This is a genomic window from Paenarthrobacter sp. 10L420 (assembly GCF_056395385.1).
Window position 1 is genome coordinate 1 of the sequence record NZ_JBFTJK010000029.1, and the last position, 41535, is coordinate 41535.

43 protein-coding genes and 1 riboswitch are annotated in these 41535 nt (G+C 62.7%); of the genes, 20 read left to right on the plus strand and 23 right to left on the minus strand.

What is annotated here, in order from left to right; translation table 11 throughout:
* Positions 1–299: 299 nt before the first annotated feature.
* A complete protein-coding gene (locus tag AC1DD5_RS23760; protein WP_477522925.1) occupies positions 300–1250 on the plus strand; it encodes a type IV toxin-antitoxin system AbiEi family antitoxin domain-containing protein in 951 nt (316 codons plus the stop codon).
* Between the two features lie 92 nt (positions 1251–1342).
* On the opposite strand, the gene AC1DD5_RS23765 is transcribed toward AC1DD5_RS23760, so the two are convergent.
* Positions 1343–1888, minus strand: coding sequence for a COG4315 family predicted lipoprotein (locus AC1DD5_RS23765; protein WP_442003310.1), 546 nt, complete (start codon positions 1886–1888; stop codon positions 1343–1345).
* 151 nt (positions 1889–2039) lie between these two features.
* On the opposite strand from AC1DD5_RS23765, the gene AC1DD5_RS23770 reads away from it, so the two are divergent.
* Together AC1DD5_RS23770 and AC1DD5_RS23775 are read left to right on the plus strand one after the other, a co-directional pair.
* Positions 2040–2537 (plus strand): sigma-70 family RNA polymerase sigma factor, encoded by a 498-nt coding sequence (locus AC1DD5_RS23770; RefSeq protein WP_477522926.1) that lies wholly within the window; start codon positions 2040–2042, stop codon positions 2535–2537.
* Positions 2534–3208 (plus strand): anti-sigma factor family protein, encoded by a 675-nt coding sequence (locus AC1DD5_RS23775; protein WP_477522927.1) that lies wholly within the window; start codon positions 2534–2536, stop codon positions 3206–3208. Before AC1DD5_RS23770 ends, AC1DD5_RS23775 begins: the two co-directional genes overlap by 4 nt.
* Positions 3209–3241: 33 nt before the next feature.
* On the opposite strand, the gene AC1DD5_RS23780 is transcribed toward AC1DD5_RS23775, so the two are convergent.
* From AC1DD5_RS23780 to trmB, 3 genes are read right to left on the minus strand one after another with little or no spacing between them, the layout of a single operon-like run.
* Positions 3242–3724, minus strand: a complete 483-nt coding sequence (locus tag AC1DD5_RS23780) for a type II toxin-antitoxin system RatA family toxin (protein ID WP_477522928.1) — start codon at positions 3722–3724, stop codon at positions 3242–3244.
* Entirely contained in the window at positions 3725–4117 is a 393-nt protein-coding gene (locus AC1DD5_RS23785; RefSeq protein ID WP_477522929.1) for a hypothetical protein, read from the minus strand. It abuts the gene before it with no gap.
* A gap of 20 nt (positions 4118–4137) precedes the next feature.
* On the minus strand, positions 4138–5043 hold the full coding sequence (gene trmB, locus AC1DD5_RS23790) for a tRNA (guanosine(46)-N7)-methyltransferase TrmB (protein WP_477522930.1): 906 nt from the start codon (positions 5041–5043) through the stop codon (positions 4138–4140).
* 653 nt (positions 5044–5696) lie between these two features.
* Between trmB and AC1DD5_RS23795 the strand changes: the two genes are divergently transcribed.
* On the plus strand, positions 5697–7004 hold the full coding sequence (locus AC1DD5_RS23795) for an MFS transporter (RefSeq protein WP_477522931.1): 1308 nt from the start codon (positions 5697–5699) through the stop codon (positions 7002–7004).
* Between the two features lie 42 nt (positions 7005–7046).
* Here AC1DD5_RS23795 and AC1DD5_RS23800 read toward each other — a convergent pair whose 3' ends face one another.
* On the minus strand, positions 7047–8339 hold the full coding sequence (locus AC1DD5_RS23800; RefSeq protein WP_477522932.1) for an MFS transporter: 1293 nt from the start codon (positions 8337–8339) through the stop codon (positions 7047–7049).
* Positions 8340–8370: 31 nt separating this feature from the next.
* A complete protein-coding gene (locus tag AC1DD5_RS23805) occupies positions 8371–9588 on the minus strand; it encodes a M20 metallopeptidase family protein (protein ID WP_477522933.1) in 1218 nt (405 codons plus the stop codon).
* A 139-nt stretch (positions 9589–9727) separates the two neighbouring features.
* Between AC1DD5_RS23805 and AC1DD5_RS23810 the strand changes: the two genes are divergently transcribed.
* Positions 9728–10765 carry an Lrp/AsnC family transcriptional regulator gene (locus AC1DD5_RS23810; RefSeq protein ID WP_477522934.1) on the plus strand — a complete coding sequence of 346 codons (1038 nt, stop codon included), beginning with the start codon at positions 9728–9730 and terminating at the stop codon, positions 10763–10765.
* Positions 10766–10824: 59 nt separating this feature from the next.
* On the opposite strand, the gene AC1DD5_RS23815 is transcribed toward AC1DD5_RS23810, so the two are convergent.
* Positions 10825–11520, minus strand: coding sequence for an SAM-dependent methyltransferase (locus tag AC1DD5_RS23815; protein ID WP_477522935.1), 696 nt, complete (start codon positions 11518–11520; stop codon positions 10825–10827).
* A gap of 159 nt (positions 11521–11679) precedes the next feature.
* Here AC1DD5_RS23815 and AC1DD5_RS23820 point away from each other — a divergent pair, with 159 nt between their 5' ends.
* Positions 11680–13644 (plus strand): FG-GAP-like repeat-containing protein, encoded by a 1965-nt coding sequence (locus AC1DD5_RS23820; RefSeq protein ID WP_477522936.1) that lies wholly within the window; start codon positions 11680–11682, stop codon positions 13642–13644.
* A gap of 5 nt (positions 13645–13649) precedes the next feature.
* Here the strand turns inward: AC1DD5_RS23820 and soxR are convergent, their stop codons facing one another.
* Positions 13650–14111 carry a redox-sensitive transcriptional activator SoxR gene (gene soxR / locus AC1DD5_RS23825; RefSeq protein ID WP_477522937.1) on the minus strand — a complete coding sequence of 154 codons (462 nt, stop codon included), beginning with the start codon at positions 14109–14111 and terminating at the stop codon, positions 13650–13652.
* A gap of 68 nt (positions 14112–14179) precedes the next feature.
* Between soxR and AC1DD5_RS23830 the strand changes: the two genes are divergently transcribed.
* A complete protein-coding gene (locus AC1DD5_RS23830) occupies positions 14180–15580 on the plus strand; it encodes an MFS transporter (RefSeq protein WP_477522938.1) in 1401 nt (466 codons plus the stop codon).
* A 376-nt stretch (positions 15581–15956) separates the two neighbouring features.
* Positions 15957–17708, plus strand: coding sequence for a DEAD/DEAH box helicase (locus AC1DD5_RS23835; RefSeq protein WP_477513913.1), 1752 nt, complete (start codon positions 15957–15959; stop codon positions 17706–17708).
* Between the two features lie 130 nt (positions 17709–17838).
* Here AC1DD5_RS23835 and AC1DD5_RS23840 read toward each other — a convergent pair whose 3' ends face one another.
* From AC1DD5_RS23840 to AC1DD5_RS23860, 5 genes are all read right to left on the minus strand, one after another.
* Positions 17839–18489, minus strand: a complete 651-nt coding sequence (locus AC1DD5_RS23840) for an MBL fold metallo-hydrolase (protein ID WP_477513912.1) — start codon at positions 18487–18489, stop codon at positions 17839–17841.
* Positions 18490–18498: 9 nt separating this feature from the next.
* Positions 18499–19506: an aldo/keto reductase gene (locus AC1DD5_RS23845; protein WP_477513911.1), complete on the minus strand. Its 1008-nt coding sequence runs from the start codon at positions 19504–19506 to the stop codon at positions 18499–18501.
* 203 nt (positions 19507–19709) lie between these two features.
* The gene (locus AC1DD5_RS23850) at positions 19710–20096 is read right to left on the minus strand and encodes a DMT family transporter (protein WP_477513910.1); all 387 of its coding nucleotides are present in this window, start codon (positions 20094–20096) and stop codon (positions 19710–19712) included.
* A gap of 2 nt (positions 20097–20098) precedes the next feature.
* Positions 20099–20413: a DMT family transporter gene (locus AC1DD5_RS23855; RefSeq protein ID WP_477513909.1), complete on the minus strand. Its 315-nt coding sequence runs from the start codon at positions 20411–20413 to the stop codon at positions 20099–20101.
* Between the two features lie 9 nt (positions 20414–20422).
* Positions 20423–20488: riboswitch (guanidine-III (ykkC-III) riboswitch) on the minus strand.
* A 57-nt stretch (positions 20489–20545) separates the two neighbouring features.
* Positions 20546–21190: a HutD/Ves family protein gene (locus AC1DD5_RS23860; RefSeq protein WP_477513908.1), complete on the minus strand. Its 645-nt coding sequence runs from the start codon at positions 21188–21190 to the stop codon at positions 20546–20548.
* A 97-nt stretch (positions 21191–21287) separates the two neighbouring features.
* On the opposite strand from AC1DD5_RS23860, the gene AC1DD5_RS23865 reads away from it, so the two are divergent.
* From AC1DD5_RS23865 to AC1DD5_RS23875, 3 genes are all read left to right on the plus strand, one after another.
* Positions 21288–21884 carry a phosphoribosylanthranilate isomerase gene (locus AC1DD5_RS23865; protein WP_477514078.1) on the plus strand — a complete coding sequence of 199 codons (597 nt, stop codon included), beginning with the start codon at positions 21288–21290 and terminating at the stop codon, positions 21882–21884.
* Between the two features lie 405 nt (positions 21885–22289).
* Complete coding sequence (locus tag AC1DD5_RS23870) at positions 22290–22739, plus strand: SRPBCC family protein (RefSeq protein WP_477513907.1); 450 nt, start codon at positions 22290–22292, stop codon at positions 22737–22739.
* Between the two features lie 87 nt (positions 22740–22826).
* On the plus strand, positions 22827–23228 hold the full coding sequence (locus tag AC1DD5_RS23875; protein ID WP_477513906.1) for a YccF domain-containing protein: 402 nt from the start codon (positions 22827–22829) through the stop codon (positions 23226–23228).
* A gap of 9 nt (positions 23229–23237) precedes the next feature.
* Here AC1DD5_RS23875 and AC1DD5_RS23880 read toward each other — a convergent pair whose 3' ends face one another.
* Together AC1DD5_RS23880 and AC1DD5_RS23885 are read right to left on the minus strand one after the other, a co-directional pair.
* Entirely contained in the window at positions 23238–24002 is a 765-nt protein-coding gene (locus AC1DD5_RS23880) for a 2-phosphosulfolactate phosphatase (protein ID WP_477513905.1), read from the minus strand.
* The gene (locus AC1DD5_RS23885; protein WP_477513904.1) at positions 23999–24868 is read right to left on the minus strand and encodes a DUF4031 domain-containing protein; all 870 of its coding nucleotides are present in this window, start codon (positions 24866–24868) and stop codon (positions 23999–24001) included. The genes AC1DD5_RS23880 and AC1DD5_RS23885 overlap by 4 nt, the downstream gene beginning before the upstream one ends.
* A 302-nt stretch (positions 24869–25170) precedes the next feature.
* Between AC1DD5_RS23885 and AC1DD5_RS23890 the strand changes: the two genes are divergently transcribed.
* The 4 genes from AC1DD5_RS23890 to AC1DD5_RS23905 are packed head-to-tail and all read left to right on the plus strand — an operon-like array spanning position 25171 to position 28271.
* Positions 25171–25581 carry a TOBE domain-containing protein gene (locus AC1DD5_RS23890; RefSeq protein WP_416417530.1) on the plus strand — a complete coding sequence of 137 codons (411 nt, stop codon included), beginning with the start codon at positions 25171–25173 and terminating at the stop codon, positions 25579–25581.
* Positions 25578–26366 carry a molybdate ABC transporter substrate-binding protein gene (gene modA, locus AC1DD5_RS23895; RefSeq protein ID WP_477522939.1) on the plus strand — a complete coding sequence of 263 codons (789 nt, stop codon included), beginning with the start codon at positions 25578–25580 and terminating at the stop codon, positions 26364–26366. Before AC1DD5_RS23890 ends, modA begins: the two co-directional genes overlap by 4 nt.
* Before the next feature lie 7 nt (positions 26367–26373).
* Entirely contained in the window at positions 26374–27195 is an 822-nt protein-coding gene (locus tag AC1DD5_RS23900) for an ABC transporter permease (protein WP_477513902.1), read from the plus strand.
* Entirely contained in the window at positions 27192–28271 is a 1080-nt protein-coding gene (locus AC1DD5_RS23905) for a sulfate/molybdate ABC transporter ATP-binding protein (protein ID WP_477513901.1), read from the plus strand. The genes AC1DD5_RS23900 and AC1DD5_RS23905 overlap by 4 nt, the downstream gene beginning before the upstream one ends.
* A 24-nt stretch (positions 28272–28295) precedes the next feature.
* On the opposite strand, the gene AC1DD5_RS23910 is transcribed toward AC1DD5_RS23905, so the two are convergent.
* A complete protein-coding gene (locus AC1DD5_RS23910; RefSeq protein WP_442003282.1) occupies positions 28296–28631 on the minus strand; it encodes a YciI family protein in 336 nt (111 codons plus the stop codon).
* 203 nt (positions 28632–28834) lie between these two features.
* On the opposite strand from AC1DD5_RS23910, the gene clpB reads away from it, so the two are divergent.
* Entirely contained in the window at positions 28835–31492 is a 2658-nt protein-coding gene (gene clpB, locus AC1DD5_RS23915) for an ATP-dependent chaperone ClpB (protein ID WP_442016078.1), read from the plus strand.
* Positions 31493–31501: 9 nt separating this feature from the next.
* On the opposite strand, the gene AC1DD5_RS23920 is transcribed toward clpB, so the two are convergent.
* Positions 31502–32281 (minus strand): septum formation family protein, encoded by a 780-nt coding sequence (locus AC1DD5_RS23920; RefSeq protein WP_477513900.1) that lies wholly within the window; start codon positions 32279–32281, stop codon positions 31502–31504.
* Between the two features lie 408 nt (positions 32282–32689).
* On the opposite strand from AC1DD5_RS23920, the gene AC1DD5_RS23925 reads away from it, so the two are divergent.
* From AC1DD5_RS23925 to AC1DD5_RS23935, 3 genes are all read left to right on the plus strand, one after another.
* Positions 32690–32914, plus strand: coding sequence for a DUF3073 domain-containing protein (locus AC1DD5_RS23925; protein ID WP_024818182.1), 225 nt, complete (start codon positions 32690–32692; stop codon positions 32912–32914).
* Positions 32915–33216: 302 nt separating this feature from the next.
* Positions 33217–33999, plus strand: a complete 783-nt coding sequence (locus AC1DD5_RS23930) for a VOC family protein (RefSeq protein ID WP_477513899.1) — start codon at positions 33217–33219, stop codon at positions 33997–33999.
* Complete coding sequence (locus tag AC1DD5_RS23935) at positions 33996–34766, plus strand: VOC family protein (RefSeq protein WP_477513898.1); 771 nt, start codon at positions 33996–33998, stop codon at positions 34764–34766. The genes AC1DD5_RS23930 and AC1DD5_RS23935 overlap by 4 nt, the downstream gene beginning before the upstream one ends.
* A gap of 76 nt (positions 34767–34842) precedes the next feature.
* On the opposite strand, the gene purM is transcribed toward AC1DD5_RS23935, so the two are convergent.
* The 6 genes from purM to AC1DD5_RS23965 all read right to left on the minus strand — a co-directional run bounded on the left by purM (position 34843) and on the right by AC1DD5_RS23965 (position 40030).
* Positions 34843–36000: a phosphoribosylformylglycinamidine cyclo-ligase gene (purM, locus tag AC1DD5_RS23940; RefSeq protein ID WP_477513897.1), complete on the minus strand. Its 1158-nt coding sequence runs from the start codon at positions 35998–36000 to the stop codon at positions 34843–34845.
* The gene (purF, locus tag AC1DD5_RS23945) at positions 35997–37628 is read right to left on the minus strand and encodes an amidophosphoribosyltransferase (RefSeq protein ID WP_442016083.1); all 1632 of its coding nucleotides are present in this window, start codon (positions 37626–37628) and stop codon (positions 35997–35999) included. The genes purM and purF overlap by 4 nt, the downstream gene beginning before the upstream one ends.
* Positions 37629–37762: 134 nt before the next feature.
* Positions 37763–38107: a hypothetical protein gene (locus AC1DD5_RS23950; RefSeq protein WP_477513896.1), complete on the minus strand. Its 345-nt coding sequence runs from the start codon at positions 38105–38107 to the stop codon at positions 37763–37765.
* 90 nt (positions 38108–38197) lie between these two features.
* Positions 38198–38539: a hydroxyisourate hydrolase gene (uraH, locus tag AC1DD5_RS23955; RefSeq protein ID WP_431116739.1), complete on the minus strand. Its 342-nt coding sequence runs from the start codon at positions 38537–38539 to the stop codon at positions 38198–38200.
* On the minus strand, positions 38536–39045 hold the full coding sequence (gene uraD / locus AC1DD5_RS23960; RefSeq protein ID WP_477513895.1) for a 2-oxo-4-hydroxy-4-carboxy-5-ureidoimidazoline decarboxylase: 510 nt from the start codon (positions 39043–39045) through the stop codon (positions 38536–38538). The genes uraH and uraD overlap by 4 nt, the downstream gene beginning before the upstream one ends.
* Before the next feature lie 154 nt (positions 39046–39199).
* Entirely contained in the window at positions 39200–40030 is an 831-nt protein-coding gene (locus AC1DD5_RS23965; RefSeq protein ID WP_477513894.1) for a phosphatase PAP2 family protein, read from the minus strand.
* A 176-nt stretch (positions 40031–40206) separates the two neighbouring features.
* Here AC1DD5_RS23965 and AC1DD5_RS23970 point away from each other — a divergent pair, with 176 nt between their 5' ends.
* The gene (locus AC1DD5_RS23970; RefSeq protein WP_477513893.1) at positions 40207–41301 is read left to right on the plus strand and encodes a pyridoxal-phosphate-dependent aminotransferase family protein; all 1095 of its coding nucleotides are present in this window, start codon (positions 40207–40209) and stop codon (positions 41299–41301) included.
* Positions 41302–41535: the final 234 nt, after the last annotated feature.

A 41535-nucleotide genomic window follows, 5' to 3' on the forward strand; every position in this document is an offset into this window, starting at 1 on the left:
TCCAGAATCGCGTGCTTTTGATCGAGAGTGAAGTGGCTCCGCTTCGAACGACGGGGAGGAACAATAAAATCCATGACGGACCTTTCCCTGCCGCGTGTATCACCTGGTGGGAACAGCAAACCTGTCACACAACAGCCTGACACACACGGGCGTTTCGGCGATCTCGCACTTTTCCGGCGATTTGGCTGCCTCCCCTGACATCTCAAGTGCGAGCCTGCCCTCGGAGCCTCGGCACTGGATGTCCACATAGCGTGGCGCACCCCTTTAAGGACTGGATGTTTCGTCGGCATGCTAAATCCATGGATCCAACATCATCGCTTGAAGGCACCGCCCCGTTAGTCCACCCGCTTCCTGTGCGCGGGTACATGTGGAGAACCGACGAGTTACTCCGTTTCGGCCTGAACGGTCGAAGGATCCAGGCACTGGTGGACTCCGGTGAGCTGCACCGCTTGAGGTACGGCTGCTACATCAGGGGCAACAAGTGGAATGCCCTTGGTCCGAGGAGGCAGGCCAAGGAGCGGATCCTGGCACATGCGCATGGGACGCTGACAACGTCAACAGGCGGGTTCGTCTACAGCCATTTGTCGGCTGCGCGACTCCACGGCCTGTTCGTGTGGGGCGTGGATGACAGGGTTCACATCCTGCACCCGGCCCGGCCATCCTCCGACCGCTGGGGCAAGGATGTTCGGGGACACACAGAAAGCTTCACTGAGGACGATGTCGTGCAGGTTCAGGGCTTGCGGGCGACCACACTCGAACGCACCATCTTTGACAGTGCCAGAATGCTCGGCTATCCAAAGGCACTGGTGATTATGGATCATGGACTGCGCCTCGGCGCTGATAGAAGCAGGCTGACTTCCTTGGCCGCGGTCTCCTCAGGGAAGCGGGGTATCCGCACGCTGCGCAAGGCTTTGGACAACGCAGACCCCCGCTCCGAGTCTGCTGGTGAGACATTGACCCGTGAGTTGATGCAAAGGCTCAGCATCAGGCCTCCACAGCCACAATTCGAGGTGCAGTCCCGCTTGGGTCGCCACCGTATGGATTTCGCTTGGGAAGAGGAAAGACTGGCTCTGGAGTTCGACGGTCGAACCAAATACTTCGACTTCAATCCGACTGATGAGGTCATCTTTCAAGAACGACGGCGGGAGAAGGCACTCGTCGAGGAGGGGTGGCGGTTCATCCGGATCGAGTGGAAGGACCTGTTTCAAGAACGCGCGTTCAAGGAACGCATCCTTCGGGCACTCAGGTGATGCGGCCTGAACGCGAGTTCGTGGGAACCCTGCCTGTTCGCACGGAACATTACGGCGATATGGCAGGCTTCCCGCGATCTCGGCGTCACGCTTTAGTAGCCCGCTGCGGCCCCCTTGATCATTTCTCCACTGGGGCTCACCAAGTACCAGACACTTTGGACGCCTTGGCCGGTGACATCGCCCGGAGCCTTGTCCTTGGCGTAGTAGTACAGCGGCATGCCATTGAGGGTGACCTGCTTCTTCCCATCAGGGGTCGCTATGGTTCCCACAGTGCCGGTGACGCCTTCAACGGCTGGCTTGTCCGACGTCGTCGTGAACACTGGCCACGCCGTCAGGCAGGCGCCAGTGCACGCGCTGGTTCCTGAATCCTTGACGTCCTTGGTGAAGAAGTACAGGCTCATGCCCTTGCTGTCCACCACGATCTGCCCGGCACTGGATGATGCAACCTTCATCTCTGCACCGGCCGTGGCCGGACTGGACATGGCTGTACTTGGGGACGTGGAGGTAGGTGCCGTCGAGGAAGTGGCGGTCGTGGGCGCGGCAGAGGACGTGGTGCTTGTCCCGGGGCTTCCGCCGCAACCGGCAAGAGCCACGGCGAAAACCATTGCGCCGATCCCAACGCTGAGTCTATTTCTCATGTTTAGCTCCTTTGACGGGCCGGCCGGGATGGGTCGGCGCTAACCCCTACGACGCCAGCGGGGGAAGAATGGTTCAAGGAGCTGAACCTTTTTCCCACGCGCGGCGTCGTATGGGGGTAGGGCAGCAGGAAACAGTGCGAAGGAGGTGGCTATGCCGCTGGACGAGGACGTGGTGGCGGCAATCTACCGCGATCACGGCACAGCGTTGAAGCGCTTTGTGCTCAGCTGCACTTCGGACACGCACTTGGCCGACGACGTCGTGCAGGAAACCATCCTCAAGGTCTGGCAGCACGCCCCGCAGATTACGGGCAGCCTGCGCAGTTACCTCTTCCGGACCGCCCGCAACGTCATCATCGACAACTACCGGAAGGCTCAGAGGCGTCCCCTCGAGGCAGGCGAGCACGACCTTCCAGACCATGTCGCGACGGAACGTGTTGATGAACTCTTGAACCGCGTCCTCATGGAAGAGGCGCTCCTACGGCTCAGCCACGAACACCGAGAGGTCCTTGTGGCCCTGCATTACCAGCGGTTCACCGTCAGCGAGGCAGCCCTGCAGCTGAACATCCCTGCCGGCACTGTGAAATCCCGGGCTTTCTATGCTGTGAAAGCCCTCCGAACGATCCTTGATGAAATGGGGGTGGAACGATGAACGGCAACCCCGTCCACCAATTGCTGGGCGCCTACCTGCTGGGCGGGCTCGACCCCGAGGAAGCTCGCACTTTTGAAGAGCACCTCGCCGGATGTGCTGCCTGCCGCAAGGAACTCGAGGAGTTGGAAAGCCTCCCCGCGCTGCTCGACGCCGTTCCGTCCGCCGACGCCGTCGCGCTCACCGTGACGGGTACCGCCGGTGCACTCTCACCTTTGGAACCGAGCCGGGAAGCATTGCCGCAGAAGATCTTGGTTGACCTTTCGGCACGCAGGAAGAAATCACGACGGCGGTGGGCGGCTTTCGTGGGGGCAGTCGCCGCTGCGTGCCTGGCACTTGGTTTCCTCGCGGGCCCGCTGCTGAATCAACCACCAAAACCCGATGCCAGCTACTCGGTGCAGTCCGAAACAGGCCTGCAACTGACAGTAGGCATGGTCAAGAAGACGTGGGGCACGGAGCTTGAGGTCGAGGGCAAGAGCATGCCGCTCGAAGGAACGCTCTACCTTTGGGTGAAGGGCCGGGACGGGGCGGAAGAGCGCACCTGCGGCTGGACGGCGACCCCGAGTGGTCGCATCAAGATCACTGGCGCTACGCCCGTGCAGCTTGGCGGCATCGCCGGAGTGGAGCTCCGGGATGAAGGGGACAAGACAGTGGCCTCAATTTCAGTGCCGTAGATGTCAGCGCCCTAGATTTCAGCGCCCTTGATTTCAGCCTAGGAGGTTTGCCCGCAGCTCTGCGACGAGGACGGGGTCCTCGCAGGCCCGGGCAAATGCTTCGATCCGGCGTTCGATTTCGCGGCCCAACAACCAGCTTCCGATTCTCTCGGCCACGGGCTTGAGCCAAGCCGGGCGGCAGGAAAAGGTGTACTTCCAGACTGCCCGGGTGCCGCCGTCGTCCGGGGTGAACCGCCAGCCACCGCCGAAGTTCTCAAAGAACCACGGCCCGGACACCATAGTCATTCCGACATTGCGGGGCGGGGTGTACGAGACGTACTCACTCACCATCTTCAGGCCCATCCTGGAGACGGTTCGTGTACGAACTCCCTTGCCCGCTCCTTTGGCTCCGTCAACGAAGCTTTGCGCCGAAATGAACGGATCCCATCTGAGCCTGAACTCGCCAGTGGTCTGCGAGAGCGCGAAGGCTGTCTCGGCATCCATGCGGATAAATCGTTCAGCACGAACCTGGGGCATTCAGGATCCCTGCCCTGAACCGAGCACCAGGAGAACCATAAAGGTGACGCCAAAGACGTTGACCGCCATGATCGCCAGTCCGATGATCCCCGTAATACGTCCGGCATTCATGCGCCCAGCCCGAAACACAGCAATCAGCCCACTGACCACAGACACAATGGCAAGTACCACCGCAACCAACGCCAGGATAAGCGCACTGAACCACCAGACGTCGTTGCCCGGGTTGTAGCGGCTCATCGCCGAAGCAACGGCCGCGACGCCCAGGGGAATGCTGACCACAGCAGCGATTGGCGAGAGCACTGCCGCGACGATGCTTGTGATGCCGGCACCCAACCCAGGCGTCCTGGACCGTTGCTGCTGCTGGTAGTACTCAGCCGGTGGCTGATAGCTCATGATTCCCCCAAGTGCTTCGGCTAGATCTTGCGATACGTGAGGTCGAAAATCATTCGGCCAGCCTCGTGGGCCTTGTTTTCAAAGCTTGTGCGGATACGGCCCTCGAACCGGGGAGCCCAGCCACCTTCCTCGTCCACACCCTCATTCGGACCCGTGTGCTCCGTGCTGACAGGTGCGCGGCCTTCCCGCACCGGGGCCCCTCCCACAACAGACTCGACGCCGGATTGCCACACTTGCGTCAGCGGGCTCTCCTCGCCACTGCGCTCGCCTTCGTGCATGTTCTCAAACTCAGTTGAGCCCGCCAAGACCTCGCGGACGTGTACGGCGTAGTTGGACCAGTCGGTGGCGATGCGCCAGTAACCACCCTTTTCCAGAGCCTTGGCAGCCACGGAAGCGAAAGCCGGCTGGATGAGGCGGCGCTTGTGGTGGCGTGCCTTGTGCCAGGGATCGGGGAAGAATACCCAGAGCTCACTGACCGAACCGGCGGGAAGCATCGATTCCAAAACCTCGGGCGCATTGGCTTCCACCACCCGAACGTTGGTCAGGCCACGGCTGTTGATCTTGATGATGGTGTTGGCCAAACCGGGCGTGTAAACCTCCACGGCCAAAAAGTCCTTGTCCGGATTCTGTTCGGCGGCATGGACCACGGCGTCGCCCAAACCCGAACCGATCTCGACAATCAGCGGAGCTTTGCGCCCAAAGACGGCCTCGGCATCAAACGTGTAACCGGGGTGCACCGAAGTGTTGGCGACGTGACGTGGAACCTGGACGGCCCAGCGCTCGGCGTGCTCTTCCCACGCCGCCTGCCTCCGGCCCTGCAAACGGGTGCCGCGGCGCACGAAACTGACCGGCCGGCCACCGTACGTTCCGAAGGAAGCCTGGCTGCCGGGCGTTACTGGTCGCGGGGAATCTGGGGTTTCACTCATCCTTTCCAGAATACTTTGGTTCCGGTGGGCAGATGGTTGGCTCAGACGAGGCTGAATCCGTGCTCCGGCGTCAAAACGGGATCATGATGCGGTTCCTGGTAGAAATCCAGGCAGCAACAAGCGCAACGTCCAGTGCCAGAACGCCCAGCCCAACAATTCCTGTGAACCACGCCTTGGTGTGCCGCCCGGTTGGCGTGGGTCGTCGAGCCAACACCACCGATGCTGTGCCGAGTAACAAGGAAATGAGGCCGCACAAGGACGGGAGGCTCCACAAGACGGTCGGGGCAACCCAATCAAGTGGCCCCGCCCTAGAGGGTGACCTAGTGAGAAACGCCACCAATAATGCCGCAGGCGCTGTGACTGGAAGGTATAAGAGCGCAGCGACGGCAAAGACGAAGCTGCCAATTCCTGTGTTGAGCCCAGGGGGCTGCTTTGGCGGGACGAGAACATATCCGATCGCCGACTCCGCCCTGTCCGGGTTCGACGATGCCGGCGAGCGCAAAGAAGTTTGGTTCATGCCCTCAACGCTATGGACGCCGATGCCGCACAGACAGAGGTAATCCCGCGTATGTGGACAACCTCGCCGCCCTTCAAGCCGCGGTCACATCACGCCCTTGGGCGGCAGATCAGATACGGCTGACAGAATAGGACGTGTGACCTCCTCGAACAGGCCCGGCGTCGCAGATACAAGCGGCCAGGCAGACCCGATCCGCTATCAGGCCGTTCGCCCTGAAATCGCTGTGGATGCCGAGATCGACGACGTCCCGCCCGCCCCACCTACGCAGCTGCCCTCCAAGAGGGCCCTGATCTACCTCGGCATTTGCCTCGTCCTGATCGGCCTGAACCTGCGGACGGTCTTCTCGAGCTTCTCGGCCGTCCTTCCAGAAATAACGTCCGACGCCGGGCTGCCGGGCTGGGCTGTGGTGGTCCTGACCACCGTTCCCGTGACATTGCTGGGCATATTCGCGCCCCTGGCCCCAATCCTTGCCCGCCGTTTCGGCGCCGAACGGGTCCTGCTGGGCGCGATGGCGGTGCTCACAGCAGGGCTTTTGGTGCGTGGGAGCGAAATCCCGGGAGTAGGCCACCTGCCAACGCTTCTGGCCGGAACGGCAGCATGCGGAGCAGCGATCGCGCTCTGCAACGTCCTCCTGCCAGGCGTGGTCAAAAGGGACTTCCCGCACCGCCTCGGGCTCATGGGCGGCCTCTACACGACGGCAATCTGTGCTTCCGCAGCCCTTGGTGCAGGGTTCACGTATCCGGTTTTTGCGGCAACGGGCCAATGGACTTCGGCGCTGTGGTCCTGGGCGCTGCCTGCCGCCGTCGTGCTTTTACTCTTTCTTCCGCTGGCCATCCGCCAGCCATCGGTAAAGCACCAGGCGGTCCGCGGCGGCGTGAACGTGTGGCGATCCGCGGTGGCCTGGCAGGTCACGCTGTTCATGGTGCTGCAGGCCATGATGTCGTTCAGCGTGTTTGCGTGGCTGGCGCCGATCCTGAGGGACAGGGGCATCGAGGGTGGGACGGCCGGTCTGATCGTGTCGGTGTCGATTGTGCTTCAGATGCTCGGTTCACTCTTCGCCCCTGCCCTGGCCACGCGGTTCAAAGACCAGCGCATCATCAACACGGTGGTAGCCCTGATGACTGGAGGCGGCTTCGCCCTCAGCATCTTCGGGCCCACTGAGCTGATTTGGATCTGGACCGGGCTGCTGGGACTGGGACAGGGCTCCCTCACGGCGGTTGCCCTCACGATGATCATGGTCCGCACCCGTGATGCCCACACCGCCGCGCACCTGTCGGGAATGATGCAGGGTGTCGGTTACGGAGTGGGCTCGGTGGGCACTTTGCTCGTGGGCCAACTGCACCAAGCCACGGGTGGATTCGCCGCGGCAGGCATCCTGTTCCTGGTGGTTGGAGCGCTGGCTGGGTTCTTCGGCTACCGCGCAGGCCGCAACAAGTTCGTTTAAACCGCGTTGTGAGGCCCGCAGAGCGGGCCTCACAACGGGAACCTAGACCGTCAGGTCCTTGCCCTTGGTCTCCGGGATCGAGAAGGCGAACGCGATGCCGATCACCAGCAGGATCACCGCGTACACGTTGAACAGGTACCCCTGGCCAATGGTGCCCAGCCATGTCTGGAGGTACGGAGCCGTGCCACCGAAGGCCGCTACGCAGATGGAGTACGGGACGCCGACGCCAACGGTGCGGATGTGCGTCGGGAACAGCTCGGCGTAGACGGCCGGGACAATGGACGCGCTACCAGCGATGAAGAACAGCATCACGGACATGGACACGGTCAGCTGCCATGGTGAATCCTTCAGCAGCCACGTCATGGGGAAGTGCATGATCATGGCACCGACGGACGAGCCGATCAGCACAGGCTTGCGGCCAATGCGGTCGGACAACTTGCCCCAGAACGGCAGTGCGGCGATGAACACAACATTGGCGATCACGCCGGCCCATAGTGCTGCTCCGCGGTCCATCTTCAGGGTTGTGGCTGCGTAGCTCGGCGCCACGACACCCCAGATGTAGTAGACCACCGTGAGGCCAACGGTAAGGCCGATAACCTGCAGGGCCTGCTTGCGGTACTTGACGATCTGCGGCCACATCGGCAGGCGCTTTTCGTTGGGCGTCTCAGCCTCGAATGCGTGGGTTTCCTTCATCTTGGCTCGCATGAACAGCGCGTAGATGCCCAGCGCGCCACCGATGAGGAACGGAATACGCCAACCCCAGGCGCTCATGTCGTTCTTTGACAGGACAGCAGTGAGGATCGCACCAAGCAGTGTTCCAGCCAGAATGCCGGCGGTGCCGGACGTGTAGATGAGTGTGGCCCAGAAGCCGCGCTTTTCCTTGGGTGCCATTTCGGACAGGTACGTTTGCGACGACGGCAGCTCACCACCGTGGGCAAGGCCCTGAATCAGTCGGGCGAGCAGGAGCATCACAGATGCGAACGCGCCAACGGCCTGGAACGTCGGCGCGATGCCGATGAGGAGGCTGCCGAGAGCTCCAAGCGCAACGGCTACCGTCATGGAGGTCTTGCGGCCGATGCGGTCGCCGATCCAGCCGAACACGAAACCGCCGAACGGCCGGGCAACAAACCCGACGGCGAAGATCGCCAAGGTGGACAGCACAGCAGACGTGGGGTCGGCCTGGCTGAACAAAGCACTCGCGATGAACGGCGAGAACGTGGCGTAGATGGCCCAGTCGTACCATTCAACGGCGTTGCCGATGCCGGTCCCGATCAGAGTGCGCAGATGGGACTTGTGGACCTTGACTTCGGTGGACGTTCCAACGGTGGCGGTCATGTGATTCTCCAAGGTGGGATAGGGCTGGGAGTTAGTTGGCGGCGAGGGCCGCGATGCGGGACACGGCGAGTTCTGCGTACAGGGCAGCGCCGTCGGTGAGGACGCCGTCGTCGAACGTCGCGTACGGCGAGTGGTTGAAGGGCGACGTCGCGTGGTCGGTGCCGGGGGCAACGGCGCTGAGCCCCACGAATGTTCCCGGGACCTCGGCCAGGACCCGGGAGAAGTCCTCGGAACCACTCAGGGGAGTTGCCATCCGGGTCAGCCTGGACTGGCCGAACATGCCAGCGATGACCTTCTCCGCCGTGTTGGTTTCGTCCTCGTCATTAATGGTGAGCGGGTATTCCTGTTGGTAGTCCACATCAACCTCCAGTCCGTGGGCTGCGGCAATGCCTTGGAGCAGCTTGGGTACTACTTCCATCATCTTCTGCCGTGACTCTTCGGAGAAGGTCCTGATGGTTGCTTCGATACGCGCGGTCTCGGGGATCACGTTTCGTTTGGTTCCTGCGTGCAGCACACCAACGGTGAGGACAACGGGATCGAACATGTTGAACTGGCGGGTCACCATGATCTGAAGGGCGGTGACCATTTCGGCTGCTGCGGTGACGGGGTCCTTGGCTGAGTGCGGTGCGGAGCCGTGTCCGCCGGCGCCAAGCACGGTCACAACGAGCCCATCCGAAGAACTGAGCATCACGCCGCTCTTGGTGACGAACTGGCCGTGCGGTTCCAGCGAGGAGAAGACGTGCATTCCGTACGCCGTATCTGCCCGCCTGCCAGCAGCATCCAGGACGCCTTCGTTGATCATGTAGCTGGCGCCGTCGAAGCCTTCCTCGCCGGGCTGGAACATGAGGACGACGTCGCCGGCCAGCTTGTCGCGACGCTCTGCCAGCAGGGTGGCGGCTCCGGCCAGCATGGAGGTGTGGAGGTCGTGGCCACAGGCGTGCATTGCTCCATCTACGCGGGAGGTGTAGTCCACTCCGGTGGTCTCCTGGACCGGAAGGCCGTCCATGTCTGCACGCAGCAACACCACGGGCTTCTCAGCCGAGGCGTAAGCCGCGCCCCCACGCAGAACTGCAGTGACCGACGTCGTGTCCTTGCCCAGGGTGATTTCGTAAGGGAGTCCGTCGAGTGCCTTCAGCACCTTTTCCTGGGTGCGGGGCAGTTGCAGGCCGATTTCCGGCTCACGGTGGAGGTCGTGGCGGAGGCGGACGATGTCGTCCTGCAGTTCCTTGGCGTCGGCGGCGATGGTCATGTGTACTCCTGGTCTCGCTTGGCTACGGGTTTCTTCCAGCAATTCTGTGGTGACTTAACTCACAATCCTGAAAACATCTACAAAAATGCAAGGAAGCCGCAGAAACGCACGATTCATGCACAGTTGAGAGAATGTACGCATGGAACTCAGTGAAGAGGATCTACGACTCGTCAATGCCCTGCAGATTTCTCCCCGCATCAGCTGGTCCGACGCCGGCGCGGTCCTGGGTGTCCATGCCACAACCCTGGCCGCGCGGTGGGACCGCCTGAAAGCCACGGGAGCGGCCTGGACTACGGCGCACCTGATGGGCGATCCGAAGAACATGTGCCTCGCCATGGTGGACATCGACTGCGACATGGACCTACGGCCGGACGTTGTCACTGCGCTCGCAGAGCTCCCTGAGGTCATCACCGTGGAAGAAGCCGCCAGTAACCGCGATCTCACGCTCACGGTCATCACCCAGGACCTCGATCAGTTCAGCACCAGCCTGCTGCCGCGGCTCAAGGAAATCCGTGGGCTCACCAAGTACCACACGTCGCTCTGCACCCGCATCCATACCAGCGGATATGCGTGGCGGCTGAATGTGCTCACGAAAGGGGAACAGCAAGCGCTTCGGGCGATGGCCGGGCCCGAATCGGCCAACCCCTCCGCTCCGGACGCCATCGTTGTGCCGCTGCCCGAGAGCCATCTGGCGCTTATCCCGTTTCTGTCCCGCGACGGCCGCGCTTCTGCTGCTGAGATCGCGCGGGCTTTGGGGCGGCATCCCGCCACCGTGCAACGCCAGTTGGGGCGGGTGCTGAACAGCAGGATGCTCTCCTTTCGCTGCGAGATCGCCCAAAAATTCTCCGGTTATCCCATCACAGTCCAGTGGTTTGCGAACGTCCCCGCGGGACAGCACGAGGCCGCAGCCACTGAACTGCGTTCCATCCGGAATGTCAGGTTTTCCGCGTCAACCACCGGCCGCACCAACTTCACCATGATCATGTGGCTGCGTTCGCTTGCGCAGGTCATGGAAATGGAACTCGCCATCCAGCAGCGGATCCCGGGGATCGAACTCGTGGAGAGCGTCGTCATGTTGAACACGGCCAAACGAGTTGGCTGGATGCTGAACCCGGACTCCACAGCTACGGGGACAGTGGTGGCACCATACGGGGAACTGCTGCCGGAAACAGCGTGAGTTGTTGCCGAAGTTGACGACGACGGCGTCACCCCGCTCGGGCGCGGTTCCCGCCTCTGTCAGGCGTGCTTCGTTGCCCGGAGGACCGTGTCCACAACAGTAGCCGGTTCGCCCTCCGGACCCGTGACGGTGCGTTCCCGCGAAGTCAGGACGTTGACGAACCACGGCTCGCGATCCAGGCGGAGCGCGCCGGCCAACTGTTCCGGCGAGAAGAACATGCCCGTTTCACGGTGGTGGCTCCAAGGGGCGAGTCCATGCGGGTGATGTCCGACCACCAGCAACGTACCGCCCGGGGCTACCGCCGCTGCCGCGGAAGCTACCGAGTCGCGCCACGGCAGGAGCGGGCTGTGGAGGAACTGTGCTGATACGAGGTCAAAGATGGGTTCCGGCTCCCATTCCGCCAAGTCCTGCTGCTGCCACGTGATCCGGTCAGCGTAACCGGAGTCCACGGCATGGGCTGCTGCACGTTTAAGCGCGACGGCGGACACATCCATTGCGGTGACCTTCCAGCCCTGCCCGGCGAGCCAGATCGCGTCTGCACCCTCGCCGCAGCCAACGTCCAAGGCCGTTCCCGCACGAAGGCCCGCCACTTCGGCGACCAACTGAGGATTCGGGTTCCCGCTCCAGACCTTTGGACGCTCCTTGTACATGCCGTCCCACATGTCAGCGGCGTTGTCAGCGTCCTCGTGGAGATTGAGCCCGCCATGCCTCGGCTCGCTGTGGTGAGTATCGCCGTCGTGCGTGTGTTCAGTCATATGCCAAGCGTGCCGTGAGGCTTGGCGCAAGGCAATCCCTGTTGCTGCTTCGGCAAGTTCCACACATACGAACAAACAATCTGGTTTTTCCATTTGATGGTGACTAGCGTTTGATCCAAGCGCTGGACAAAAGTCACTGGCGTCTGAAACGGGGGATTCATGATGTTCGGGACGTCTATATTCAATGCGCGTGCTGCCTTTGTGGCCTTGACTGCGGCCTTTACGCTCGTGGCTTCCGGGTTACCGGCCCAGGCCAATCCACTGAAGCCCGACGCCGTCGCAGCAGGCACTGCACCAACCATCACTGCGCCCATGGCGACTTTCGGGACGCCGTCCAGGATCGAGGTTCCGAGCCCACACTTTGTTGAACCGAGCCCCGACGGGAGCAAGCTGTTCACAGTGTCCGCATCCGGGGCCTTCGCCTCGATCGATGTTGCCACTGATACCGTGACTGCGAGCATCGATGTCCGGGATGTTACTGCCATGGAGGTCAGCCCGGACGGCGCCAAGGTGTTCCTCGCAACGAGCGAGCTCCAGGAGCATTTCCTCACCGTGGTGGACACTGCCGCGATGACGGTCGCGGACATACCCGTGGACGGCCCGGTCTTCAGCCTCGCGTTTACTCCCGACTCGGCCAATGTTTACGCGGCTGTGTACGGCACCCCCGCAGATACAGGCTCGACGCCGGGATCGGTTGCGGTCATCGATGTGGCGGCGGCGTCCTTGGTCTCCTCGGTTCCCGTTGGTCGCGAGCCAACACAGATTCTTGTGACGCCTGATGGGGCCAAGGCCTTCGCACTGAATCTCCTGGACCAATCGGTCTCCGCCATCGAGACGTCTACGAACACCGTGACCAGCACCATTCCCCTCGGCGGGACGTCAACTGGAGGGTCCATGTCCCCGGACGGATCCAAGCTGTACTATCCCAAGCTCGAAGGCGGCATCGCCATCGCAGGCGTCACCACGAATACCGTGATCGGGGAAGTGATGACCCAAGCCGTGGCCACGGCACCAAGCTTCACTCCAGATGGGTCGCGGGCGTTCGTCGTTGACCAGAGGCCGAATGACTATTACGTTGCTGAAGTCAATCTGCAAGGGAATTCACTGACACCGGTCAGCCTCTCGGACGGCCCGGTCATGAACATGGGACCTCTCACGGTCCAGGTCAGTCCCGACGGTGGGCGACTCTATGTGTTGGGCCACAGTATCAACGTGCTCAGCCTGCCAACGCTCAAGCCAGCAGGCGTCATCACGTTGGAAGATGGGTTGCTTCCCCGCCAGTTCGTCATGCTCCCGGACGCCTCCAAAGGGTACGTCGTTCCGGGCAACCAGGGCGATTACCTCTTGGCTGTTACCACGGCAGGACCGGAGAACGTGTGGAAGGACTACAACTCCGACGGCGCCACGGACGTTCTGGCACGCGACTCAGCTGGGGCCCTGTGGCTGTATCCCGGAAACGGCAACAAAGGATGGCTGCCCCGTTCACAGGTTGGTTCCGGCTGGAACATCATGAACCTGTTGATGGCGTCGGGCGACTTTGATGGTGACGCCAAACCGGATGTCTTGGCACGCGACGAGTCTGGTGATTTGTGGCTGTATCCGGGTGACGGCAATTCTGATTGGCTGCCCCGCTCCCATGTCGGCGTCGGCTGGAACGCGATGACCGCCGTCGTGGCCCCGGGCGACTTTGATGATGATGGCAAAGCCGATGTCCTGGCCCGGGATAGTGCCGGTGACCTCTGGCTGTATCCGGGGAACGGCTCGGGTGGGTGGCTTCCCAGGTCGAAGGTGGGTACGAACTGGAACATGATGACAGCCATCATGGGCCCGGGGAACCTCCGCTATCCGGGGCGGGACATCCTTGCCCGCGACACCTGGGGCACGTTGTTTCTCTACGAACCCGACGGCTCAGGTGGCTGGTACCCACCCTTGCTGGTTGGCATCGAGTGGAACGGTATGTCAGCAATCGTCACCCCAGGCGACTTCGACAGCGACGATGTGCCGGACATCCTTGCCCGCGACGCCAGCGGCACCCTGTGGCTCTACCCAGGGCAGGGGTTCGGGGGATATTCGCCGCGGGTACAGGTAGGAGTGGGATGGAATGTCATGACGGCGATCATCTGAGGGGATTATCCGGGCTGGTTCCAGCGTTGCGCTCCTGCCCCGGTCGCCCCCAGCTCGTCGGCGGGGTTCTGAAGCGTGCACGATTTCAGGCTCAAGCAACCACAGCCGATGCAGCCATCCAGATCGTTCCGCAGGTGTTGCAGCGCGGCAATTCGCTCGTCGAGTTCCCTGCGCCATCGCGACGACAACCGCGTCCAGTCCCGTTTAGTGGGCGTCCGTCCATCGGGCAGTGAGTCCAACGCCTCCCGGATGTCCTTCAAAGGAAGGCCAACTCTTTGCGATGTTTTGATGAATGCCACTCGACGCAACGTTTCGCGCCTGTACCGCCGCTGGTTGCCGGCCGTGCGCTCAGCTGTAATGAGCCCGTTGCGTTCGTAGAAGTGAAGGGCCGACGGCGATACTCCGCTACGTTCCGAAAGCTCACCAATGCTCAGGGGCCGGTGGGCGCTGCCTGGAACTTGTGGCATGGCTGGTCCTCCCGTGGTGGGCGTGGTGGATTGACCTCAACATTAGTTGAGGTTCTAGGGTAACGTCCATGACCCCTGATACTTCAACGGCCGGGATACTCCGCCGTCCATACCTGCTGGCCACCGTCGGTGCTTGTGCGCTCGTTTTCCTCAGCGCCTTCGAGTCCCTGGCGGTCACCACGATCATGCCGCTCGTCAGTCGGGACCTGGACGGAGCCAGCCTTTACGCGCTGGCCTTCGCCGGCCCCCTTGCGACTGGCGTGATGGGCATGGTGGGAGCAGGTAACTGGTCCGATCGTCGGGGTCCCGCGGCGCCGCTGTACGCATCGGTGGCACTGTTCGTCGCCGGCCTGCTGATCGCAGGAACAGCCGGGAGCATGGAAGTCCTGGTGCTCGGACGGCTCGTGCAGGGACTTGGCGGCGGCGCCATGACCGTAGCCCTGTATGTTTTGGTGGCACGCGTCTACCCGCCGGTGCTTCATCCCAAAATCTTTGCCGCGTTTGCCGCTTCCTGGGTGATCCCGTCACTCGTGGGCCCGTTTGCCGCAGGGATCGTGGCACAGCTGAGCAGTTGGCACTGGGTATTCCTGGGCGTCGTGGGGTTGGTTGTTCCGGCACTGCTGATGGTGGTTCCGGCTGTACGCGGGATGGCTCACGACTCCGAAGCAGATACCCAGCGCGTGCCGTGGGCCTTCGGACGCATGGGCTGGGCGGCGCTGGCCGCGCTGACCGTCCTCGCGCTGAACCTGTCAGCAGAGGTGCCGGGCGTGGGCGGGGTGATTGCCGTCGTCGCGCTTGTCCTTGCTGTGGTGGCGGTACGGCCGTTGGTACCGCGCGGAACACTGCTTGCCCGTCGAGGCCTTCCCAGCGTCATCCTCACCCGCGGTTTAGCATCGGCCGCGTTTTTCGGCGCGGAGGTCTACCTGCCATACCTGCTGACCGAACAGTACGCATTCACGCCGACGTTTGCCGGGCTTACCCTCACTGGCGCCGCGCTCGCATGGGCAGGGGCGTCCGCTCTGCAGGGACGGTTGGGTTCCAAGCTGGCTGATGCCCTCGCCGTGAAAATCGGTGCTGTGCTGGTGCTGGTGGCCATAGTGCTGGCCCTGGTGACCGCGGCCTTGGCGCTGCCGGCGGGTATTGCCATTGGAGGCTGGATCCTTGCGGGCGGTGGCATGGGACTCATGTACCCGCGGCTCTCGGTGATGACCTTGGCGTTGTCCGGTGAGGAAAACCAGGGCTTCAACAGCGCAGCGATGTCCATCTCGGACTCTCTGGGCGGCGCCTTGTCCCTCGCCGCCACGGGACTCGTCTTCGCAGCATTTACGACGACGAACCCGTTTGCGGGGGTCTTCGCACTGACGGCGGTGATCGCCGTCGTCGGGGTCCTCATAGCGCCGCGGGTCGCCACCCGGGCGGGTGTCTCCACCACGCGGGAAACCGAACCTGAGGCATCGCTCCACAAGTAGCCCGACGCTCACCAAGCCCAAGTAAGTACCAGTTGAGCGCGTTTTGAGCGTCCAAAACGCGCTCAGCTGCTACCCAGTTGGGGCCCCACAACGCGGGCCCGAACCAGCCCGATGCGGGGCTCGAGGCCGAACACTGCTAGACTGGGAGCACTTGATGTGCGGTGACGCCCTGAAGCAGGTGGCCCAACAGGCTACGTGACGGGGCATTTTTCATGTGAGAGGCACATCCTGCGTCGATGAACGCTTCCATTTGGTCCCGGCCAACGCTCCAGCAGCGAACCGGTAGACCACCTGACTTTTCCTCGGCGAACCCCTGGCCCAACCGGCGTCGGGGGCCGATGTCCGCAACTGGACACCGCCCGAAAGACATAAGTACATGACTACTTTTGCTGCCCTTGGCACGCCCAAGGCTATTGCTGATTCCCTCGCCGCAGACGGCATCGAAGAGGCATTCCCCATCCAGGTGAAGACCCTCCCGGATACGCTCGCAGGCCGCGACGTCCTGGGTCGGGGCCGCACCGGCTCCGGCAAGACCATCGCTTTCGCCATCCCGCTTGTGGCCCGCTTGGCCGAGCGTGAAGCCAAGCACTTCCGCAAGCCGGGCCGCCCCATGGGCCTCGTCCTTGCTCCGACGCGTGAACTCGCAACCCAGATCAACGCCACAATCGAGCCATTGGCCAAGGCCATGGGCCTGAACACCACGGTGATCTACGGCGGCATCTCCCAGGCACGCCAGGAAAAGGCGCTGCGCGCCGGCGTCGACATCGTCATCGCCTGCCCGGGCCGCCTCGAAGACCTGATCCGCCAGCGCATCCTGACCCTCGAAGCCGTTGAGGTCACCGTGCTGGACGAGGCAGACCACATGGCTGACCTCGGCTTCCTCCCGGTGGTCAAGAAGCTCATGGACATGACCCCCACCCAGGGTCAGCGCCTGCTCTTCTCGGCGACGTTGGACAACGGTGTTGACAAGCTGGTCAACCGTTACCTGTCCAACCCGCTCACGCACTCCGTGGATGACCCGCAGGCTGCCGTCACCACCATGGAACACCACGTCCTGGTAGTCAACGATCAGACCGTGAAGAAGCAGCTCATCGTCGAACTGGCCTCCGGCGCCGGCCGCCGCGTCCTCTTCATGCGGACCAAGCACCACGCCCGCAAGCTTGCCAAGACCCTGACGGACGCCGGCATCCCCGCCGTCGACCTTCACGGCAACCTGTCGCAGAACGCCCGCGACCGCAACTTGGCCGAGTTCTCCAACGGTGACGTACGCGTCCTGGTAGCCACCGACGTCGCAGCCCGCGGCGTGCACGTTGACGACGTCGAACTCGTCATCCACGTTGACCCGCCCACAGAGCACAAGGCGTACCTGCACCGCTCAGGCCGCACGGCCCGCGCCGGTTCCGATGGCACTGTTGTCACCCTGACGCTCCCGGAGCAGCAGAGCGACGTCAAGAAGCTCATGAAGGCTGCCGGCGTCGACGTATCGTTCGAGCGCGTCACTGCCAACTCGCCGCTGGTCGCCGAGCTCGTGGGCGACATCGCAGACAAGGTTGATCCCCGCACCCGTGCGGCCCTCCTCGCGGCGAAAGCCCCGCAGGGTGGCGGCACGTCAACTGGCGCCAACGCCCAGCGAAAGCGCGCACGCCGTACCGGCGGCCAGGCTGCACCCACCACGGGTGGCCGTGGCGGTCGCGGCGGACGCGGCAAGGTGGCAGCTGAGCCGGTTCGCACCGACATCAACCGCGCTGACCGTCGCGCAGCAATGAACGACGACGTCGCCCGCAGCTCACGCGGCCGCGGCAAGGCTGGTGCCACGCACCGCAACGACGTTCCCGGCTCGCAGGGCCAGGGCGCCCGCAGTGGCCGTCCGGCTTCGGGCCAGCGTGCCGCTACCGGTGGCCAGCGCTCTGCTTCGGCTCCGCGCACCGCGTCCACCACGAGCACCCGCACTGGCGGAAACAAGGCTGTTTGGTCTTCCGCAACGGGCGCTGCATCCGGCGGATCCTACGGTTCGGGCTCCAGTGCTTCCGGCAACTCCGGTCGCGGGGGCTCCGGCGCCGGTCGTCCGGCACGCAGCGGCCCGCGCCGTGCATCGGCTCCCGCATCGAACGAGCGTCGCGGCCGCTAATACCCCACCGGCACCCTCGCCTCGCAAGCTCGGCCAGGGAACCCTGCCGGCGTGGGCCCGGGTTGGAAGGCCCGCTCTGCGCACTGTCCCCAAGGAATAGAGCGCAGAGCAGGGCCCCGCAACGCATGCCTCACCAGCCGCGGGCGCGCCACTCCTCAAGGTGTGGCCGCTCGGCTCCGAGGGTCGTGGGCAATCCATGGCCCGGGTGCACCACGGTCTCGTCCGGGTAGGCGTCGAACAGCCGCTCTTTCACGTCGTTCAACAGTGAAGTGAAACGTGAAGGATCGCCCTGTGTGTTGCCGACGCCTCCGGGAAACAACGAGTCCCCACTGAAAATGTGGGCAGGCCCATCCGGATCCTGGTAAACGAAAGCGATCGAGCCAGGGGTGTGTCCACGCAGGTGGATTGCCGTGATCTCGAAGTCGCCGAACCGCTCGACGTCGCCGTGACCAAGCCGGACATCTACCGGAACGGGCAGCGCATCGGCGTCGTCCGCTCCTGCAGAAGTGCTGGCGCCCGTAGCTGAGACCAGCTCACCCAAGGCACGGATGTGGTCCCAATGCTGGTGCGTGGTGGCGATTCGGACGAGCTTCGGCACCTCGGAAGTATCCGTTTCGCTGTCCTTCAGGAGTTGCTGAATGGCTGGAAGGTCGTCGGCGGCGTCGATCAACAGCTGCACGCCTGTCGACTTCGAGGTGAGCAGATACACATTGTTGTTCATCTCGCTGACCGAGATGCTCCGGATGGTGACATCCCGCGATGAGTGAATAAGCGAATCCATCGGCTCAGTCTATGCAGTGGTCGTGTTGGCTTCGCGGCCTTGCGACACCCAGTTGGGGTCGGCAGAACGTGAACCCACGACGGCGTCCGCGGCTTGGTCGAGCACCTCAAGTTGCGCTGTTCCCAGTTGCAGGGACAGAGCGCCAAGGTTCTCATCGATGCGGTGCGTTTTGCGCGTGCCGGGGATGGGGACCACCGGCAGTCCAAGGCGCTTGCCTTGGGCGAACAGCCAAGCCAGTGCTACCTGGGCTGGAGTTGCACCCAGGTCATCGGCTACCTCCCGAACCGCGGCCACTACGGCCTGGTTTGCATCGAGGGCCTCGCCACCAAAGCGGGGAATCTTGTGGCGGAAGTCGTTTTCGCCCAAGTCGCTCGCGCTAATGGTTCCCGTGAGGAACCCGCGGCCGAGCGGCGAATAAGGCACAAAGCCAACACCGAGTTCCTTCGCTGCGGGAACAACGTTTTGCTCAACATCCCTGCTCCAGATTGACCATTCACTCTGGACCGCGGCAATGGGATGGACGGCGTTGGCCTGCCGGAGCTCCTCGGCTGTCACCTCAGACAGTCCAAGGTGCCGAACCTTGCCCTCACGGACCAGCTCCGCCATGGCCTCCACGGTTTCCACTATCGGAACGCGGAGGTCCCGGCGGTGCAGGTAGTAGAGGTCAATCACGTCAGTGTCCAGGCGGCGGAGGCTAGCTTCTGCCGCCTGCCTGACGTAGAGCGCATCGCCGCGAACTCCCGTGTACCCGTTCGCGGCGTTGCCCTCTATCCCGAATTTTGTTGCCAACTGGACCTCGTCGCGCCGGTCTTTCAGGAGCTTGCCCACCAACTCCTCGTTGCTTCCGGAGCCGTAAACATCCGCGGTGTCGATGAAGGTGATTCCCGCATCCACCGCATGCCTAAGTGTCTGCAGGGCTTCCTCGGGGTCGATTCCCCCATACACCGGCGTCAGGGCCATGCCGCCAAAGCCGAGGGGGCTAACAGAAAGGCCATCGCCGAGTTGAACTGTAGTCATGAACTTCTCCCATGAGTGTTGGTATTCGAAGTGCCCTTTGTTGGCGTGAACTCCATGGACGCGATGGGTATTCCTGCGCGAGGCTGCGGTCCTTCCCAGTTGCTCGGGCCCTGACGAATTCCAAAGCTGCGCAGCCCCCGGGTATCCGGGGATTTGCCGGGACTGGGGCAGGTGCGAGTGGAGGCAACTGGGAAGGAGCGTGGCTACTCGGCCTTGGCCGCGGGTTTCTCAGCAGACAACGCCTTCAAACCGGCAGCACAACCAACGATTCCGGCGATGAAGAGAAGCTTCAGCGGGCTGGCAGGCTCTACCCCTGTAACCATCGCCCACCCAACAGTCAGTGCCGCTCCGATTCCAACCCATACTGCGTAGGCGGTGCCCAAGGGGATCCGCTTTACGGCGATCCCGAGTCCGAGCATGCTCAATGCTGCCGTCACCGCGAAAACCACTGTGGGTAACAGTTGGCTGAAACCGTTGGAGAGACCCAGCGCGGTGGCCCACACGGCTTCGAGGACGGCGGAGGCGAGGAGAACCAGCCAGAAGACGCCGTTCTTCGCAGACTTCTGGGTATTGGTGGTTGTTGCAGCCACGGCTACGCCACCACCTTCAGGCCAACCACGCACGCGCCGATTCCTGCGAGCAGGAGCAGCCGGGCCGTCGTCGCGCGTTCCACCTTGGTGACCATGGCGTATGCCGACGTCAGGACGACGCCGACACCAACCCACACCGCGTACGCCGTACCAGTAGGAATGGATTGCATGGCGATCGCGAGGCCGCCGGTGCTGGCGATGACGCTCACCAGGAAGACGACTGTGGGGACGGGCTTGCGGAAGCCCTTTGAGCGGTGCAGGGCTGCAGCCCAAACGGCCTCGAGCGCGCCGGAGAGAATGAGAATTAACCACGACATGACAGATCCTTTGGCCAGTCTTGTCGCGTGCCGGGTACTGAACCGTCGTCCGGAGGTTCCAGAGCGGAACCTTGATTTCAGGCTAGCAACTCCTGCAGAGGGTGGCCACTTCTGGTGGCCAAAGTCACCAGCTCAGGCGTTTGCGGGGTCCACTTTGTCGATGGAGATCACGGCAACAAAACCTCGGCCCGAGATCTCGGGGCTCCGCGTATCCGAGCCCACTATGGCGTCGTACCGGTTCAACTCAACCGGTTCGGCCAAGCTGGCAGCCGGGCTGGCGCCGTCGGACTCTTCCTCCGGATCTGCGCCCTCCACAGAGGTGCCAGGCGTGACCGTCGCCTTGCCTTCCAGGAGGACGGCCAGCTGGCCCTCGAAGACGGGGTGCGCGCGTTTCTTGGAGATCTCGACGATGGACGTGTACCCCTTGAACGCGCTGGCGCGAGCGATGACATTGAGATCGCGGATGTCCCCGGTGGGAAGTGTGGCGGACGATGCTGCCTCGCCGGAGAAACGGAACGGACGATACTTCTCCAGCGGGTGCTCCTCGCCATCGACGGTCAGCAGCAGCAATTCACCGTCAATGATGGTGATGACCCGTTCCATTCCCGGAAAGTTGGAGAAGTCCCCAGCCTTGGAGACATCGGCGATGCTGACGCGCCAATCCCATGCACCGTCCTGGGCCGAGGCGACCTTCGGGTGGCTGGCGAGTTCGCGCGTCACCCCGCCTCCGTTGCGCCACGGTTCGGGGTGGATGTCGGCAAAGCGGATAATCTCCATCCGACCAGCCTAGTGGTGGACACAGCTTCTGCGTTGGCATTGCGGCTTGCTAACGTCATATGTGGAAAACGTTGGGAATATGGCTGGAGGCACAGGAATGTTCGTCAAAGTGTGCGGCTTGAGCACGCCCGAATCCGTGCGGTCCGCCGTGGACGCCGGGGCGGACGCCGTCGGCTTCGTGCTGACGTCCAGCCCACGTGAGGTCAGTCCTGACCAGGTACATGTGCTACTGCCGCTGGTGCCCGCAGGTGTTGGTGCCGTGGCCGTGTTCCGGCACGAGCCCGCCTCCGACGCCGTTTCTGTTGCCCGCGCCGCCGGACTCACGTGGGTTCAACTGCACGGTACCCGGACTGCCGAGGACGTCAAAACAGTGCACGACGCCGGAATGCGGCTCATTCGGGCCGTCACCATGGGTGCCACCCCGGACGAGTTCAGCGATCTTGGCGAGGATCTGCTCTTGATCGATGCAGCCGTGCCAGGCTCGGGGGAGTCTTGGGACTACGCGTCCGTGCTGGCCAAGGGACTGGGCGACCGGGAGTGGTTGCTCGCGGGCGGTCTCGAACCCGGCAACGTCGCCTTTGCCGCCGCTGCGGCGGGTGCCTGGGGCGTGGACGTTTCCTCAGGTGTGGAATCGTCCCGGGGAGTGAAGGACCTGGCGAAGATCCGTGCCTTCGTGGAAGCCGCAAAGGCCTGACGTTCTCTCACATCCTGCCGCTTTTTTGGGCGTTCTTCTCTCAGGTCCTGCGGCTTTTTGGGCGTTCTTCTCTCACGTCCTGCCGTTTTTTGGGCGTTCCTGTCTCACGTCCTGCCGTTTTTGGCCCGACGTTCTCTCACGTCCTGCCGTGTTTGGCGCGTTCCTGTCTCACGTCCTGCCGGCGGGCACTCCCGATCGGTTCATGATGTGACAGAACATCGGGCAATTCGGGCGATGATGTGAGAGAGCATCCGACTTAGGAGTGGCACACCCTAGACTCGCTCACGACGACACGATTCACTGGAACACGCCACTGGACTTACGCACGGAACCAAAAACGGAACCAAAAACGGAACCAAAAACGGAACCAAGCTAACGGACCACACGAAATCAGGAGCCCAAGCAATGAGCACGGAACAGCACACCCTGACCATGATCCGCGAGTTCGACGCCCCGCGTGAGCGGATCTTCGACGCCTGGATGGACCCCGATCAGCTCACCAAGTGGTTCGGGCCCGTGGAAGTGGATGCGCCCCGCGACAAGATCATCGTGGAGCCGCGCGTGGGCGGAATCTGGCAGGTGGTCATGGCGTGGACGGACGACGACGGGGAGCAGGAAGCACCCATCGAAGCTGTCATCACGGAGCTGGATGCACCCGCGCTCCTCGTAGCAAGGGCAAAGGCTGCTCCGGATGCGGATCATGAGTACGAGGAAATGCACCTCGAATTCGAAGACCTCAACGGACGCACCCGGATGCATCTCACCCAGGGCCCCTTCGCATCGGAAGAATGGGTGGAAATGACACGGGATGGCTGGGGCACCTCGTTCGACAAGCTGGACGCGCTGCTGGACTGAGCTCCTCCAACACCGTCGTCAAACTCAGGGCCGATTCAGGGCAGACCCTGAGGCTTAATGTCTGTCCGGCAAGGGAGAATTGAGACTATGAAAACGCTGCTCAACATCATTTGGCTGGTCTTTGGTGGTTTCTGGTTGGCATTGGGCTATTTCGCAGCAGGCATTATCTGCTGCGTGCTCATTGTGACCATTCCTTGGGGCGTCGCTTCGTTCCGGATCGGCGCTTATTGTTTGTGGCCGTTTGGCCGGATGGTGGTGGAGAAGCCCGGCGGGACGGGTGTCTTCGCACTTCTCGGCAACGTGATTTGGCTGTTGGTTGCTGGTATCTGGATTGCGATCGGCCACGTGGTTACGGCTTTCGCAATGGCCATCACCATCATCGGTATCCCACTGGCTATCGCGAACCTGAAGCTGATCCCGGTATCGCTGATGCCTCTCGGCAAGCAGATTGTGCCGACCAACCAGCCGTTCGTCAGCACCTATCGCTAGCTCGCCGGTCTAATCGGTGGGGTGGACGCCCTGAAAAGCCCCATCCGTCAGCAAAGCAACCACCGAGCTGCCATCCAACTCGGCGGCAATTGCCACGTCTTCAGTGAAGCCCCCATCTATTAGTTCCCGCCCGCTGGAGCAGCCGCGCAGCACCGAGGCCAGCTTGGGCTCGGCGGCGTCGAAGGCCGCGGCCGCAGATCCGGCTTCAGGTGAGAAATTACGGCGCCCCGACCCTGCTAATCCGGCGATGAATGCTCCCGCTCCGAGCTCGTCCTCCAATGCTGGCCGCAGCGTGCCATTGGTCCACTTCTCACCTGCTGCGATCACAGCAATCACCGCATCAGGAGGCAATGTCGCATGGACCCAGTCGGCGGTCGCCGCGGCGTTGCGTAAGCACACAGCCACTACTTGTCGTGCGGAGTTGGCGAGCTCATGACTCAGCGTCGAGCCGTTGGGTGACGGCAGGACCACACGCTCAAGATGCGGCGCATGACGAAGGCTTGCCGGCGACAAACTCAGCCCTTCACCGCCACGCGGTCCGGCCAGCGCAGCCTGATGATGAGCGGCGAACTCACTCGCCGCAGCATCGCGCATCGGGTAGGGAAAAACGGCCGTCCCACGATCCACGGCGACGCTCACGCACGTCGTGAACGAAAGGACGTCAACCACAACAGCAAGGTCCGCCCGAGGCACTATGGCGCGGGCGCCGTCGAGCCCCCATTCGAACCGGACCGAGTACGGCAACTGACGCTGGGGCGCTCCCGGTTCGCTCATCCGAGTTCGGCGGTCAGGTTGCGGCGGGCTGCGTCAAGCCAGAGCGCCTTGGCCCGCTCACCATGGAAGAGAGGGTCCAGTGACAGCAGATGACGCACGACGGCGGCACGCCCCTTGGCGAAGTCGACGTCACTGATGTGGGCATAGTCTTCCCGGACGGCGGCCAGGTAGCGCGCGTAGGACTGTTCGTCGCCTCCGAGTACGGAGAGATCGGCATCGCAGAGGAGGGCTCCGGCATGGTCGCCGGGTTTGGGATTGTGTTCGGCGGTGAGCCGTACCAATCGGGCCACCTCGGCGACGTCTTCCGGGGCCAGACGCGCAGCAGTCAGTCGGTCCTCGGCAAGCCGCGCGGATTCTTCCTCGTCCTGCCCCGCGACACCTTCATAGACGGCGTCGTGGAACCAGGCCGCCAGCGTGACTGTGCGGGCAGGGAGGGCGGGTTCCGTCAAAACGTCCAGGGCTTCGAGAACGGCCAGCAAATGGGTCCGACTGTGGTACTTACGGCCGTCCTCGCCCCACCGTTCCAGTAGTTCCAAGCCGAGTTCCTCGTGCCCGGGGTAGGTGCTGTTCCATCGCTCCATCAGCGGAACGGTGAGGGCTTTGCTGCGATCGCGTGCTGGAATGCGAAGGCCGCTCGCGATGAGTTTCCGGACCAGGACCCTTGCCTCCACGGGAATGGCTCCAGCCGCTACGAGGTCGTTGTAGCGGCGTTCAGGAACGTCGTAGTGGTCGCCGTCGAACGCCCTTTCGGGGACTCCGGCCGCCTCGGCGAAAGCGTGAAGCTCGTCCAAGGACTTGTCTGATACCAGATGTGAAAACACGGTGCCGTGGGCGGGCCACAGGGGCGGATCGACATATACGGCCATTGGCAAAGTGTAAGCCAAACGATCCTTCCCAGTTACCGGTCGTCGGAGCGGCTACCGCCGAGCGTCCGCCCCGGAAGCACAGGCTTCACTGCCCGTGTGGTCACAGCAACTGGGAAGGAGCGTAGGAGTTCCTTGGCAACAGGTTACGGCTATGACTGCACGCCGGATAGAGTACGACGGCGGCCCGCACCGTTTGCCGCCCAGCGCACCAGCGGCGCTCTCGCTTGGAACTAGACAGTAACATTCCGTTTTGCGGAGCTATCACACAATAGAATCCGCAAATACGGACTTAGAATATTTTCATGCCGCAAATACGGATCTCCGAAGCAGCCCGGTTCCTTGGTGTCAGCGACGACACTGTGAGGCGGTGGACCGAGAACGGAACACTTACCGCCCGGAAGGACGCCGCGGGCCGACTCGCTGTGGATGGCTTGGAGCTCGCCAAGGTTGCCCGCGATCAGTCCCACCTTCCGGACGATCCCGCCCGTACAGGAAGCTCGGCCCGGAACCGCTTCGTCGGCCTGGTCACGGGCATTACCGCGGACAAGGTCATGGCACAGGTGGAGCTTCAATGTGGGCCGTTCCGTGTGGTGTCGTTGATGAGCAGTGAAGCCGTGCGCGAGCTTGGTCTGGAACTTGGGTCAGTGGCTACAGCGGTGGTGAAGGCAACAACTGTCATCATCGAAACGCCTCAGGGAAAGAGCGTCGTATGAGGAACACTCGCACGAAAGCCATGGCGCTCCTAGTCGCTTTGGCCGTGGCGGCCGGTACGGCGAGCTGTGCTTCAAACGCCACAGGCCCAGCGGCAACCGGGAATCAGCTGAACGGCAGCATCACCGTCTTCGCGGCAGCGTCCCTCAAAGCACCGTTCACTCAACTTGCCCAGGACTTCGAGTCCAAAAACCCCGGCACCAAAGTGAACCTTAGCTTCGCCGGTTCCTCAGACTTGGCAACGCAAATCACCCAGGGTGCACCAGCTGATGTGTTTGCCTCAGCCGATACCAAGAACATGACCAAGGTCTCGGACGCAAAACTCGTGGACGGCACCGCGACAAACTTTGCCACGAACTTACTGGAGATCGCTGTCCCGCCCAGCAACCCGGCGTCGATCTCTTCCTTCGCGGACCTGTCCAAGCCCGGCGTCAAAGTTGTGGTCTGTGCCAAACAGGTTCCTTGTGGTGCGGCCGCGGAGACGATAGAGAAGGCCTCCGGGACCACCTTGAGCCCGGTCAGCGAAGAGTCATCAGTCAGTGATGTGCTGGGCAAGGTCGTCTCGCAGGAAGCCGACGCCGGGCTGGTTTACGTGACGGACATCAAGGGTGCTGGGAGCAAGGTGAAGGGCATACCGTTTCCGGAGTCCGGCAAGGCCGTCAATACGTATCCGATCGCCACTGTGGGCACCAGCAAAAACAAGGACCTCGCCCGGGCCTTCATTGCCATGGTCACCGGCAGCGCGGGGCAGAAGGTCCTGGGCGACGCTGGCTTCGGCCCGTCGTAGGAACGCAATGAATCGAACTGGATACCACGGCATCCCACGGTGGATCTATGGAATCGCCGTTGTGGGCGGACTGCTGGTGATTCTTCCCCTGCTCGCGATGCTGGTGCGCGTGAACTGGTCCCAGTTCCTTCCGCTCATCACGTCGGAATCGTCGCTCGATGCGTTGGGCCTGAGCCTGAGGACGTCAGCAGCAAGCACCCTGTTGTGCATCGTGCTTGGTGTGCCGTTGGCCCTTGTCCTGGCCCGCGGGGAGTTTCCCGGGCAGAGGCTGCTGCGCTCCTTGGTGCTGTTGCCCCTCGTGCTGCCGCCCGTCGTCGGAGGTATCGCCCTGCTCTACACCTTCGGGCGGCAAGGTTTGCTGGGGAAGTCGCTCGAAATGGCCGGAATTCAGATCGCGTTCTCCACTACCGCCGTGGTGCTTGCACAAACATTCGTGGCCTTGCCGTTCTTGGTTGTCAGCCTCGAAGGCGCCCTGCGGACTGCGGGAAGCAAGTATGAGGCCGTGGCGGCGACCCTGGGCGCGCGGCCAACCACCGTCCTGCGCCGCGTCACACTGCCCTTGGTCCTGCCGGGGCTCGCGTCGGGCGCCGTTTTGTCCTTCGCGCGCAGCCTCGGGGAGTTTGGCGCTACCTTGACTTTCGCCGGCAGCTTGCAGGGCGTCACGCGCACACTGCCCCTGGAGATTTATCTTCAGCGCGAAACTGACGCTGACGCCGCCGTCGCACTGTCTCTGGTTTTGGTGGCGGTCGCCGCGGCAGTAGTGGGCCTGAGTTACGGTCGACGCCCCAGCAACACTGGTGCAAGCGCCCATGCGGACGTCCAGCCATGACGTTTGAACTGGAAGCGAGCCTTCCGTCCCGCAACTTCGACATGTCGCTTAAACTCTCCGATGGCGAAACGCTAGCCATTCTCGGTCCCAACGGCGCCGGAAAATCAACTCTTCTTGGGGTGATTTCGGGCCTGCTGCGGCCAGATTCCGGGAGTGCACAGATTGGCGGCCGGCAGCTTTTTGACCTCGACGGCGGCAATCACCAGTGGAACGCCCCGCACCTGCGCGGCACTGCGCTGCTCGCTCAGGAGGCACTGCTGTTTCCGCACCTGAACGTGCTGGACAACGTCGCCTTCGGGCCCCGCAGCAAGGGCAGATCCAAAGCCGCGGCCGGCGAAATCGCCCGGCTTTGGCTGACTGAGGTGGACGCCCTTCATCTGGAATCCCGCAAACCAGCAGAGCTATCCGGTGGCCAGGCACAGCGTGTGGCAGTTGCGAGGGCGCTCGCCACGGAGCCCGAGTTATTGCTCCTCGATGAGCCGATGTCGGCCCTGGATATCCATGCCGCACCACTGCTGCGCCGCGTCCTCAAACGGGTCCTGGATGGACGCAACGCCATCATCGTCACGCACGACGTCCTGGACGCCTACATGCTCGCCGATCGCGTCATTGTCGTGGAGAACGGGCGGATTTCCGAGGAAGGCCCAACCCGCCAAGTCCTCGAACGCCCTCGGAGCCACTTTGCGGCCGGGCTTGCAGGACTGAACCTCGTCAGCGGAATCATCTCCGAGCAGGGAATCACGACGCCGGATGGCCGGCTTTTCGCCGGACACCACGATCCGGAGTGGTCACCTGCACTCGGCCAGGCAGGCGTGGCGGCCTTCCCGCCGTCGGCCGTTTCCGTTTTTCTTGGCGAAGTGCACGGAAGCCCACGCAACTCCTTTCCTGTCACCGTCAGTGACTTGGAGCCGCACGGCGACCAGATCCGTGTCAGGGCGGGCGGACCGGGCGCGGGGGAGCGCGGCACGTTGTCCGCAGATATCACTCCTGCTGCCTCTGCCGATCTCGGCCTGGCACCGGGCGTGGACGTGCGGTTCGTCGTGAAGTCCGCGCTGGTCTGGATCTATCCGGCGTGAGGCCAGCCCCGACTGGTTGGGCAGTTACATGCCTGGAATGTCCAGGGCCTCGTAGACCTGGATGCTGGCTCCGGGCATCATCAGGTGCGGGTGGCCCTCCAGGAGAGCAAGGGCGCCGTCCATGTTTTCGGCCTGGAGGATGGTGTACCCCGCTACGCCTGTGTTGGTGTCGGAGACACCTGAGTTTGCCACTTCCTTACCTCCGCCCAGAGGCGTGCCAAGATCGATGATCCCGTCGCCGGCCTTGTTGGCCCAGTCCATCCAGACTTTCATGCCTTCGGCTGCTGACTCGGGGGAGGCTTCTTCCATTGCGGATTCGGCGGACTGGGGAGCGGTGTAAAGCGCCACGTACTTAGTCATGTCGTGTCCTTTCGATGTCATTTGGCGGTGAATCCGCCCGGTCACTGCCTGATCGTAGACCCCTGTTATTCACATAGCCATGGTTTCGTCTGGACAGGTGTTTCGCCGTGGGCAAACATGGAACACATGGGCCACAAAGCAAAGTTGAGCGTAGTAGACTCAACTTTGAAAGTATTGATCTTACTCCAGAAAGGGAGCTTTCGTTGGACGTCAAATTCACCACCAAAAGCCAGGAGGCCCTTTCTGCGGCCGCCATGAATGCCTCTACTGCCGGCAACCCGCAATTGGAGCCAGCACACCTGCTGAAGGCCCTCATGGACCAGCGCGAGGGCGTTGCTGTTGCACTCCTGCGCGCCACGGGTGCCGATCCTGATGCCGTGAGCGTTCAGGCCAGTTCGGCCATCAAGTCGCTGCCGTCCTCTTCGGGCAGCTCGGTCCAGCAAGCCCAGCTCTCCCGGCAGTCCATGCAGGCCATCCAGGCTGCCCAGAATGAGGCCGACAAACTCGGCGATTCCTTTGTCTCTACTGAGCACCTGCTCTTGGGGCTTTCGGCTGGCAGTGACACGGTTGGAAAGTTATTGCGCGACGCCGGTGCCTCCCACGAAGCACTGCTTGCCGCGCTGCCGGGTGTCCGGGGCGATCGAAAGGTCAACTCGCCGGATCCCGAAAATACGTTCCAGGCCTTGGAGAAGTTCGGCACGGACCTCACTGCTATTGCCCGCTCAGGGAAGCTGGACCCGGTCATTGGGCGTGACAGCGAAATCCGTCGCGTGGTTCAGGTCCTGAGCCGGCGCACCAAGAACAACCCGGTACTGATTGGTGAGCCTGGCGTAGGTAAGACCGCGGTAGTCGAGGGCCTCGCCCAACGCATGGTTGCCGGCGACGTCCCGGAGAGCCTCCGCGGCAAGACCCTCATTGCCTTGGACATGGCCTCCATGGTTGCGGGCGCCAAATACCGCGGTGAATTCGAGGAGCGGCTCAAAGCGGTTCTGGAGGAGATCAAGAACTCCAACGGCCAGATCGTCACATTCATCGATGAAATCCACACGGTAGTTGGAGCTGGCGCAACGGGCGACAGCGCGATGGATGCGGGCAACATGCTCAAGCCGATGCTGGCCCGCGGCGAGTTGCGGCTCATTGGTGCCACCACCCTGGACGAGTACCGCGAAAACATCGAGAAGGACCCTGCCTTGGAACGCCGCTTCCAGCAGGTTTACGTGGGCGAGCCGAGCGTCGAGGACACCATCGGCATTCTGCGCGGCCTCAAGGAACGGTACGAGGCCCACCACAAGGTGGCCATCGCCGACTCTGCCCTGGTGGCAGCTGCAACCCTGTCCAACCGGTACATCTCGGGCCGTCAGCTCCCGGACAAAGCGATCGACCTCGTGGACGAGGCCGCATCACGGCTTCGGATGGAGATTGACTCAGCGCCGGAGGAGATCGATCAACTCCGCCGTTCCGTCGATCGCCTCACCATGGAAGAACTGGCCCTGCAGGGCGAGACTGATCCTGCATCCGTTGAGCGGTTGGCTGCCCTTCGCGCTGACATGGCGGACAAGAAGGAAGCACTCAGGGCCCTCAACGCCCGTTGGGAAGCTGAGAAGGCCGGACTCAACCGGGTTGGTGACCTCAAAGCCAAGATCGACGAACTGAGGTCAGCCGCCGAAAAGTACCAGCGCGAAGGCGACCTCGAGTCGGCGTCGCGGATACTTTATGGCGAACTGCCCGCCCTCGAACGGGAGCTCAATGCGGCTGCCGAGGAGGAATCCGCCCGGGGCGACGCAAAGCCCGAACTCATGGTCGCAGAGGATGTGACAGCAGACGACATTGCGGAGGTTATCTCGGCGTGGACCGGCATTCCCGCTGGGCGCATGCTGCAGGGTGAATCTCAAAAGCTGCTGCATATGGAAGAGGAACTCGGTAAGCGCCTGATCGGCCAAACCAAGGCTGTACAGGCAGTTTCGGACGCCGTCCGCCGCGCGCGGGCGGGCATCAGCGACCCCAACCGCCCCACGGGCTCGTTCCTGTTCCTTGGCCCCACCGGCGTCGGCAAGACCGAGCTCGCAAAGGCCTTGGCCGACTTCCTCTTTGACGACGAACGGGCCATGATCCGGATCGACATGTCCGAGTACGGAGAGAAACACTCTGTCGCACGCTTGGTTGGTGCCCCTCCGGGATACGTCGGCTACGAGGAAGGTGGTCAGCTGACGGAAGCCGTGCGTCGCCGCCCGTACTCCGTTGTGCTGCTCGACGAGGTAGAGAAGGCCCACCCAGAGGTGTTTGACATCCTCCTGCAGGTTCTGGATGATGGCCGTCTCACAGATGGTCAAGGGCGGACGGTGGACTTCCGCAATACGATCCTGGTGCTGACGTCCAACTCCGGAAGCCAGTTCCTGGTGGACCCGTCCCTCGATGCCAAAGCCAAGCGTGATGCCGTCATGGCCGTGGTACAGGCCTCGTTCAAGCCGGAGTTCCTGAACCGTTTGGACGAGATCGTGCTGTTCGACCCCCTGTCCGTCGAGGAGCTGGCCCGGATCGTGGAACTTCACGTTGCCGAACTCACCAAGCGTCTGCGGGACCGCCGCTTGACCCTCGAGGTGAGCGACGGAGCCCGCGCCTGGCTCGCCATGTCCGGCTATGACTCGGCGTACGGCGCGCGGCCTCTGCGACGTCTCGTCCAGCGCGAAATCGGAGACCGCCTGGCCAAGGAGATCCTTGCCGGAACGATCACCGATGGCGACACCGTCTTGGTGGATACTGCGGCCGACGTCGATGAACTCACCATTGAGGGATTTGAGTCGCTGACAGGTCCTGACGGCGGCCCGTCTGTGGGCACTGGGCTACTGGTTCGTAAGAAGTAGGTCGGCGGGCTACTTATTGAGGAGGTCTTCCTTGATGGTGTTGCCCGAATCCACAACGATGAAGCAATCAACGCGGCGGTCGCCCCGATCCCAACTGGTGGTGCTCGGGTAGACGTTCTGCTGAAGTAGTACGTACTTGTCGGCCGCCTCGTGATTAAGCTTTACGTTGCCGCAGACTTCACGGCCCTTGTCCTTCAGCGCGTTCGTGCCGGGGAAGGAATCGTCCGCTGGGTATGTGTGGACGGCGCCCAGTTGGGCTGAATGCTCGGTGTCACAGGGCACGGCCCGGGCTTTGGATGCGTTGGGGTCGAAGTCGGCAAAGCAATCGCCTACCTGGAAATCCTTGGCTTCTGTATCCCGCGGTAATGGGCCAAGGCTTGCCGTGGGGCTCGGGGTAGCCACAACAGCCTGAGGCCGTGTACCCAACAGGTTCAGCAGCACCCAGATCACGACGCCGATGAGCACCAGGACACCGACCACGATTGCGCCGATGACAAAACGCTGGCGTTTTACCGGGTCCCCGTGCGGGGCGGGTTGGGGCTGCTGGAGGGGATCCCCTGTCCGGGAGGGATCCCCGGGCTGGCCGGGGTGGTCTGGCTGGCCGGAGTAGTCTGGCTGGCCGGGCTGCTCCGGCTTGCCGGGGTGCTGGGACTGACCGGAGTATGCCGGCAGCGCAGGATCAGGCTGGTCGCTGGGGTTGGGTACGAAGTCCGGATCAAGATCCGGTGCAGGATCAGGCTGCAGGCCTGAAGCCTCGGGTTGTGTTTCCGAGGCTTGCTTCGGCTGCACACCTGGGGCCTGCGGCGGCTGCACACCTGGGGCCTGCGGTGGCTGCACACCTGGGGCCTGCGGCGGCGTGGGCGGTACCCTGGGCGCAGGTGGCACCCCGGCCTCTCCTTTATCGCGTTTTTCGCGCGGTGAATCATCACGTGGTGGGGTGTTGTCCTCGCTCATATCCCGGAGTCTGCCTTCCTGCTTTGGAGCCGCATTGAGGCAGACTCTACCCAATTTTTTGGTGTATTGGAGGTGGTGGGGAGCGGTTTGGACCGTAGTTGTACCCGATGCAGGTCCGGGGTGGCACGCAGGCACCCTCGAAAGCATGTAATCTAGACATACGACAAATTGACCAAACATTCCGGGGCCTCACCGATAGCCAAGGTGACCACCTCCGGTCCAAGTACAAAAGGGGGTCACGCCATGGGGCGCGGCCGTCAAAAGGCAAAAGCTACCAAGCAGGCTCGGGACATCAAGTACTACTCCCCGAACACTGACTACTCGGCACTTGAGCGTGAGCTCACGGGCCCATCGAGTCGTGTAAAGAGCCACTTCCCCGAAGATCCCCCGGAGCCGGACTACTCGGCTTATGAGGACAAGTACGCGGAAGACGATGACGACGAGGTAGACACCCGCCGTATCGGATAGCTGTCGCAAACAATCGGTGCCTCTGGCACTGACTTGCGTACCGCCGTCGTACATTAAGGTCGTCGCGCATCTTCGGATGCCGAATATCTCTGAAAGAGGCCCGCAGGGCACGCCATTCATTGGCGTACCCTGCGGGCCTTTTTTCGCATCAGTACCACTGGGTAATGCGGCCCACGTCTGGCGCAAGCAGTGGAAGCGCCATAGCGTAGTCCCCATGGACTCCGACGCGGGGTCAGTTAGGGCCCATTCCAGGCCTCAACATGGGCCACAAGTGACCCCGCGTTGCTAGGAAAGGGAACGGCATGCCGGCGGTCGAGAGTTACAAGCAGGGGACACCATGTTGGGTGGACCTGTCCTCCACCGACGTCGAGGTTTCCCGGAGGTTTTACAGTGAGCTCTTTGGCTGGGAGCTGGATCCCATGGACGCCGGCAACGGCATGACTTACTACATGGCAAAACTCCACGGCCGGAACGTTGCCGGCATGATGCAGCAAATGCCGGATGCGCCGGAGGGAATGCCGTCCTACTGGGCCAACTACATCGCCGTGGACTCAGCGGATGAGGCAGCGGAACGGGCTGTGGCGGCAGGCGGGTCGATCTTGTTCGAGCCTGACGACGTGCCGAATGGCAGCGGACGGATGTTATTCGCCATAGATCCCACGGGTGCACAGATCGGCTTCTGGGAAGCTGGAACGCATCCCGGATCCGGTTTGGTCAACGAGCCTGGCACCATGATATGGAACGAACTACAGACGGACGACGTCCCCAAGGCCGTGAAGTTCTACGAGGCCGTCACAGGGTGCAGCAGCGAAACCACACCCGCTGGAGATCTTCAGGAGTACACCAGCCTGCTCGTGGAAGGAAAGCGGATTGCCGGTGCCCTCAAGCTGCCCATTGAAGGACTCTCGCCGTTCTGGATGACGTATTTCGGCGTCGAGGACGTAGATACTGGAGTGGAGCGGGCCGTTGAGCTTGGAGCGCACGTAATCGCTCCGGCTTTCGATGTTCCCGGTGTCGGACGAATGGCTGTGCTCATGGACCCTGCCGGCGCCGCATTCAGCATCATGACAGGACTTGCCGCATGACTTCCCGGACGCATTATTCAAGCGGTGAACCCTGTTGGGCCGATCTGCAGACCCCGGACGTACCCGCAGCCAAGGAGTTCTACGGCAAGCTGTTCGACTGGACATTCAAAGACCTCCCCACACCTGACGCTCGCAGCTACGCTCAGGCCTTTGTTGGCAAGGACCTGGTGGCGGTCATCGCTCCGCAGAACCCCATGCAGGAGGCTGCGGGCAAGCATGGACAGTGGAACATCTACCTCGCTGCAACGGACGCCGAGGAGATAGCGGAAGACGCCGTCCATGCTGGCGGCAAGCTCGAGTTTGGCCCGGAGCAGGTTGCCGATACAGGCGTCCTGGCGTTCATCGAGGCGCCCGGCGGCGGGACAACGGGGATCTGGCAAGCGGGCACCCATATTGGAAGCCATCTGTTCAATCAGGCCGGCGCCTTGGCCTGGGCTGAGCTGCTGACTCCAGAACCGCAGGCAGCCACAGCGTTTTTCCAGCAGCTTTTCGGGCATGAAGTCACCGAATATCCCCAGGACGACGGCGGCAGCTACAGCACGCTGATGGTCAAAGGCGAGGAGGTGGCCGGGATTGTCCCTGCCGAACAGGGCGAAGAAGCCGGTTGGCAGATCTATTTCGGAGTGGCGGACCTCCGAAAAGCCGCTGAGGTAGCGGTAGCCGCGGGTGGAGTGGTGCTCGTGGAGCCGGAAGAACGGCCCGAAGCTGGATCTTTGGCTACGATCCAGGATCCGCAGGGCGGCGTTATCAGTTTGATCCAGATCTGAACAGCAAAAACAAAAAAGAGCGGCCGGGCAGTTGAGATCAACTGCCCGGCCGCTCTTTCACTAAGAGGAAGCGCGCCTATGCGTAGGCGTTCACCAAACGTACGGCACCGCCGTCGACGCCCTTGGCACCCTGGACATAGTCCGGGCCTGTCTTGTCGATCGAGTCAGAATCTGCAGTAACCGTACCCATGATCCAGGACGGCAGGCCGCGCTCGTTGAGGCGTGCCACGGCTGCGTCAGCGGCCTCCGGGGACACGATTGCCACCATGCCGACACCGAGGTTCAGCGTGCGCTCAAGGTCGGCGAGCGGCACATTGCCAAGCTCGGAAACAAGCTTGAAGATAGCCGGCAGTTCCCACGTGTTGCGGTCAACAGTGGCAACCAGGCCCTGCGGGAGGACACGCGCCAGGTTGGCTGCCAGGCCACCACCGGTGACGTGGCTGAACCCGTGGACGGCCTGGCCGACTGAGACCGGGAACGTGCGGGCGAGGTCCAGGCAGTCGGCTGCGTAGACGCGCGTGGGCTCCAGGAGCTCTTCGCCAAGTGTGCGGCCGAGCTCGGAAACCTGGCGATCCAAGGCCCAGCCAGCGTGGTTGATGACGCGGCGGACCAAAGAGTAGCCATTGGAGTGCAGGCCCGAGGAGGCCATGCCGATCACGACGTCTCCGGCGCGGACGCGGTCCGGACCGAGCAAGGCGTCAGCTTCGACAACACCGGTAGCGGCACCGGCGACGTCGTATTCGTGCTCACCCAGCAGGCCCGGGTGCTCAGCGGTTTCGCCGCCAACCAGGGCGGTGCCGGCAACAGAGCACGCCGCTGCGATACCGCGGACGATGTCCGCAATGCGCTCCGGGACAACCTTGCCGCAGGCGATGTAGTCCGTCATGTAGAGGGGCTCAGCGCCGACCACCACGATGTCGTCCACAACCATGCCGACGAGGTCGAAACCGATGGTGTCGTGGATGTCCATGGCCTGCGCGATAGCAACCTTGGTCCCCACGCCATCAGTTGACGTGGCCAGCAGCGGCTTCTTGTAGGTCAGCAGCTTCGAGACGTCGTACAAGCCTGCGAAACCGCCGACGCCGCCAATCACCGAGGTGTTGTGGGTCGCCTTCACGGCGTCCTTCATGAGCTCGACTGCGCGGTCTCCCGCTTCGACGTCGACACCCGCGGAGGCGTAGGTGATGCCTGTTGAATTCGGGGTGCTTCGAGCGGCGGGGGTTGCGGAGGTCATACAGACTCTTTCTTGTCGGCGTCGGTCAAACGATCAGCGTCGGTCAGCAGGTTCTCGAATTCAGCATCGGGGCCCGGATCGCAGCCCGTAGCGCCGGGCTTCTCGGCCGGATCCTCGGAGTCGTCCACTGAGGAGGTGTCTTCAGCCGGAGCCAGTCCGCCGAGATCCGTGCGCTCCAGCAGGTTCTTGCCCAGCTTGTCGGCATGCGGCAGCTCAATCGGGTACTGGCCCGTGAAGCAAGCCGTGCAGAGGCGCTCGCGAGGCTGCTGGGTAGCGCCGATCATGCCGTCTTCGGAGATGTAGGCCAGCGAGTCGGCGCCGATTGCCTGGGAGATTTCCTCGATCGTGGCGCCGTTGGCAATCAGCTCTGCGCGGGAGGCGAAGTCGATGCCGTAGAAGCAAGGCCACTGGACCGGGGGAGAAGAGATCTTCACGTGGACAGCAGCGGCGCCTGCTTCGCGGAGCATCCGTACGATGGCGCGTTGCGTGTTGCCACGGACAATCGAGTCATCCACAACAACAACGCGCTTGCCCCGGATGACGGATTCCAAGGCGTTGAGCTTGAGACGGATACCCAACTGGCGCAGGGTCTGCGATGGCTGGATGAAGGTGCGGCCGACGTAGGCGTTCTTGACGAAGCCATGAGCGAACGGGATGCCGGACTGCTCCGCGTAGCCAACAGCGGCCGGGGTTCCCGACTCGGGAACCGGGATGACGATGTCGGCCTCGTGGGTGTTTTCGCGGGCCAACTGGCGGCCCATTTCAACACGGGCTTCATACACGGAACGGCCGGCAATGGCAGCATCCGGACGCGCGAGGTAAACATATTCGAAGACACAGCCGGCAGGCGTTGCCTCGGCGAAACGCTGGGAGCGGACGCCGTCCTCATCGATGGCAATGAACTCGCCGGGCTCGATCTCACGAATGAAGCTCGCACCAACGGTGGCCAGGCCGGCTTGCTCCGAAGCAACAACCCAGCCGCGCTCCAGGCGCCCCAAACACAGCGGCCGGATGCCGTAGGTGTCGCGCGCGGCGTAGAGCGTCCCTTCATCCATGAAGACGAAACAGAAGCCACCCTTGATCTTGGGCAGCAGCTCCAACGCGGTCTGCTCCAGGGTTTTGCCCTCTTCGCCCTCAAGGAGTGCGGTTACCAAGGCGGTGTCCGAGGTGTTGCCCTGCTTCATCTCACCGGTCAACTGGCCATCGTTGCGCTGAAGGATCATTTCCCGAAGTTCAGCGGTGTTGGTCAGGTTGCCGTTGTGGGCCAAGGCAACCGTGCCGGTCGCGGTTGCGCCCAAGGTGGGCTGCGCATTGGCCCAGTGGCTTGCGCCAGTGGTGGAGTACCGGCAGTGGCCAACGGCCAGGTGCCCAGTGAGGGTGTTCAGGGTCGTCTCATCGAAGACCTGGGACACAAGGCCCATGTCTTTATAGACGTTGATGCGCTTGCCGTCACTGGTAGCAATACCAGCCGACTCTTGTCCGCGGTGCTGCAGCGCATACAGCCCGTAATAGGTGAGTTTTGCTACTTCTTCACCGGGAGCCCAGACCCCAAAGACGCCACAAGCGTCCTGAGGGCCTTTTTCGCCGGGGAGAAGATCATGAGAAAGTTTTCCGTCGCCACGTGCCACTGGTCGATTGTCTCATGTTGTGGCCGTGGTAAGTTCCCGCTCCGGCTTTGTGACCCCACGAACAGGCCTGATTCGGCCAAAATGCGGTGTGTCTCACAGCAGTACCCCCGAAAGAGGCGAGTCGGCTGCCTTACTTAGCGGCCGCCGTCGTGCTCTGGACCCTCGTCCGGGACCGAATCCGGGACGGCCTCCACTACGGCACGCTTGGACCGCTTGACGCTGATCCGGTCCAGAACCAGGGCGAGGATCGAGAACAGGATGACGCCTCCGGAAACGCAGGCCACCAGGAAGAAGCCGAAGACGGTGCTGGCGTCGAAGGCCGGGTCCGCGGGACGGCCGTACGCGATGAAGGCGGCGGCGATTGCACCCACAATGGCACCGAGAATCATGAACGGAACGAACTTGGGTGCCCGGCGAACTGTGATTTCGCGGCGGGCAGTGCCATTTCCGGATTGGGCGTTGGTGTCCTCAGAAGCCATGCCTTCAAGCCTACCGTTCCTCGCCGAGGTGGCAGTTAATGCCAATGTCTTCGCCAAACATTGACATTAACTGCCACCTCGGCGAGTACTTCAGCTGCCGCGGTACGTCGAAAACGCGAACGGGCTCAGTAGCAGCGGCACGTGATAGTGCTCGCCGGCGTCCGAAACCGTGAAGTTCAAATCCACTTCCGGGAAGAACGTTTCCGTGCCGAGGCCCTCGTAGTAGGCACCTGTGGCAAAGTTCAGACGGTAAGCGCCGCCCGGAATCCGCTCCGGACCGAGGTCCTTGATACGGCCGTCGGCATCGGTCTCGCCCTTTGCGATCAGAGTCCAGTTATCGCCTTCGCGGACGTAGAGTACGACGGCGACCCCCGCCGCCGGGCGACCGGAACCGGTATCCAGGATGTGCGTGGTTACCTGTGAAACACTCATGCATTTTCTCCTTCGCTGATCACGCCTGAGAGTCGCAGCAATGCGATCTCCCGCAGCTGGCCAGCCACAATTGCGTCTTCTTCTTCGGGGGTGTGGGTGAGGCGTTCCTGAAGGGAACTCAGGATCTCCTGCGCGCTGCGTCCTGCCGCGCGGATCAGGAAGACCCTGCCGAACTTCTCTTCGTAGGTGCGGTTCCCCTCGGCGAGAGCGGCAGCTGTGCCGTCGTCGCTGGGGTCCACTCCGGATTGTTCCGAACGGGACATGGCCGCCTCGGTGGTCTGGGCCTTGGGTCGTTCGCCGATCCGGGGGTGGTGGGCGAGCGCGGACTCCACCTCTTCCGGCGTGAACGGCTCGGCGGCTTGGCGGGCCTGCCCCAGCAGTTCGTCGACGCTCGTGAAGGGTCGGGCATCGGCGACGCCCTCAACCCAGCGGGTGATGTCCAGACAAGGGGTCAGAGTCCTGATGGCCTCGTCCCGGTCAACACTGTTGAATACTGCAAGCTCCATGCTTGTCATCCTCGTGCAAATGCTGGCATCCATGGTGTGGGCTATGCGGAACTCCTGCCTTTCAGCAGGAGGAAGCTTGCTTCTCATTGCTTCCGCATCATGGAACTGTTATTTCAGCATACGTAAATAGTTAAGCCGAGCACTTGGGCTGGTGTCAAGAGAGTATCGTGTTCGAGCGCCGCGTTCTGACAGTGAGGTAGAGGCGGTGGGCCGTAATAACCAAGGCAAGCCAGGCTATCCCGAGAATCCACGCGGCCAGGACATCAGTGAGCCAGTGGTGCCCCAGGTAGACGCGGCTCAACCCCATGGTTGCGGCGAACGCTGATGCAACCACGACGGTGATGATTCTGGCCCTGGCCGTCTTGAGGCGAAGAATGATCAAGTAGGCAACGATTCCTGCAATCACAATTGAATTCAGGGAGTGGCCGCTGGGGAACGATGCCGAGTGCTCGTAGGGCGGAATGGCGTCGGCGAGGTCCGGGCGGGTGCGGCCAAACAACGGCTTGCCCAAAATGGTCATGAGGAGTGAGCCCAGGCCTGCTGTCAGCATCAGGATGACAGGAGTCCAAGAGCGGCGCTTCGTGGCCAAGACGATCATGATCCCTACCGCGATGATGGGCATGCCAACCGTGCCGCCAATATTTGTGTAAGCCGTGACAGTGAGATCCAATGCAGGCGAGCGAACGGTCTTGGCGGCGTCAAGGACCGGATGGTCAAGGCCCGCGACCCCGTCAGCTTCCGTGACTGACTCGTAGACCTCGCCAAAAGCCACTGCGAGGGACACGGCGATGACAAGTCCCACCGCCAACGTGATGATCAGCGCGGCATAAGGGCCCAGAAATGCGGTGATCCGCTGGGCGGCTCCCGCCAGGACACGGCCTACCGGGGATTTCCACCGTGTAAGGTCCTGGCCTGCGACGAACCGGTCCTGGGTTACCTCGCCGCGGATGCCCTTCTCTGGCTGCTCTTTTCCTTCAGTCGTCACCCTTGTCCCCTCACTGTGGCGGCTGTCCCCTTACCGTGGCGGCTGTGCCCTCGCTGTGGCGGCCTCCGTATTGGTGAGTAACCTTAGCAGTTTGGGCTTGGAGGCTCGTGCGTGAGGCTCGCCCCGAACCTCACGCTGGGGCAGAATGACGAGAACCAGCTGAAGGAGTTTCGCACATGCCAAACATACTGACGTCCAGGTTCCTGTTCGGTCCCGGTCCGAGCAACTGCTACCCCGAGGCCATGGCCGCGCTTGCCTACCCGGTGCTCGGGCATTTGGATCCGGTATTCATTGAACGCTTGGACCGTACATGCGAGGGTTTGCGGGCTGTCTGGGGTACTTCGAATGCGCGCACGCTCCCGTTGAGTGCCACAGGTTCTGGCGGCATGGAGGCCGCTTTCGTGAACACCGTGTCCGACGGCGACGTGGCAGTGATCGCTGTCAACGGACTTTTTGGGGCGCGAATGTGTGAGGTCGCGCGGCGCTGTGGGGCAACTGTTGTCCGGGTCGACCACGAGTGGGGCCAGCCGGTGGATGCAGATCGTGTGCTCTCGGCGCACCCTCATCCGAAGGTGATTGCGGCCGTCCATGCTGAAACGTCGGTTGGCGTCCTCTCCGACATCGCTGCTCTGGGCTCCGGCAAGGGCGATGCCTTGCTGATCACCGACGCCGTGACGTCCATCGGCGGACTAGAGCTTTTGGCAGACGACTGGGGGATCGACGTCGGATATGCCGGGACTCAAAAGTGCCTGGGCGTGCCTCCGGGGCTTTCGCCGTTCACCGTGTCCGACCGCGCGTTTGAGCGTCGCGTCAAGGATCCGCGCTCGTGGTACCTGGATATAGGCCTGCTCGGCGGCTACGTCGGGGCTGCCAGCGGTGCCCGTACGTACCACCACACGGCGCCGGTCACCATGATCGCCGGTCTCGAAGCCGCGCTCGACCGCATCCTCGCCGAGGGGCTCGACGTCGTCCAAGCCCGGCACCGCGCTGCCGGCGCTGCCTTGCAGAGCGGACTGCAGGAGATGGGACTCGAGCTGTTCGCCGCTGAAGGCGCCCGACTACCAAGCCTCACCACGGTGAAAGTGCCCGACGGCGTCAACTCGGCTGCCGTCCGCGCTTACCTTCTGGAGAACTTCAGCATGGAGATCGGTTCCGGCGTGGGCGAGTTCGCGGATACGGTCTGGCGCATCGGAATGATGGGACCGAACGCGAACAGCGCGTCCGTGACCTTGGTGCTGGGTGCACTGAAAGAGGCCATCGACAAGGCGTAAGTGAGAGAACGTTCCGGGAAATCGGCGATCATGTGAGAGAACGTCAGTACTTCGGATGCTCTCTCAGATCGTGACCGGTTTGGACTGCGCTCGTCAAGTTTTTGAGACAGTTTCGTTGGTGTTAGGCGGCCAGGGGTTCCTGGGCGCGGTTGTGGTGGTTTTCGTGGGCGGCGGCTGGTGGGATGCCGCCGGCCCTGCGGTTGGGACGGCGGCGGTTGTACCAGCCTTCGATGT

Bases quoted from the DNA above. Each gene is read 5' to 3' on its own strand.
- AC1DD5_RS23900 (WP_477513902.1), top strand. From the start codon at position 26,374: ATGAATCGAACTGGATACCACGGCATCCCACGGTGGATCTATGGAATC.
- AC1DD5_RS23780 (WP_477522928.1), bottom strand. From the start codon at position 3,724: ATGCCCCAGGTTCGTGCTGAACGATTTATCCGCATGGATGCCGAGACA.
- uraH (WP_431116739.1), bottom strand. From the start codon at position 38,539: ATGAGTGTTTCACAGGTAACCACGCACATCCTGGATACCGGTTCCGGT.
- AC1DD5_RS23930 (WP_477513899.1), top strand. From the start codon at position 33,217: ATGCCGGCGGTCGAGAGTTACAAGCAGGGGACACCATGTTGGGTGGAC.
- uraD (WP_477513895.1), bottom strand. From the start codon at position 39,045: ATGGAGCTTGCAGTATTCAACAGTGTTGACCGGGACGAGGCCATCAGG.
- AC1DD5_RS23890 (WP_416417530.1), top strand. From the start codon at position 25,171: ATGCCGCAAATACGGATCTCCGAAGCAGCCCGGTTCCTTGGTGTCAGC.
- AC1DD5_RS23800 (WP_477522932.1), bottom strand. From the start codon at position 8,339: ATGACCGCCACCGTTGGAACGTCCACCGAAGTCAAGGTCCACAAGTCC.
- AC1DD5_RS23875 (WP_477513906.1), top strand. From the start codon at position 22,827: ATGAAAACGCTGCTCAACATCATTTGGCTGGTCTTTGGTGGTTTCTGG.
- AC1DD5_RS23785 (WP_477522929.1), bottom strand. From the start codon at position 4,117: ATGAGCTATCAGCCACCGGCTGAGTACTACCAGCAGCAGCAACGGTCC.
- AC1DD5_RS23845 (WP_477513911.1), bottom strand. From the start codon at position 19,506: ATGACTACAGTTCAACTCGGCGATGGCCTTTCTGTTAGCCCCCTCGGC.
- AC1DD5_RS23865 (WP_477514078.1), top strand. From the start codon at position 21,288: ATGTTCGTCAAAGTGTGCGGCTTGAGCACGCCCGAATCCGTGCGGTCC.
- AC1DD5_RS23925 (WP_024818182.1), top strand. From the start codon at position 32,690: ATGGGGCGCGGCCGTCAAAAGGCAAAAGCTACCAAGCAGGCTCGGGAC.
- AC1DD5_RS23860 (WP_477513908.1), bottom strand. From the start codon at position 21,190: ATGGAGATTATCCGCTTTGCCGACATCCACCCCGAACCGTGGCGCAAC.
- AC1DD5_RS23885 (WP_477513904.1), bottom strand. From the start codon at position 24,868: ATGGCCGTATATGTCGATCCGCCCCTGTGGCCCGCCCACGGCACCGTG.
- AC1DD5_RS23805 (WP_477522933.1), bottom strand. From the start codon at position 9,588: ATGACCATCGCCGCCGACGCCAAGGAACTGCAGGACGACATCGTCCGC.
- AC1DD5_RS23880 (WP_477513905.1), bottom strand. From the start codon at position 24,002: ATGAGCGAACCGGGAGCGCCCCAGCGTCAGTTGCCGTACTCGGTCCGG.
- modA (WP_477522939.1), top strand. From the start codon at position 25,578: ATGAGGAACACTCGCACGAAAGCCATGGCGCTCCTAGTCGCTTTGGCC.
- AC1DD5_RS23970 (WP_477513893.1), top strand. From the start codon at position 40,207: ATGCCAAACATACTGACGTCCAGGTTCCTGTTCGGTCCCGGTCCGAGC.
- AC1DD5_RS23835 (WP_477513913.1), top strand. From the start codon at position 15,957: ATGACTACTTTTGCTGCCCTTGGCACGCCCAAGGCTATTGCTGATTCC.
- AC1DD5_RS23770 (WP_477522926.1), top strand. From the start codon at position 2,040: ATGCCGCTGGACGAGGACGTGGTGGCGGCAATCTACCGCGATCACGGC.
- AC1DD5_RS23760 (WP_477522925.1), top strand. From the start codon at position 300: ATGGATCCAACATCATCGCTTGAAGGCACCGCCCCGTTAGTCCACCCG.
- AC1DD5_RS23765 (WP_442003310.1), bottom strand. From the start codon at position 1,888: ATGAGAAATAGACTCAGCGTTGGGATCGGCGCAATGGTTTTCGCCGTG.
- AC1DD5_RS23855 (WP_477513909.1), bottom strand. From the start codon at position 20,413: ATGTCGTGGTTAATTCTCATTCTCTCCGGCGCGCTCGAGGCCGTTTGG.
- AC1DD5_RS23935 (WP_477513898.1), top strand. From the start codon at position 33,996: ATGACTTCCCGGACGCATTATTCAAGCGGTGAACCCTGTTGGGCCGAT.
- AC1DD5_RS23840 (WP_477513912.1), bottom strand. From the start codon at position 18,489: ATGGATTCGCTTATTCACTCATCGCGGGATGTCACCATCCGGAGCATC.
- AC1DD5_RS23775 (WP_477522927.1), top strand. From the start codon at position 2,534: ATGAACGGCAACCCCGTCCACCAATTGCTGGGCGCCTACCTGCTGGGC.
- AC1DD5_RS23870 (WP_477513907.1), top strand. From the start codon at position 22,290: ATGAGCACGGAACAGCACACCCTGACCATGATCCGCGAGTTCGACGCC.
- AC1DD5_RS23950 (WP_477513896.1), bottom strand. From the start codon at position 38,107: ATGGCTTCTGAGGACACCAACGCCCAATCCGGAAATGGCACTGCCCGC.
- trmB (WP_477522930.1), bottom strand. From the start codon at position 5,043: ATGAGTGAAACCCCAGATTCCCCGCGACCAGTAACGCCCGGCAGCCAG.
- AC1DD5_RS23810 (WP_477522934.1), top strand. From the start codon at position 9,728: ATGGAACTCAGTGAAGAGGATCTACGACTCGTCAATGCCCTGCAGATT.
- soxR (WP_477522937.1), bottom strand. From the start codon at position 14,111: ATGCCACAAGTTCCAGGCAGCGCCCACCGGCCCCTGAGCATTGGTGAG.
- AC1DD5_RS23905 (WP_477513901.1), top strand. From the start codon at position 27,192: ATGACGTTTGAACTGGAAGCGAGCCTTCCGTCCCGCAACTTCGACATG.
- purM (WP_477513897.1), bottom strand. From the start codon at position 36,000: ATGACCTCCGCAACCCCCGCCGCTCGAAGCACCCCGAATTCAACAGGC.
- AC1DD5_RS23830 (WP_477522938.1), top strand. From the start codon at position 14,180: ATGACCCCTGATACTTCAACGGCCGGGATACTCCGCCGTCCATACCTG.
- AC1DD5_RS23815 (WP_477522935.1), bottom strand. From the start codon at position 11,520: ATGACTGAACACACGCACGACGGCGATACTCACCACAGCGAGCCGAGG.
- AC1DD5_RS23820 (WP_477522936.1), top strand. From the start codon at position 11,680: ATGATGTTCGGGACGTCTATATTCAATGCGCGTGCTGCCTTTGTGGCC.
- AC1DD5_RS23910 (WP_442003282.1), bottom strand. From the start codon at position 28,631: ATGACTAAGTACGTGGCGCTTTACACCGCTCCCCAGTCCGCCGAATCC.